This is a genomic window from Leclercia sp. UBA5958, from assembly GCF_002430365.1.
Taxonomy (GTDB): Bacteria; Pseudomonadota; Gammaproteobacteria; order Enterobacterales; family Enterobacteriaceae; genus Enterobacter; species Enterobacter pneumoniae.
Genome location: NZ_DJCE01000004.1, coordinates 455,540 through 509,396, shown reverse-complemented (window position 1 = coordinate 509,396; position 53,857 = coordinate 455,540). Strand labels below are relative to the sequence as shown.

Annotated in this window: 50 protein-coding genes and 2 tRNA genes (1 of these 52 only partly in view); 18 read left to right on the top strand and 34 right to left on the bottom strand. The window is 56.1% G+C overall.

All coding sequences use genetic code 11. The annotated features are described in order from the left end of the window. Positions 1 to 50 precede the first annotated feature (50 nt). From B2Q93_RS06910 to mltB, 11 genes are all read right to left on the bottom strand, one after another. Positions 51 to 127, bottom strand: a tRNA-Arg gene (locus B2Q93_RS06910). Positions 128 to 131: 4 nt separating this feature from the next. Continuing rightward, a tRNA-Ser gene (locus tag B2Q93_RS06905) sits at positions 132 to 224 on the bottom strand. A gap of 342 nt (positions 225 to 566) precedes the next feature. Next, complete coding sequence (gene csrA / locus B2Q93_RS06900) at positions 567 to 752, bottom strand: carbon storage regulator CsrA (RefSeq protein ID WP_000906486.1); 186 nt, start codon at positions 750 to 752, stop codon at positions 567 to 569. A gap of 241 nt (positions 753 to 993) precedes the next feature. After that, positions 994 to 3,621 (bottom strand): alanine--tRNA ligase, encoded by a 2,628-nt coding sequence (gene alaS / locus B2Q93_RS06895; protein WP_286932297.1) that lies wholly within the window; start codon positions 3,619 to 3,621, stop codon positions 994 to 996. A 131-nt stretch (positions 3,622 to 3,752) separates the two neighbouring features. Next, positions 3,753 to 4,253, bottom strand: a complete 501-nt coding sequence (recX, locus tag B2Q93_RS06890) for a recombination regulator RecX (protein WP_040074289.1) — start codon at positions 4,251 to 4,253, stop codon at positions 3,753 to 3,755. A gap of 68 nt (positions 4,254 to 4,321) precedes the next feature. Then, positions 4,322 to 5,380, bottom strand: coding sequence for a recombinase RecA (recA, locus tag B2Q93_RS06885; protein ID WP_040074288.1), 1,059 nt, complete (start codon positions 5,378 to 5,380; stop codon positions 4,322 to 4,324). A gap of 89 nt (positions 5,381 to 5,469) precedes the next feature. Then, positions 5,470 to 5,967 (bottom strand): nicotinamide-nucleotide amidase, encoded by a 498-nt coding sequence (gene pncC / locus B2Q93_RS06880; RefSeq protein ID WP_046886163.1) that lies wholly within the window; start codon positions 5,965 to 5,967, stop codon positions 5,470 to 5,472. A gap of 128 nt (positions 5,968 to 6,095) precedes the next feature. Continuing rightward, positions 6,096 to 6,974 (bottom strand): metal ABC transporter substrate-binding protein, encoded by an 879-nt coding sequence (locus tag B2Q93_RS06875; protein WP_286932295.1) that lies wholly within the window; start codon positions 6,972 to 6,974, stop codon positions 6,096 to 6,098. Positions 6,975 to 6,988: 14 nt separating this feature from the next. After that, entirely contained in the window at positions 6,989 to 7,849 is an 861-nt protein-coding gene (locus B2Q93_RS06870) for a metal ABC transporter permease (protein ID WP_046886136.1), read from the bottom strand. After that, a complete protein-coding gene (locus B2Q93_RS06865; protein ID WP_046886137.1) occupies positions 7,846 to 8,499 on the bottom strand; it encodes a metal ABC transporter ATP-binding protein in 654 nt (217 codons plus the stop codon). Before B2Q93_RS06865 ends, B2Q93_RS06870 begins: the two co-directional genes overlap by 4 nt. 233 nt (positions 8,500 to 8,732) lie before the next feature. Continuing rightward, complete coding sequence (gene mltB / locus B2Q93_RS06860; RefSeq protein ID WP_046886138.1) at positions 8,733 to 9,833, bottom strand: lytic murein transglycosylase B; 1,101 nt, start codon at positions 9,831 to 9,833, stop codon at positions 8,733 to 8,735. Between the two features lie 192 nt (positions 9,834 to 10,025). Between mltB and gutQ the strand changes: the two genes are divergently transcribed. Beyond that, positions 10,026 to 10,991, top strand: a complete 966-nt coding sequence (gutQ, locus tag B2Q93_RS06855; protein WP_046886139.1) for an arabinose-5-phosphate isomerase GutQ — start codon at positions 10,026 to 10,028, stop codon at positions 10,989 to 10,991. On the opposite strand, the gene norR is transcribed toward gutQ, so the two are convergent. Beyond that, the gene (norR, locus tag B2Q93_RS06850) at positions 10,988 to 12,502 is read right to left on the bottom strand and encodes a nitric oxide reductase transcriptional regulator NorR (RefSeq protein WP_286932293.1); all 1,515 of its coding nucleotides are present in this window, start codon (positions 12,500 to 12,502) and stop codon (positions 10,988 to 10,990) included. The genes gutQ and norR overlap by 4 nt on opposite strands. A gap of 190 nt (positions 12,503 to 12,692) precedes the next feature. Here norR and norV point away from each other — a divergent pair, with 190 nt between their 5' ends. The 4 genes from norV (at position 12,693) to B2Q93_RS06830 (ending at position 17,369) form a co-directional block, all read left to right on the top strand. Further along, positions 12,693 to 14,138 (top strand): anaerobic nitric oxide reductase flavorubredoxin, encoded by a 1,446-nt coding sequence (norV, locus tag B2Q93_RS06845; RefSeq protein ID WP_046886140.1) that lies wholly within the window; start codon positions 12,693 to 12,695, stop codon positions 14,136 to 14,138. Continuing rightward, entirely contained in the window at positions 14,135 to 15,268 is a 1,134-nt protein-coding gene (gene norW / locus B2Q93_RS06840; RefSeq protein WP_040074280.1) for an NADH:flavorubredoxin reductase NorW, read from the top strand. The genes norV and norW overlap by 4 nt, the downstream gene beginning before the upstream one ends. 163 nt (positions 15,269 to 15,431) lie before the next feature. Continuing rightward, the gene (locus B2Q93_RS06835) at positions 15,432 to 15,590 is read left to right on the top strand and encodes a hypothetical protein (RefSeq protein WP_172657822.1); all 159 of its coding nucleotides are present in this window, start codon (positions 15,432 to 15,434) and stop codon (positions 15,588 to 15,590) included. Positions 15,591 to 15,719: 129 nt separating this feature from the next. After that, entirely contained in the window at positions 15,720 to 17,369 is a 1,650-nt protein-coding gene (locus B2Q93_RS06830; protein WP_286932291.1) for an SgrR family transcriptional regulator, read from the top strand. Here the strand turns inward: B2Q93_RS06830 and B2Q93_RS06825 are convergent. Next, positions 17,366 to 18,379 (bottom strand): LacI family DNA-binding transcriptional regulator, encoded by a 1,014-nt coding sequence (locus tag B2Q93_RS06825; protein ID WP_040074278.1) that lies wholly within the window; start codon positions 18,377 to 18,379, stop codon positions 17,366 to 17,368. The two genes, B2Q93_RS06830 and B2Q93_RS06825, sit on opposite strands and share 4 nt — an antisense overlap. A 242-nt stretch (positions 18,380 to 18,621) precedes the next feature. Here B2Q93_RS06825 and ascF point away from each other — a divergent pair, with 242 nt between their 5' ends. The 6 genes from ascF to B2Q93_RS06795 all read left to right on the top strand — a co-directional run bounded on the left by ascF (position 18,622) and on the right by B2Q93_RS06795 (position 25,756). After that, positions 18,622 to 20,073 carry a PTS cellobiose/arbutin/salicin transporter subunit IIBC gene (gene ascF, locus B2Q93_RS06820; protein ID WP_046886141.1) on the top strand — a complete coding sequence of 484 codons (1,452 nt, stop codon included), beginning with the start codon at positions 18,622 to 18,624 and terminating at the stop codon, positions 20,071 to 20,073. Positions 20,074 to 20,092: 19 nt separating this feature from the next. Further along, positions 20,093 to 21,517, top strand: coding sequence for a 6-phospho-beta-glucosidase (locus tag B2Q93_RS06815; protein WP_286932290.1), 1,425 nt, complete (start codon positions 20,093 to 20,095; stop codon positions 21,515 to 21,517). Between the two features lie 207 nt (positions 21,518 to 21,724). Beyond that, positions 21,725 to 22,723, top strand: a complete 999-nt coding sequence (locus B2Q93_RS06810) for an ABC transporter substrate-binding protein (RefSeq protein ID WP_286932287.1) — start codon at positions 21,725 to 21,727, stop codon at positions 22,721 to 22,723. Then, a complete protein-coding gene (locus tag B2Q93_RS06805) occupies positions 22,723 to 23,760 on the top strand; it encodes a FecCD family ABC transporter permease (protein ID WP_046886142.1) in 1,038 nt (345 codons plus the stop codon). The genes B2Q93_RS06810 and B2Q93_RS06805 overlap by 1 nt, the downstream gene beginning before the upstream one ends. Further along, a complete protein-coding gene (locus B2Q93_RS06800) occupies positions 23,760 to 24,521 on the top strand; it encodes an ABC transporter ATP-binding protein (RefSeq protein ID WP_040074273.1) in 762 nt (253 codons plus the stop codon). The genes B2Q93_RS06805 and B2Q93_RS06800 overlap by 1 nt, the downstream gene beginning before the upstream one ends. Positions 24,522 to 24,535: 14 nt before the next feature. Beyond that, positions 24,536 to 25,756, top strand: coding sequence for an MDR family MFS transporter (locus B2Q93_RS06795; protein WP_414672031.1), 1,221 nt, complete (start codon positions 24,536 to 24,538; stop codon positions 25,754 to 25,756). 3 nt (positions 25,757 to 25,759) lie between these two features. Here the strand turns inward: B2Q93_RS06795 and B2Q93_RS06790 are convergent, their stop codons facing one another. Then, entirely contained in the window at positions 25,760 to 26,104 is a 345-nt protein-coding gene (locus B2Q93_RS06790; protein ID WP_286932284.1) for a nitrous oxide-stimulated promoter family protein, read from the bottom strand. Positions 26,105 to 26,289: 185 nt separating this feature from the next. Between B2Q93_RS06790 and B2Q93_RS06785 the strand changes: the two genes are divergently transcribed. Both B2Q93_RS06785 and mutS read left to right on the top strand, forming a co-directional pair. After that, positions 26,290 to 26,520, top strand: a complete 231-nt coding sequence (locus B2Q93_RS06785) for a SymE family type I addiction module toxin (protein WP_040074270.1) — start codon at positions 26,290 to 26,292, stop codon at positions 26,518 to 26,520. 113 nt (positions 26,521 to 26,633) lie between these two features. Then, complete coding sequence (gene mutS, locus B2Q93_RS06780; protein WP_212476379.1) at positions 26,634 to 29,195, top strand: DNA mismatch repair protein MutS; 2,562 nt, start codon at positions 26,634 to 26,636, stop codon at positions 29,193 to 29,195. 489 nt (positions 29,196 to 29,684) lie between these two features. Here mutS and B2Q93_RS06775 read toward each other — a convergent pair whose 3' ends face one another. Continuing rightward, entirely contained in the window at positions 29,685 to 30,578 is an 894-nt protein-coding gene (locus B2Q93_RS06775) for a LysR family transcriptional regulator (RefSeq protein WP_286932282.1), read from the bottom strand. 106 nt (positions 30,579 to 30,684) lie between these two features. On the opposite strand from B2Q93_RS06775, the gene B2Q93_RS06770 reads away from it, so the two are divergent. Together B2Q93_RS06770 and B2Q93_RS06765 are read left to right on the top strand one after the other, a co-directional pair. Then, positions 30,685 to 31,896 (top strand): MFS transporter, encoded by a 1,212-nt coding sequence (locus B2Q93_RS06770; protein ID WP_046886147.1) that lies wholly within the window; start codon positions 30,685 to 30,687, stop codon positions 31,894 to 31,896. Next, positions 31,893 to 32,270, top strand: coding sequence for a DUF4440 domain-containing protein (locus B2Q93_RS06765; protein WP_286932281.1), 378 nt, complete (start codon positions 31,893 to 31,895; stop codon positions 32,268 to 32,270). Before B2Q93_RS06770 ends, B2Q93_RS06765 begins: the two co-directional genes overlap by 4 nt. 52 nt (positions 32,271 to 32,322) lie before the next feature. On the opposite strand, the gene rpoS is transcribed toward B2Q93_RS06765, so the two are convergent. From rpoS to cysG, 13 genes are all read right to left on the bottom strand, one after another. After that, positions 32,323 to 33,315, bottom strand: coding sequence for an RNA polymerase sigma factor RpoS (gene rpoS, locus B2Q93_RS06760; RefSeq protein WP_039029959.1), 993 nt, complete (start codon positions 33,313 to 33,315; stop codon positions 32,323 to 32,325). Between the two features lie 60 nt (positions 33,316 to 33,375). After that, complete coding sequence (nlpD, locus tag B2Q93_RS06755; protein ID WP_286932280.1) at positions 33,376 to 34,500, bottom strand: murein hydrolase activator NlpD; 1,125 nt, start codon at positions 34,498 to 34,500, stop codon at positions 33,376 to 33,378. 116 nt (positions 34,501 to 34,616) lie between these two features. Then, the gene (locus tag B2Q93_RS06750; RefSeq protein ID WP_040074262.1) at positions 34,617 to 35,243 is read right to left on the bottom strand and encodes a protein-L-isoaspartate(D-aspartate) O-methyltransferase; all 627 of its coding nucleotides are present in this window, start codon (positions 35,241 to 35,243) and stop codon (positions 34,617 to 34,619) included. Further along, positions 35,237 to 35,998, bottom strand: a complete 762-nt coding sequence (gene surE, locus B2Q93_RS06745; protein ID WP_212476389.1) for a 5'/3'-nucleotidase SurE — start codon at positions 35,996 to 35,998, stop codon at positions 35,237 to 35,239. The genes B2Q93_RS06750 and surE overlap by 7 nt, the downstream gene beginning before the upstream one ends. Beyond that, positions 35,979 to 37,028 carry a tRNA pseudouridine(13) synthase TruD gene (gene truD / locus B2Q93_RS06740; RefSeq protein WP_040074260.1) on the bottom strand — a complete coding sequence of 350 codons (1,050 nt, stop codon included), beginning with the start codon at positions 37,026 to 37,028 and terminating at the stop codon, positions 35,979 to 35,981. The genes surE and truD overlap by 20 nt, the downstream gene beginning before the upstream one ends. Beyond that, the gene (ispF, locus tag B2Q93_RS06735; protein ID WP_040074259.1) at positions 37,025 to 37,504 is read right to left on the bottom strand and encodes a 2-C-methyl-D-erythritol 2,4-cyclodiphosphate synthase; all 480 of its coding nucleotides are present in this window, start codon (positions 37,502 to 37,504) and stop codon (positions 37,025 to 37,027) included. The genes truD and ispF overlap by 4 nt, the downstream gene beginning before the upstream one ends. Continuing rightward, positions 37,504 to 38,214 (bottom strand): 2-C-methyl-D-erythritol 4-phosphate cytidylyltransferase, encoded by a 711-nt coding sequence (gene ispD, locus B2Q93_RS06730; RefSeq protein ID WP_286932277.1) that lies wholly within the window; start codon positions 38,212 to 38,214, stop codon positions 37,504 to 37,506. Before ispD ends, ispF begins: the two co-directional genes overlap by 1 nt. 18 nt (positions 38,215 to 38,232) lie before the next feature. Further along, positions 38,233 to 38,544: a cell division protein FtsB gene (ftsB, locus tag B2Q93_RS06725; protein ID WP_040074257.1), complete on the bottom strand. Its 312-nt coding sequence runs from the start codon at positions 38,542 to 38,544 to the stop codon at positions 38,233 to 38,235. 167 nt (positions 38,545 to 38,711) lie between these two features. Next, complete coding sequence (locus B2Q93_RS06720) at positions 38,712 to 39,035, bottom strand: DUF3561 family protein (protein ID WP_046886152.1); 324 nt, start codon at positions 39,033 to 39,035, stop codon at positions 38,712 to 38,714. Positions 39,036 to 39,085: 50 nt separating this feature from the next. Next, positions 39,086 to 39,691, bottom strand: coding sequence for an adenylyl-sulfate kinase (gene cysC / locus B2Q93_RS06715; RefSeq protein ID WP_212476393.1), 606 nt, complete (start codon positions 39,689 to 39,691; stop codon positions 39,086 to 39,088). Further along, complete coding sequence (cysN, locus tag B2Q93_RS06710) at positions 39,691 to 41,115, bottom strand: sulfate adenylyltransferase subunit CysN (protein ID WP_286932274.1); 1,425 nt, start codon at positions 41,113 to 41,115, stop codon at positions 39,691 to 39,693. The genes cysC and cysN overlap by 1 nt, the downstream gene beginning before the upstream one ends. 9 nt (positions 41,116 to 41,124) lie before the next feature. Continuing rightward, on the bottom strand, positions 41,125 to 42,033 hold the full coding sequence (gene cysD, locus B2Q93_RS06705; RefSeq protein ID WP_040074253.1) for a sulfate adenylyltransferase subunit CysD: 909 nt from the start codon (positions 42,031 to 42,033) through the stop codon (positions 41,125 to 41,127). 9 nt (positions 42,034 to 42,042) lie between these two features. Then, positions 42,043 to 43,401 (bottom strand): siroheme synthase CysG, encoded by a 1,359-nt coding sequence (cysG, locus tag B2Q93_RS06700; RefSeq protein ID WP_286932376.1) that lies wholly within the window; start codon positions 43,399 to 43,401, stop codon positions 42,043 to 42,045. A gap of 240 nt (positions 43,402 to 43,641) precedes the next feature. Here cysG and B2Q93_RS06695 point away from each other — a divergent pair, with 240 nt between their 5' ends. Beyond that, the gene (locus B2Q93_RS06695; RefSeq protein ID WP_046886155.1) at positions 43,642 to 44,685 is read left to right on the top strand and encodes an aminopeptidase; all 1,044 of its coding nucleotides are present in this window, start codon (positions 43,642 to 43,644) and stop codon (positions 44,683 to 44,685) included. Between the two features lie 97 nt (positions 44,686 to 44,782). On the opposite strand, the gene cysH is transcribed toward B2Q93_RS06695, so the two are convergent. From cysH to cysJ, 3 genes are read right to left on the bottom strand one after another with little or no spacing between them, the layout of a single operon-like run. After that, entirely contained in the window at positions 44,783 to 45,517 is a 735-nt protein-coding gene (gene cysH, locus B2Q93_RS06690; protein ID WP_046886156.1) for a phosphoadenosine phosphosulfate reductase, read from the bottom strand. 15 nt (positions 45,518 to 45,532) lie between these two features. After that, the gene (gene cysI, locus B2Q93_RS06685; RefSeq protein ID WP_040074249.1) at positions 45,533 to 47,245 is read right to left on the bottom strand and encodes an assimilatory sulfite reductase (NADPH) hemoprotein subunit; all 1,713 of its coding nucleotides are present in this window, start codon (positions 47,243 to 47,245) and stop codon (positions 45,533 to 45,535) included. Further along, the gene (gene cysJ, locus B2Q93_RS06680; protein ID WP_286932271.1) at positions 47,245 to 49,050 is read right to left on the bottom strand and encodes an NADPH-dependent assimilatory sulfite reductase flavoprotein subunit; all 1,806 of its coding nucleotides are present in this window, start codon (positions 49,048 to 49,050) and stop codon (positions 47,245 to 47,247) included. Before cysJ ends, cysI begins: the two co-directional genes overlap by 1 nt. A gap of 305 nt (positions 49,051 to 49,355) precedes the next feature. On the opposite strand from cysJ, the gene queD reads away from it, so the two are divergent. Beyond that, positions 49,356 to 49,718 (top strand): 6-carboxytetrahydropterin synthase QueD, encoded by a 363-nt coding sequence (gene queD / locus B2Q93_RS06675; protein WP_040074247.1) that lies wholly within the window; start codon positions 49,356 to 49,358, stop codon positions 49,716 to 49,718. A gap of 30 nt (positions 49,719 to 49,748) precedes the next feature. On the opposite strand, the gene queE is transcribed toward queD, so the two are convergent. Beyond that, the gene (gene queE / locus B2Q93_RS06670) at positions 49,749 to 50,420 is read right to left on the bottom strand and encodes a 7-carboxy-7-deazaguanine synthase QueE (protein ID WP_046886158.1); all 672 of its coding nucleotides are present in this window, start codon (positions 50,418 to 50,420) and stop codon (positions 49,749 to 49,751) included. A 253-nt stretch (positions 50,421 to 50,673) separates the two neighbouring features. On the opposite strand from queE, the gene B2Q93_RS06665 reads away from it, so the two are divergent. Next, the gene (locus tag B2Q93_RS06665; RefSeq protein WP_286932269.1) at positions 50,674 to 51,888 is read left to right on the top strand and encodes a glycosyltransferase; all 1,215 of its coding nucleotides are present in this window, start codon (positions 50,674 to 50,676) and stop codon (positions 51,886 to 51,888) included. 52 nt (positions 51,889 to 51,940) lie between these two features. Here the strand turns inward: B2Q93_RS06665 and eno are convergent, their stop codons facing one another. Beyond that, complete coding sequence (gene eno, locus B2Q93_RS06660) at positions 51,941 to 53,236, bottom strand: phosphopyruvate hydratase (protein WP_032613680.1); 1,296 nt, start codon at positions 53,234 to 53,236, stop codon at positions 51,941 to 51,943. An 82-nt stretch (positions 53,237 to 53,318) separates the two neighbouring features. Beyond that, positions 53,319 to 53,857, bottom strand: the 3' end of a protein-coding gene (pyrG, locus tag B2Q93_RS06655) for a glutamine hydrolyzing CTP synthase (RefSeq protein WP_040074244.1). It continues 1,099 nt past the right edge of the window; only the last 539 of its 1,638 coding nucleotides appear in the window; its start codon lies beyond the right edge, outside the window — the gene reads right to left on this strand; the stop codon is at positions 53,319 to 53,321.

Genomic DNA, 53,857 nt, shown 5'->3' with positions numbered 1-53,857 from the left:
ATGTTTTCGCAGACCATGAAACAACAGTATTGCTGCTATCTCAGAGAAGATGGTGCATCCGGGAGGATTCGAACCTCCGACCGCTCGGTTCGTAGCCGAGTACTCTATCCAGCTGAGCTACGGATGCAAAATGGCGGTGAGGCGGGGATTCGAACCCCGGATGCAGCTTTTGACCGCATACTCCCTTAGCAGGGGAGCGCCTTCAGCCTCTCGGCCACCTCACCACACAACGCCTCTTTCGAGTGCTTCGAGTAACTCGTTAAGAGCTTCTCGTCGCTGCGTGGCGCATATATTACTTTCTGGGACTTATAAGTCAAACAATTTTCCATGCACTTTTTCTGTTTGCACAAATCGCAGGCAATTCGCATGTAAAAGAGGCAAAGAGGGTGTTTTATAAACGGATTTTGCGGGCATTTACGCAACGAAGTTCCATCAACCAGGCGAATAAAGATGAAGATAAGCAAAGAGAGACGGTGAAAAACAGCGAAATTGAAATAGAAAGGTAACTTTAAGCAGGAAGAATGGCAGGAGGGTTGCGTCTCGCCTGAAAGCGAGACGCGATAATATCAGTAACTGGACTGCTGGGATTTTTCAGCCTGGATACGCTGGTAGATCTCTTCACGGTGTACAGAGACCTCTTTAGGGGCGTTCACACCAATACGAACCTGGTTACCCTTTACCCCTAAAACTGTCACGGTGACCTCATCCCCAATCATGAGGGTCTCACCAACTCGACGAGTCAGAATCAGCATTCTTTGCTCCTTGAAAGATTAAAAGAGTCGGGTCTCTTGTATCCCGGCATTATCCATCATATAACGCCAAAAAGTAAGCGATGACAAACACGTAAAGTGTAAGCAGTCACGGCATCACATTCTGTTAAACGTAAGTTTAGCCGATATACACAAACTCAACCTGACTTTATCATTATCGATAGCGTAGAGCGAAGTACGCCATAACACATAGGTTATGGCGTCTGTTTACGCTTTTTAGTTATTACAGTTTGGAACTCACCCAGCTTTCAACGCTGGTTAACGCTGCAGGAAGTGCCGCCGCATCCGTACCACCGGCTTGCGCCATGTCTGGACGACCGCCCCCTTTACCGCCCACTTGCTGAGCGACCATACCAATCAGTTCCCCTGCTTTAACACGGTCGGTCACGTCCTTAGACACGCCAGCAATCAGAGAAACCTTACCTTCAGCAACGGTCGCCAGCACAATTACTGCCGAACCGAGTTGGTTCTTCAGGTCATCGACCATGGTACGCAGCATCTTAGGCTCAACACCAGCCAGTTCACTGACCAGCAGTTTAATACCTTTAATTTCAACCGCTTTGCTGGAGAGATTTGCACTCTCCTGTACTGCCGCCTGCTCTTTCAGCTGCTGCAGCTCTTTTTCCAGCTGGCGAGTACGTTCGATAACGCTACGCACTTTCTCGCCCAGATTCTGGCTATCGCCTTTCAGCAGCTGTGCGATATCGTGCAGTTGATCGCTCTCAGCGTGCAGGTAAGCCAGCGCGCCTTCACCGGTGACCGCTTCGATACGACGAACGCCCGCCGCCGTTCCAGATTCGGACAGAATACGGAACAGGCCAATATCGCCCGTGCGAGAAGCATGCGTACCGCCACACAGTTCAGTAGAGAAGTCGCCCATGCTCAGCACACGAACACGCTCGTCATACTTCTCACCAAACAGTGCCATCGCCCCTTTTTGCTTCGCCGCATCGAGATCCATGATCTGAGTTTCGATTGGCAGATTGCGACGGATTTGGGCGTTCACCAGATCTTCCACCGCGCGGATTTCAGACGGTTTCATCGCTTCAAAGTGAGAGAAGTCGAAACGCAGCACTTTATCGTTAACCAGCGAGCCTTTCTGCGCAACGTGCGTCCCTAATACTTCACGCAGGGCTGCGTGCATCAGGTGAGTTGCGGAGTGGTTCAGACGAATACGCGCACGACGCGCTTCATCAACGACAGCTTGTACGCCCTCGCCCACTTTCAGTGAGCCGGAGGTCAGCGAACCTACATGACCAATCGCCTGGCCATATTTTTGCGTGTCGTTTACGGTGAAGCTAAAGCCGTTGCCTTTCAGCACGCCCTTATCGCCCACCTGACCGCCGGACTCGGCATAAAATGCGGTTTTATCGAGTACAACAACGGCATCCTGACCCGCGGTAATGCTCTCTACCGCTTTGCCGTCAACAAACAGTGCCGTCACTTTGCCGTTCAGTTCCAGATGGTCATAACCCTGGAATTCAGACGCGCCATCCACACGGATCATCGCGTTGTAGTCAGCACCGAAACCGCTGGATTCACGCGCACGACGGCGCTGCTCTTCCATTGCGGCTTCAAAGCCCGCTTCGTCTACCTTAATGTTACGCTCACGGCAAACGTCAGCCGTCAGGTCAACCGGGAAGCCGTAGGTGTCATACAGACGGAAGGCCGTTTCGCCATCCAGCGTGTCGCCTTTGAGTTTCGCCAGTTCATCATCCAGCAGCGCCAGCCCACGCTCCAGCGTACGGGCAAACTGCTCTTCCTCGGTTTTCAGAACCTGCTCTACCTGCGCCTGCTGGCGTTTCAGCTCATCGCCTGCTGAGCCCATTACGCTAACCAACGGCCCAACCAACTTGTAGAAGAAGGTATCTTTCGCGCCCAGCATGTTGCCATGACGAATGGCGCGACGAATGATGCGACGCAACACATAACCACGGTTTTCGTTCGACGGAATGACGCCGTCCGCAATCAGGAACGCACAAGAACGAATATGGTCAGCAATGACGCGCAGAGATTTGTTGCTCAGGTCGGTCGCACCAGTGACTTCTGCAACAGACTTAATCAGCGTGCTGAAGAGGTCAATATCGTAGTTGGAGTTAACGTGCTGCAGAACCGCGGCAATACGCTCCAGACCCATCCCCGTATCGACGGACGGTTTCGGCAGCGGCTCCATGGTACCGTCAGCCTGACGGTTGAACTGCATGAAGACGATATTCCAGATCTCAATGTAGCGATCGCCATCTTCTTCCGGGCTGCCCGGAGGGCCACCCCAGATATGGTCGCCGTGATCGTAGAAGATCTCGGTGCACGGACCGCAAGGGCCGGTATCGCCCATCTGCCAGAAGTTGTCAGACGCATAAGGTGCGCCTTTGTTATCACCGATGCGAATGATACGTTCGCGCGGGATACCGACCTCTTTTTCCCAGATTTCGTATGCTTCGTCGTCGGTCTCGTAAACAGTAACCCACAGACGCTCTTTCGGCAGGTTGAACCAGTTTTCACCGGTCAGCAGTTCCCATGCGTACTGAATTGCATCGTGTTTGAAGTAGTCGCCGAAGCTGAAGTTGCCCAGCATTTCAAAGAAGGTGTGGTGACGTGCAGTGTAACCGACGTTTTCCAGGTCGTTGTGTTTACCGCCCGCACGCACGCAGCGCTGCGAGGTGGTTGCGCGGGAATAATTACGCTTGTCGAGACCAAGGAAAACATCCTTGAACTGGTTCATCCCGGCGTTGGTAAACAGTAATGTTGGATCGTTGTTTGGTACCAGGGAGCTGCTGGCAACAACCTGGTGTCCCTTACTATGGAAAAAATCGAGAAACGCCTGACGGATCTCAGCGGTGCTCTTGCTCATAATTATCCTGAAATCAAGCTAACGAAATGTCATAACCAGCCTGTACACACACTGTGTTGGACAGACCAGCTACTGGAAAAAGTGGGAATAAGATAAGTTTTCTTTTAAGGGAAGTAAAATCCCGCATGCGCTCAATCGGCAAAATTACGCCATATATCCTGAATATCTTCCATCAGGTAGCCGCGATAGAGCAAGAAGCGCTGGATTTTTACTTTTTCTGAAAACTCTTTTGGCAACGGCTCACCGTACTTACGTACAGCCTGCTCTCGCGCCTGCTCACACCAGTCGATTTCGCACTCGCGCATTGCCCGTTCCGTGGCTTCACGGTTGATCCCTTTTTGATTCAGCTCCTGGCGTATACGCTGAGGGCCATAACCTTTGCGGCTGCGGCTGGCAATAAAGCGGGCGATAAAGCGGTTGTCGTCCAGATAGTTGTGTTCATAGCACCAGGCAATGACGCGGTCGTAATCTTCTGCGCTGGCATCGATCTCTTCCGGCCCCTTTTTGCCCATCACGGGTGCCATTAATTTGCGGCGCAACTCCTGCTCGCTGTGGTCGCGCACGCCGAGTATGCGTACCGCGCGATCCAGCAAGCGGTTGTAGGCCGGTCGTCGTGGGGTTGATTCGCTCATAGAGAACCTGCTGAATAACAAATGCAAAAAAGGGCCGCAATCGCAGCCCTTTTTTTTACACGAAGTGATTAGAAGTCTTCTTTGGTTTCTTCAACGTCGGCATCATCGACCGCGAAGTCCGGTTTAGAATCCTGATTGCTGAGCAGCAGTTCACGGATTTTCTTCTCGATCTCTTTCGCTGCAGCCGGGTTCTCTTTCAGCCAGGAGATAGCATTCGCTTTACCCTGACCAATCTTGTCGCCGTTGTAGCTGTACCAGGCGCCAGCCTTCTCGATCAGCTTCTCTTTCACGCCCAGGTCAACCAGTTCACCGAAGAAGTTGATACCTTCGCCGTACATGATCTGGAACTCAGCCTGCTTGAACGGCGCGGCGATTTTGTTCTTCACGACCTTCACGCGGGTTTCGCTACCGACGACGTTATCGCCCTCTTTCACGGCACCGATACGGCGAATATCCAGACGCACAGAGGCGTAGAATTTCAGCGCGTTACCACCGGTGGTGGTCTCTGGGTTACCGAACATCACACCGATTTTCATACGGATCTGGTTGATGAAGATCAGCAGCGTGTTGGACTGCTTCAGGTTACCCGCCAGCTTACGCATCGCCTGGCTCATCATACGTGCCGCAAGGCCCATGTGAGAGTCGCCGATTTCGCCTTCGATTTCTGCTTTCGGCGTCAGTGCCGCAACGGAGTCGACGATGATGACGTCAACTGCGCCAGAGCGCGCCAGCGCGTCACAGATTTCCAGAGCCTGTTCACCGGTGTCCGGCTGAGAACAGAGCAGGTTGTCGATATCAACACCCAGCTTGCGGGCATATACCGGATCCAGCGCGTGCTCAGCATCGATAAACGCACAGGTTTTACCTTCGCGCTGCGCCGCAGCCACAACCTGCAGAGTCAGGGTTGTTTTACCGGAAGATTCTGGACCGTAAATTTCTACGATACGCCCCATCGGCAGGCCACCTGCGCCCAGAGCAATATCCAGAGAAAGCGAACCGGTGGAGATAGTTTCAACATCCATGGAACGGTCTTCACCCAGGCGCATGATGGAGCCTTTACCGAATTGCTTTTCGATCTGGCCCAGTGCTGCCGCCAACGCTTTCTGTTTGTTTTCGTCGATAGCCATTATTACTCCTGTCATGCCGGGAGAAGCAACTGCGCTTCACCGTGGATTTCTGTTTCGTTGCCGCAATTATACTGTATAGTCATACAGTATCAAGTCTTTTGTAGAAATTGTTGCCAGAGTGTTTTTAACGCATATTCGGTGGCCTGACGGCGCACATTTTCACGGTCGCCGGTGAAGCATTCGCGTCGGGTAATCCCCTCGCCCTGCGCCGTCGCAAAGCCAAACCATACGGTGCCGACCGGCTTAAGATCGCTGCCGCCATCCGGCCCGGCAATGCCGCTAATGGAGATCGCGTAATCGGCGCGGGCGGCACGTAATGCACCTATTGCCATCTCTATAACCACCGGTTCGCTCACTGCGCCATGCTCTTCCAGCGTCGGCTCCCGAACGCCAATCATTTGCGCTTTTGCTTCATTACTATAGGTAACAAATCCGCGTTCAAACCAGGCGGAGCTACCGGCGATATCGGTAATCACCTTCGCCACCCAGCCGCCAGTACAAGATTCTGCTGTGGTGAGCGTTGCGCCGCGCTGTTTCAGCGCTCGCCCTACTTCTTCGCTGAGCTGCATGAGTTCATGGTCAGTCATCATCGTTTAGGCTCCAGATAATCGTGCAGCACAAGATAGCACTTTCAGCAGAGATATGGGGACGAGGGGAAGTTTTTACGAGGGGGCTTCAGAAAATGCCGATGCAGAGGCATCGGCAGAATGGCGAATCACTTCATGCTGTTGACGAGAGTATCCACGTTGTGGCGAAACGCTTTAACGTAGGTGTCTGCCACGCCCCCTTTTGCAGAGAGCGCTTCGGGATAGAGCTCGCCGCCAGGCTGTGCGCCGGTCGCCGATGCAATCTGTTTCACGAGCCGCGGATCCAGCTGATTCTCCATAAACCAGGTCTTTACGCCGTCCGCTTTAATTTGCGTGATGATAGCGGCAACCTTGGCAGCACTGGCTTCACTCTCCGATGATAATCCCTGCGGAGCGATAAACGTGACCCCATAGGCGCGGCCAAAATAGCCGAAAGCGTCATGGCTGGTCAGCACTTTTCGCTTCGCCGTTGGGATGGGCTGAAAGCGTGCTTTTGCCCAGCTATCGAGCTCTGTTAACTGCGTAATATAGGATTTCCCCGCCGCCTCCAGCGCGACCTTTTCTTCGGGATCCGCCTTTATCAGCCCATTCAACACATTCCGGGCATACAACGCACCGTTGGCGGCGCTGTTCCAGGCATGCGGATCGGTAATGGTCTCTCCGTCCTCAACCAGCGTGTGCGTTGGAACCCCCGTCGACGCCACCACCAGCGTGCCTTTAAAGCCAGACGCCTTCACCAGCCGATCGAGCCAGCCCTCCAGCCCGAGTCCATTCACAACCACCACGTCGGCTTTACTCAGCGCTGCGCTGTCTTTCGGTGACGGTTCGAAAGTATGAGGATCGCCATCCGGCCCCACCAGCGTCGTTACCTTGACGTGGTCGCCCCCGACCTGTTGGGTGATATCCCCCAGAATCGAAAAACTGGCAACGACGTTCAGCGTCTTCGCCTGCACCCCCTGAGCCAGCAGGCTCAGTGCGAGCGCCATCATAACCCCTGTACGTTTCATCATTTCTCCTTGCATTAAAAAAGCGCTCGCAGGCTGTGAGCCACCCTGCTGCGCGTGCCACATAAAATCGAAAAGAAAAAGAGACCACTGGCGGTAAGTACAATCGCCGGCCCCGCCGGTAGGCTGATCGCCCACGAGAGGCTAAGCCCCAGCCAGGCACAGAAAATGCCGCTTACCCCGGCAAAAAGAAGCAATCCGGGCAGCGTCCTCGCCCAGCAGCGGGCCGCCACCGCGGGCAGCATCATCAACCCCACCGCCATCAGCGTGCCGAGCACCTGAAAACCGGCGACCAGGTTGAGCACTAACAGCGCCAGAAAGAGACCGTGCAGTAGTGCAGGCAGCCAGCGGGCGTTCACCTGCAGCCAGGCCGTATCGAATGCCTCGCTAACCAGCCCGCGATAGAACAGCGCCAGCGTTAATAAGGTGAAGATGCAGACCCCCGCCACGAACAGCGCCGCATCACGGTCTACCGCCAGGATGGAACCAAATAGCAAGTGCAGGAGATCCACATTTGAACCGCGCAGCGACACCAGCGTCACCCCCAGCGCCAGGGAGCCAAGATAAAACCCGGCGAAACTGGCATCCTCTTTTAACGGCGTGCGTCGGCTCACCAGCCCCGCCACCAGCGCAACGGTTATCCCTACGATAAACCCGCCGACGCTCATTGCCAGTAACGACATTCCGCTTAGCAGATAGCCCACCGCCACGCCCGGCAGGATGGCATGCGAGAGCGCATCCCCCATCAGGCTCATGCGGCGTAGCAGTAAAAAGACCCCCAGCGCCGTGGTACTGACCGACAACGCAAGGCAGACGACCAGCGCCCGCCGCATAAAGCCATATTCAATAAAGGGCTGAAAGAGGAGATGCCACATCATGCCACCCTCATCCCAACGCCGGTCTCTAAAGACGGGGCAGCATCCAGGCGCAGGACCTGCGAAAAGTGGCGCGTGACGCGCTCGCTGTCATGAAGCACCGCCAGCACGGTTCGCCCCTGCTGAGCCATCTCAAGTATCAGCTCCATCAATATGTGACTGGTCGCTTCATCCACGCCGGTGAAGGGTTCATCCAGCATGACCAGCGGCGCATGCTGTACCATGACCCGCGCAAAAAGCATGCGTTGAAATTGCCCCCCGGAGAGTTCGTCAATCACCGTGCTTGCCAGCGCCGCCAGCCCTACCCGCTCCAGCGCATGATCGATACGCGCACGCGCCTGTCGTCCGGTTCCGGCAAACAGCGAGAGGGTTGGCCAGCATCCCATGCTTACGACATCCTTCACCGTCAGGGGGAATTGCGCCTCCAGCTCGTGTCGCTGGGCAAGCCAACCGATAACAGGCCGCTTTTCCTGCCAGCGGAACGTACCACTGACCGGAGGGAGGAATCCTGCCAGCGTTTTCAGGAGCGTCGATTTGCCGCAGCCGTTAGCGCCGGTGATGGCGGTCATACTGCCGCGCAGGATCACCTCATCCAGCGGACGCGTGATGGGCTGGCGGTGGTAGCCCACCACGAGGCGTTGTAGTTCGATCATGGGAGTGCTACCGCCCAGCGCACCGCAAAGACGATGGCTAAAACCAGCGTCAGCGCATACAACACGCGCGTTAACGAAGAGAGAGAGAAGAGAGAGTGCGTCATCAGTCACCCGATAAAATTATGTTATAACATCACAATAAAGAGGTGTGCCGTGATTGTAAATACCGGGCGGCTAACGGGAGTGTGGATAAATGTTACAGCCCCCTCTCCTGCCGGGGAGGGGGCGAAAGATTACTGACTGAACGGCGACGCCGCAGGCACGCGCGCCAGCGCAACGGCCTGGCCCAGTTGCCACACTGCCATTGCGTAGTGGGTACTGTGGTTATAACGGGTAATGGTGTAGAAGTTTGGCAGACCATACCAGTATTGATAACCGGTACCGATATCCAGACGCAGCAAGCTCGCCTGCTGGTGATCACCCAGCGATTGCATAGGCATTAAACCGGCGGCGGCCAGCTGGGATACGCTGTACTTGGTTTTAAACCCATTTTCCAGCCCTGGAGCCTGCCCGTTAGCCTGAACGGCGACCGGATCGCCCTTCACCCAACCGTGTTCTTTAAAGTAGTTCGCCACGCTGCCGATGGCATCTTCCGGATCCCACAGATTGATATGGCCGTCTCCGTTAAAATCTACCGCGTACTGCTTATACGAAGAGGGCATAAACTGGCCATAGCCCATCGCCCCTGCGAAAGAGCCTTTCAGATCCAGCGGATCGTCCTGCTCGTCGCGAGCCATCAGCAGGAAGGTTTCCAGTTCAGAAGAGAAATACTCGGCGCGACGCGGATAGTTGAAGGAGAGCGTTGCCAGCGCATCGAGAATGCGCGTTTTCCCCATCACACGGCCCCAGCGGGTCTCCACGCCAATAATGCCGACGATAATTTCCGGCGGCACGCCATACACCTGCCAGGCGCGGTTAAGGGTCTCTTCATGTTGATTCCAGAAGGCAACGCCATTTTGCACATTATCTGGGGTGATAAACTGCTTGCGATAACGCAGCCATGCCCCGTTTGGTCCGGTCGGCACCTGAGCTGTCGGTGCCTGTCGGTCCATCAGGCGCAGCACGTAATCCAGACGTTTCGCCTGCGACAGGATCTCCTGCAACTGCTGTTTATTAAAGCCGTGTTTGCTCACCATTTTATCGATGAACTGTTGAGCCGCCGGGTTGTTGGCGAAGTCGCCACCCATTTGCATCACATTGTGTTGCGGCTCAAGTAAGAAGCCACCGGAAGGGGCGCCAGCCGTCTGCTGAACTTCCTCTGTTTTTGGTTTGCTGCTGCAGGCAGCCAGCATAATCAGCGCAGGTAACAGCGCTGCATAACGACGCTTAAACATGGCACATCCATTGAACGAATTCGATAAGTGGCAAGTATGGTAAAGCATCCCCGACACCACAAGGAAGCGGTTCTGTGGTCGCCAGCAAAATCTTTCATTTTTATCCATGAATGCCCCAGGGTGAATGCTTTATGATAGGCCGCCCCTTCTGCTGTGGCAGGGGCGCGGGAAGGATCGTAAACGGAGAGAAACATGAGTGATTTTCTGTTAAATGCAGGCCGTCAAACCCTGATGCTGGAGCTACAGGAGGCCAGTCGCCTGCCTGAAAGGCTGGGGGAGGAGTTTGTCTGTGCGGCAAATACGCTTATCCACTGCGAAGGCAAAGTGATTGTCTCGGGTATCGGTAAATCAGGCCATATCGGCAAGAAGATTGCGGCCACCCTCGCCAGCACCGGCACGCCAGCCTTTTTCGTCCACGCAGCAGAGGCGCTGCACGGCGATTTGGGCATGATTGAAAGCCGTGACGTGCTGCTGTTCATCTCTTACTCTGGCTCGGCCAAAGAGCTGGATCTGATCATCCCACGCCTGCAGGAAAAATCGGTCGACCTGCTGGCGATGACCGGCAAAACCCGTTCCCCGCTGGCGCTGGCCGCCAAAGCGGTGCTGGATATCTCAGTCGAGCGCGAAGCCTGCCCAATGCACCTGGCACCCACCTCCAGTACCGTGAATACGCTGATGATGGGCGATGCGCTGGCCATGGCAGTGATGCAGGCGCGCGGCTTTAATGAGGAGGACTTTGCGCGCTCCCATCCGGCGGGTGCCCTGGGCGCGCGTCTGCTTAATAAAGTGCACCATCTGATGCGCACCGGCGATGCCATCCCGCAGGTGAAACTCACCACCAGCGTGATGGATGCAATGCTTGAACTGAGCCGTACCGGGCTGGGTCTGGTTGCGGTATGTGATGAGCGCGAGCAGGTGAAAGGCGTCTTTACCGACGGCGATCTGCGCCGCTGGCTGGTAGGCGGCGGCACGCTGCAGGCCATCGTCAACGAGGCAATGACGCCCGGCGGCCAGACGTTGAACGCCGACAGCCGGGCCATTGAGGCTAAAGAGGTGCTACTGAAGCGTAAGATCGCCGCCGCCCCGGTGGTGGATGAGCATGGCAAGCTCTGCGGTGCCATCAACCTTCAGGACTTCTATCAGGCCGGAATTATCTAGCCCTTCAGCCCCAGACGTTTCGCCAGCCGGTGCAGGTTGGCCACGTCGGTTTCCAGCGCCCGCGCGCTTGCCGCCCAACTGCGGTTGTTCTGTTCCAGCGCGCGGGTAATCATCTGCCGTTGAAAATCTTCTGTCGCTTCACGAAGGTTTTCTTTCCCCGGTGCCGGGGCATCCGCTGTCACCGTCAGGGGGGTGTCATCCTGCAGGGCGAAATGGCCGGGCTGAATAACTACCTCATCGCCATGGCGCGCAGCCCGCGCCAGCACTACCGCCCGGTGAATGGCATGTTCCAGTTCGCGCACGTTGCCGGGCCATCCGTAACTCAGCAGATGCGAACGGGCGGCAGGGCTTAGCACGACGCGAGCAAGACCCATTTTCAGACGGCACTGCTCGCAGAAAAAGCCCGCCAGCAGCACCACATCTTCGCCACGCTCACGTAACGGCGGCACGGAGAGTGGAAATACGCTCAGGCGATGGAAAAGATCGGCGCGGAAATTACCGGCCAGCACCTCCTCGCGCAGATCGCGGTTGGTGGCCGCCAGAACGCGCACATTGACGCGCAGGCTGCGGTCATCCCCCACCCGCTGGATATCGCCATACTGCAACACGCGCAGCAGCTTGGCCTGCAACGATAACGATAGCTCACCAATTTCATCAAGAAACAGCGTGCCGTTGTCGGCCATTTCAAACTTACCGCTACGGTTGCTGATAGCTCCGGTAAATGCCCCTTTCACATGCCCAAAGAGTTCACTCTCCGCCACGCTTTCTGGCAGTGCGGCGCAATTGAGATAGACCAGCGGGTTGACCGCGCGCGGCGAAGCCTCGTGGATCCCCTTCGCGACCAGCTCTTTGCCGGTACCGGTCTCGCCAAAGATCAATACGTTGAGGTCTGACGCCGCCACGATGTCGATCTCTTTTTTGAGCTGTATCATCCCCGGCGAGAGGCCAATCATCTCGGTATGCGCCACGGGCTCAAATGCCGCCGGGCTACCGGGCAACATATTCTGGCTCTCCAGTTGTTCAATCAGCAGCGCATTGTTCAGCGCCCCGGCGGCCAGCGCGGCAATCAACCGCAACTCCTCATCACTGAAGGTATCGAACTGGTCCGGCGACATACCGTCGAGGGTGAGCGCCCCTATCAGATTTTGCCCGGCAAACAGCGGCAGGCCGATGCAGGCATGCACCTTCAGGCTCTCCTGCCCCGGGATGAGGCCATCGTAGGGGTCGGGCAGATCGCTGTCTGTGGGAAAGCGCACCACATCCCCGGCACGGGCGATGGTTTCAAGCCGCGGGTGGCCTTCAAGCGAGAAGCGCCGCCCCAAAACATCCTGCGCCAGTCCATCGATAGCCAACGGTATAAACTGCCGCCCTTCATAGCGCAGCAGCGCCGAAGCATCACAGGCCAGTACGTGACGCAGGGTCGAAATTAAACGTTGAAAACGGTCCTGATGACCGATACCGGTTTGCAACTCGATAGCGATTTTCGCCAGCACGTCTACGGAAAAGCTCATATCTGCCTCGTTGTCATTTTGACAATTCATAATGTCATATTGACAATATTTTAGATAGTCATTATGACTACCCATTGTGGGTTATTACTTACTAAAACCATTAAAACCAATAATTTAAAAAACTGGCACGCATCTTGATATAGGCAATACATCTTTCTTAAACATGCCGCATTTAATTATCGAGGTTGCTATGTCTATTCTGGTTAAAAATAACATTCATTGGGTTGGTCAACGTGACTGGGAAGTGCGTGATTTTCACGGAACGGAATACAAAACGCTGCGCGGCAGCAGCTATAACAGCTATCTCATTCGTGAAGGCAAAAATGTCCTGATTGATACCGTCGATCATAAATTCAGTCGCGAGTTCGTGCAGAACCTGCGTAGCGAAATTGATCTGGAGGCTATCGACTACATCATCATTAACCACGCGGAAGAGGACCACGCCGGGGCGCTGACCGAGCTGATGTCCCATATTCCGAACACGCCAATCTACTGCACCACCAATGCCATCGACTCGATTAACGGTCATCACCACCATCCGGAGTGGAATTTCCACACCGTGAAAACCGGCGATACCCTGGATATCGGTAACGGCAAACAGCTGATTTTTGTGGAAACGCCAATGCTGCACTGGCCGGACAGCATGATGACCTACATGACCGGCGACGCGGTACTGTTCAGTAACGACGCCTTCGGCCAGCACTACTGCGATGAACGTCTGTTCAACGACGAAGTGGACCAGACCGAGCTGTTCGAACAGTGCCAGCGCTACTACGCCAACATTCTTACGCCATTCAGCCGTCTGGTGACGCCAAAAATTACCGAGATCCTCGGCTTTAACCTGCCGGTGGATATGATTGCCACCTCCCACGGCGTGGTATGGCGTGAAAATCCCACCCAGATTGTCGAGCTGTACCTGAAATGGGCGGCGGATTACCAGGAAGACCGCATCACTATCTTCTACGACACCATGTCCAACAATACCCGCATGATGGCGGACGCCATTGCCCAAGGGATCAACGAAGTGGATCCGAACGTGGCGGTGAAAATTTTCAACGTGGCTCGCAGCGATAAAAACGAAATCCTGACCAATACCTTCCGCTCCAAAGGCGTGCTGGTGGGCACCTCCACCATGAACAACGTGATGATGCCAAAAATCGCGGGCCTCGTGGAGGAGATGACCGGCCTGCGTTTCCGAAATAAACGCGCCAGCGCCTTTGGCTCCCACGGCTGGAGCGGCGGCGCGGTTGACCGTCTCTCTACCCGCCTGCAGGATGCCGGTTTCGAAATGTCTATGAGCCTGAAAGCCAAATGGCGCCCGGACATCGACGCACTGGAAATCTGCCGCCAGCACGGTCGCGATATCGCCCGTCAGTGGGCGCTCGCTCCGCTGCCGGAAGCCACAGCAAAACCGGCCGAACCACAGCCTGCCAGCAGCTGTGCCGCCGCTTCTGCCGATCTCGGCCCGCGCATGCAGTGCAGCGTCTGCCAGTGGATTTATGACCCGGAACTGGGCGAGCCGCTGCAGGATGTTGCGCCGGGCACGCCGTGGAGTGACGTACCAGACAACTTCCTCTGCCCGGAATGTTCCCTTGGTAAAGACGTCTTTGACGAACTGGCATCGGAGGCAAAATGAATAACGGAATCGTGATCATCGGCTCGGGCTTTGCCGCCCGTCAGCTGGTGAAAAATATCCGCAAACAGGATCCCAGCGTTCCGCTGACGGTGATTGCCGCCGACAGCATGGACGAGTACAACAAACCTGATTTAAGCCACGTCATTAGCCAGAATCAGCGTGCCGAAGATCTCACCCGCCAGACGGCGGGGGAGTTCGCGGAACAGTACAACCTGCGCCTGTTCCCCTATACCTGGGTCACCGATATCGACGCCGCTGCGCACGTCGTGAAAGCGAAAGATCATACCTGGCAGTACGACAAACTGGTGCTGGCCACGGGCGCCTCCGCTTTTGTGCCGCCGGTTGAAGGCCGCGAGCTGATGATTACGCTGAACAGCCAGCAGGAGTACCAGGCCAGCGAAACGTGGCTTCGCGACGCGCAGCGCGTAATGATTGTTGGCGGCGGCCTGATTGGCACCGAGCTGGCGATGGACTTTTGTCGGGCGGGGAAAGCCGTCACGCTGGTCGATCACGCGGCCAGCATTCTGTCGGCGCTGATACCCGCCGAAGTAAGCAGTCGCTTACAGCACCGTTTAACCGATATGGGCGTACACCTGCTGCTGAAATCTCAGCTGCAAAGCCTGACCCGTACCGAAACCGGCATTCGCGCCACCCTCGATCGCAACCGCAACGTAGATATTGATGTGGTGATTGCCGCCACAGGGTTGCGTCCGGAAACGGCGCTGGCGCACCGCGCGGGAGCGGAGACAAACCGTGGCGTGAAGGTCGACAGTTACCTGCAAACCACGCAGCCCGACATCTATGCGCTGGGCGACTGCGCTGAGATCAACGGCCAGCTTCTACCCTTCCTGCAGCCGATACAGCTTAGCGCGATGTATCTGGCGAAAAACCTGCTCGGGGGCAGCGCGCCCCTGAAATTACCCGCGATGCTGGTGAAGGTGAAAACGCCAGAACTGCCCCTGCACCTTGCAGGCGAAACCCAGCGTCAGGATCTGAACTGGCAAATCACCATCGAACCACAGGGCATGGTGGCCAAAGGCGCTGACAGCGAGGGACAACTACGCGCCTTCGTGGTCAGCGAAGATCGCATGAAGGAGGCCTTTGCCCTGCTGAAATCTCTGCCCGCTTAACCCTCTCTGCCACTCTTACTTAACCTTTGGATCTTTTATCCGCAGCCCCGATGTCCCGGGGCTTTTTTCTGTCTAAATGCGGAACAACCGCAAAACCTCACCCTGTTTTATGCCGCCTATCCTGCTTAACCTGAAGCGGTATTCAACGGCGGGAGAGCGTGACATGACAAACCTCAAACAGGATCTGGCTTATCTGGAGCGGTGGTTCAGAAAGGTTCAGCCCGCCGAACCCGTGCGGTGGCGCTGGCTCTATCTTACCCCGTCGCAGCGCATGGAACGGCTACGCGAGCTTATGCTGCCGCTCGGCGAGAAAAAATCCTGACCCGAACCGGGTTGTGACGCTTTCAAAGGCTTTATCGCAAAAAGCGGAACAGGTTGATCAACTCCACCCTATTTCTTCCTGAAAAGCCCTTACACTCTCCACACACCTCATTAGATGCCGATCAAAGCCATGCGCCTGTTACAAAAAATTCGTCAGTATCAGCGGCTCTCTCTGCACTACGGCTCTTCGCCCAGGCAAACGACCCTTGCCGAAGTCGCGCAGGTGGCGGTCTGCAGTGAACGACATGCGCGCACCCTGTTACGCCAGCTGGCGGAAAACGGCTGGCTACGCTGGGAGGCGCAGCCCGGACGCGGCCACCGCGCCACGCTGCACTGCCTGCGCACCACCAGCGAACTGAGCGCTCCGCTGATGCGCGCCTGCCTGGAAAAGGGTGACTACCAAAGCGCCCTGCAGCTGGCCGATGGCGATCCCGCCAGCCTGCATCACATCATTACCCCCTTTCTGGGCGGTAAATGGCTGAAGCACCAGCCGACGCTGCGTATTCCCTGGTACCGTCCCCTCACCTCCCTGCATCCGGCACTGCAACGCCGTCGCGCAGAACAACATATTATCTGTGCGGTACATGCAGGCTTAACCCGCAATGAACCCGGTCAACCGCACCCTATAGGCGATCTGGCACACCACTATGCTTCTCTTGATGGGGAACGGCGCTGGCATTTCTATCTGCGTAGCGGCGCGCACTGGCACAACGGCCAGCCTATTACCGACAACGATATCCTGACGGCGATGCGGCAGCTGCTGGCCGACCCGACGCGTAATGTCGGGTTGCAGCATATCGCCTCGCTTACGCGGGTGGCCCCCTGGTGTCTGGAAATCGAGCTCACTCGCGCCGATGCGCTGTTACCACAGCGGCTGGCGCATCCGGTCTGCCGGTTACCCCATCCACGCCAGCCCGAGATCGGCGCGGGCCCCTTTGCCATTGCCCGCCATCATTCACATTATTTGCGGCTGGAACGTCAGCCCTGGTACTTTGGCCATCACCCGCTACTGCATGCGATAGAGTTCTGGCGCACCGGCTCAATGCTGGAGAAACCGGCGTGGATTACCGTGGGCAAGGGCAATACAACCCGGGAGGCGGTAACCTCCACCAGCAGCGGCTTTGCCTGGCTGATGGTCAATAGCGCACTGCCCAAAGCGCTTGCCGCCGCCTTACGTCACCAGGCGATAAGCCTGAAACAGCGCTGCTTTGCCTCCCGCAGCGACCTGCAGATCCGCAGCGACATTCTGCCCGGCCTGCACGTGAAAGAACCGCCGGAACCGGCAGCCTGCCCGCTGCCAGCCCGTCTGAAACTGGTGTGTTATCACACGCCCGAACTGCGGGAGCTGGCAGAGAAATGGCGACAACACTTGATGCGGCACGGTTGCCAGTTGCAGATCGAATGGCGAGACCGTGATAGCTGGCATCAGCCGGATGTGCTGGCCGACGCCGACCTGCTATTGGGGGACTATCTGGCGAGGGAAAACGCCGGGTTCGCGCTGGGGGAGTGGTTGATTTACGAGCCCGCCTGGCAGACCGCGTTAGGCGTGGCGCGCTGGCAGAAAAAGAAGCAGCAGCTTATGCAGATTTGCGACAGCGAAGCCCACTTTAACGCTCAACTGATGCCCCTCTTTCAACAGATTTTTGACGAGGGAACCTGTACGCCGCTGTTCCGCTATCGCTATCAAATCAACGCCCTGGAAAATGTGCAGGATATGGTCTTAACCGCAGGGGGCTGGCTCGATTTCACCCGCGCCTGGCTTCCCCCGCCTGCAGGCTAGCGATGCGGCCCGGCCACCACCGAGTCACGCAATATCAGCTCGCCGGCAAAGTTTTGCTGTGAGGTGAAATCGCCGCCATCGAGCATAAAGATCAGCCTGCTGATGGTCTCTTTAATCATTTCAGTGACAGGCACCCGGACGCTAGAGAGCGACGGAACAATATAAGGGGCGATGGCAACGTCATCGAAACCAATGACCGAGACCGCGGCCGGGGTGGCGATCCCACTCTCGTGCAGCTGCTTGATGGCACCAATCGCCATATCATCATTACTGGCTACCAGCGCGCTGAAGGTCTCACCGCGAGCCAGCAACGTTGAAACCCCCGCCGCGCCGCTCGCCGGGTTCCATTTCCCCTCTACAATCAACGACTCACGCAGCGGGATCTGATGCTGGGCCAGCGCCGCTTTGTAGCCACTCAGACGTTCGATCCCGGTTGGGGAGTCCAGCGAGCCGGTGATAAAGGCGATATCGCGATGACCCAGCTTGATAAGCTGCGTCACCGCGGCCTCGCTGGAGGCAATGTGATCGGACCAAACGCAATGGCTGCTGTTTTTACGCAGGCGACGGTTAAGCACCATCACCGGCTGGCTGTGATCCTGAATAATGGCATCCATCTCATCGACGCTGAGAAAACGCGGATAAATAATGATCGCGTCGCAGCGCATATCCAGCAGATACTGAATCGCCTCACGCTCCTCTTCCGCGCTGTGTTTGCCATCGGCCAGGATGAGCTGCCGCCCGCGCTCCTCGGTCATTCGCGCGGCATGGAACAACAGCTCGCTGAAGTAGACACCATGATAGAGGGTGTTAGTTACCACCAGCCCCAGGGTTTGCGTGCGTTTGGTCGCGAGGTTTCGCGCCAGTAAATTGGGGCGATAGCCACTCTCGTCAATGGCCTGAAACACGCGGTCTTTTGTCTCCTGGCTTACGTAACCGTTGCCCGAAAGCACCCGGGAAACCGTCGCCTTCGAAACCCCTGCCCGCTTCGCCACTTCCAGCATCGTGGTCATCACTTTTCCCTCTCAATCTAATGAGCGGCAGTGTACTTCACGGCGATTAAATTGTCGCAGCGGGAATATCACACTTGTCACCCTGATTGGTGATCATCATCACGAATATAAAAAATGGGCAAAATGCGATCTTGTTTGATCATGTGAAACTCTTCATGATTTTGTGGAACCGGTTTCCTATCTAAGTCTCATCCCGCTGTTCGATGAAGACGTACCTTACAGTTAAAACAGGATATAACCCGATGGCCAAAAACTATGCTGCGCTGGCGAATGCCGTAGTCAGCGCGCTCGGCGGCAAAGATAACATCACCGCCGTCACCCACTGCATGACGCGTTTGCGCTTCGTTGTGAAAGACGAGAGTGCCATTGATAGCGCAACGCTGAAGACAATCAGCGGTGTTCTGGGTGTGGTACGTAACGATAATCAGTGCCAGGTGATCATCGGCAATACCGTTTCGCAGGCCTACCGCGAGGTGGTGAGCCTGCTGCCGACCAATTTACAGCCGGCTGCGCCGCAGGGCCCGCAAAAATTAACCTTACGCCGCATTGGCGCCGGGATCCTCGACGCGCTGATCGGCACGATGTCACCGCTGATCCCGGCGATCATCGGTGGTTCAATGGTTAAGCTGCTGGCAATGATCCTGGAAATGACCGGCGCGTTACCGAAGGGCGCTCCAACCCTCACCATCCTGACGGTGATTGGTGACGGCGCGTTCTTCTTCCTGCCGCTAATGGTGGCAGCCTCGGCGGCCGTGAAATTCAAAACCAACATGTCGCTGGCGATAGCCATCGCGGGCGTGCTGGTACACCCGAGTTTTATTGAGCTGATGGCCAAAGCCGCCCAGGGTGAGCATGTCGAGTTCGCCTTTATTCCGGTGACGGCGGTGAAGTACACCTATACGGTGATCCCGGCGCTGGTCATGACCTGGTGTCTCTCGTACATCGAACGCTGGGTAGATCGCATTACCCCGGCGGTAACGAAAAATTTCCTGAAACCGATGCTTATCGTGCTGATTGCCGCCCCGCTCGCCATTGTGTTGATTGGGCCGCTGGGGATCTGGATCGGTACCGCCATCTCTGCGCTGGTGTACACCATCCATGACTATCTGGGCTGGCTGTCCGTGGCCATCATGGGTGCGCTGTGGCCTCTGTTGGTTATGACCGGTATGCACCGCGTCTTTACGCCAACTATCATTCAAACCATTGCCGAAACCGGGAAAGAGGGGATGGTAATGCCGTCTGAAATTGGCGCCAACCTGTCGCTGGGCGGATCGTCGCTGGCGGTGGCCTGGAAGACCAAAAATCCGGAATTGCGCCAGACGGCGCTGGCGGCGGCGGCCTCTGCCATCATGGCCGGTATTTCTGAGCCGGCGCTCTATGGCGTGGCGGTGCGACTGAAACGTCCGTTAATCGCCAGTCTGATCAGCGGCTTTATCTGTGGCGCCGTGGCCGGTATCGCAGGTCTTGCCAGTCACTCCATGGCCGCTCCAGGACTGTTTACCAGCGTGCAGTTCTTTGATCCGGCCAACCCAATGACTATCGTCTGGGTCTTTGGCGTGATGGCGCTGGCCGTCGTACTCTCCTTTGTGCTGACGTTGCTCCTCGGCTTTGAGGATATTCCGGTAGAAGACGAAGCCGAAAAAGCACGCGCCCTGCAGACTGCGCCGGTGCAGGCAACAGAAGCACGAGCATAATGTGAATAGCGAGGTAAAAATGTCAGTTTTTCCAAAAGGATTTTTATGGGGCGGCGCACTGGCCGCCAACCAGAGTGAAGGGGCTTACCGTGAAGGCGGAAAGGGGCTGACCACCGTTGACATGATCCCCCACGGCGCCAACCGACTAGCGGTGAAAGTCGGCAAGGAAAAACGCTTCGCGCTACGTGAGGATGAATTTTACCCAAGCCACAACGCGATCGATTTTTACCATCGCTATAAAGAAGATATCGCTCTGATGGCGGAGATGGGCTTTACGGTGTTCCGCACCTCGATTGCCTGGAGCCGCCTCTATCCTAATGGCGATGAACCTTTACCCAATCAGGAAGGGATTGCCTTCTACCGTGCGGTATTTGAAGAGTGCAAAAAGCACAACATCGAGCCGCTGGTTACCCTGTGTCATTTTGATGTACCGATGTACCTGGTAACGGAATATGGCTCCTGGCGTAACCGTAAAATGGTCGAGTTCTTCGCCCGCTACGCCCGGACCTGTTTCGAAGAGTTTAACGGTCTGGTGAAATACTGGCTCACCTTCAATGAAATTAACATCATGCTGCACAGCCCGTTCTCCGGCGCAGGACTGGTGTTTGAAGAGGGCGAAAACGAAGATCAGGTGAAGTACCAGGCTGCCCACCACGAGCTGGTGGCGAGCGCGCTGGCAACCAAAATTGCGCATGAGGTAAACCCGGAAAACCAGGTTGGCTGCATGCTGGCAGGCGGTAACTTCTACCCCTACTCGTGCAAGCCAGAAGACGTGTGGATGGCGCTGGAAAAGGATCGTGAAAATCTCTTTTTCATCGACGTACAGGCGCGCGGCAGCTACCCGGCCTACTCCGCCCGCGTGTTCCGCGAAAAGGGGGTGGTCATTGTTAAAGACCCTGGTGACGACGAACTGCTGAAAAACACCGTGGATTTCGTCTCGTTCAGCTATTACGCCTCACGTTGTGCTTCCGCTGACATGAATGCCAATAACACCAGCGCGGCCAATATCGTTAAATCTCTGCGAAATCCGCACATCGAAGTCAGCGAATGGGGCTGGGGCATCGACCCGCTGGGTCTGCGTATTACCATGAACATGATGTATGACCGCTACCAGAAGCCACTTTTCCTGGTGGAAAACGGCCTCGGTGCGAAGGATGAAGTTGACGCCAACGGCGAGATTAACGATGACTATCGCATCAGCTATCTGCGCGAGCATATCCGCGCAATGGGCGATGCCATTGAAGACGGCATTCCGCTGATGGGCTACACCAGCTGGGGCTGTATCGATCTGGTGGCGGCTTCTACCGGTGAGATGAGCAAACGCTACGGCTTTATCTATGTCGATCGCGACGACGCCGGCAACGGCACGCTCGATCGTAAACGCAAGAAATCGTTCTGGTGGTATAAAAAAGTCATCGCCAGCAACGGTGCCGATTTAGACTAACCTCCCCGACCGGGCGTCCTGGCGCGCCCGGCTGTTTCGCCTCGCCCCTCTCGCCCTTACAATACCCAATAATTTCATGACGTTACTGTCATTCATTGACACCAAATATATTACATTGTATAAAGCTTCGCCATAATAATGAGTTTCATTTACATCTTGCTCATCACCAGGGCAGCGCAACATAAAATTAATGAAGGATAGCGTTCCATGAAAAACATCATCAGCGCAGTAGGATTGTTCCTCGCCACTGCGGGCTCCGCCTTTGCGACCACTTATCCGCTGACGATTGAGAACTGCGGCTATAAAGAGACGTTTACAAAAGCACCGGAACGCGTCGTCGCCCTGGGCCAGAATACCGTTGAAATTTTGCTGTTGTTGGGGTTAGAAGATCACGTCGTAGCCAGCGCTTTCTGGCCAACCAAAGTCCTGCCGGAACTGACGGCGAAAAACGAAAAAATCAAAACGCTGACGGTCGAAATCCCGGGTCTCGAATCTATCCTCGCCCAGAATCCGGACTTCGTACCGGCACAGCTTCCGCTGCTGCTGGGGCCAGAGAGTAAAGTTGCCAAACGTGAAGACCTGCAGACAGTAGGCGTTAACAGCTATATGTCACCCGGCATGTGCGCTACCAAAAAAGACATTGGTGATATGTACGGCAGCCGTCAGAAACTCTGGGACATGACCTTCCTTTATAAAGAGATCGAAGACTTCGCAAAAATCTTCAACGTAGAAGATCGAGGCCAGGCGCTGATTGCCGACTTCAAAAAACGCGAAGCCGATCTGCGCGCTGAGTTCAGCAAAAATAAAAAAGACCTGTCGTTCGTCTTCTGGTTCTCCAGCTCCTCCCCCTCCTCTGATGCCTATGTCGGCGGTAAAAATAGCGCGTCCGGCTTTATCGCCAATGTGCTGGGTGGCCATAATGCCATCACCTCTGAAACGGAATGGCCGACCGTGGGCTGGGAAAGCATTATTGCTGCCAACCCGGACGTGATTGTAGTGTCTAGCCTTGATCGCAACCGTTGGGCGCTGGATAGCGCCCAAGAGAAGATCAAATTCCTGAAAAGCGATCCGGCCGTCAGCCAGCTCGACGCCGTGAAAAAAGGGCATATCGTTGTTATGGACGGCCAGGCGATGAACCCTACCATCCGCACGATTTACGGTGCTGAGCAGGTGGGTGAGCAGCTCAGAAAGATGGGGCTGAATTGATGACGGCAGTGGTGCAACAACGTCGACAAGGCCTGCTGCTTACCACCTCGTCCGTGCTGGCTGTTGTGCTTTTATTGCTGGTGATTGCGCTGGGCGTAAGCGTGGGGGAGCTCTCTATCCCCCTGCAAACCGTCTACTACGCGATTGCTAACAAAGCCGGGCTGACCGACGTTCCCCTGAACCGTATCTACGAGAGCGTGATCTGGGATTTCCGTCTTAGCCGCGCTCTGGTGGCGGCGTGCTGCGGTGCCGGGCTGGCTATCTGCGGTGCCGTGCTGCAAAGCTTGCTGAAAAACGCCCTCGCAGAGCCCTACGTGCTTGGCGTCTCTGCCGGGGCTTCTACCGGGGCGGTATCGGTCGTGGTTCTCGGCATTGGCTCCGGGGCCGTCACCCTCTCGGCAGGTGCCTTCGCCGGCGCCTTTTCAGCCTTTGCCTTTGTCGCCTTTCTGACCAACGGCGCGCGTGGCGGCAATGAGCGCACGATACTGGCCGGGGTCGCAGCCTCTCAGTTGTTTAACGCCATCACGGCATACACCATCAGCACCTCCGCCAGCGCTCAGCAGGCACGCGATGTTATGTTCTGGTTGCTCGGCAGTTTTAGTGGCGTGCGCTGGCCGGAATTCCAGCTGGTATTAGTCGTGGTATTGCTGGGGCTGGCGATTTGTCTCTACTACTCCCGCGCGCTGGATGCCTTTACCTTTGGCGACGATGCCGCCGCATCGCTGGGGATCGCCGTACCGCAAGTCCGTTTGCTCCTGTTTACCGTCACCGCGCTGATTACCGCCACCATCGTTAGCATGGCAGGCTCGATCGGTTTCGTTGGGCTGGTGGTACCCCATATGATGCGCTACTTCTTTGGGCCCCTGCACCGTACGCTTCTGATTGCCAGTGCGCTGGCCGGGGCGATTCTGATGGTGCTGGCCGATATCGCCTCCCGCATGCTGATTGCGCCGCAAAGCCTGCCGGTGGGTGTCGTCACGGCCCTGGTGGGGGTACCCTTCTTCGCCGTCATTATCTACCGTTCAAGGAATAAGTGATGAGTATCACCGCCGATAACATTACCTGGAAGGTAGGCAAAAAGGTCATCGTCAATAACGTCTCGCTCCGGGTCACGCCGGGGCAGACGGTCGGCCTGCTGGGGCCAAATGGCTCGGGTAAATCCTCTCTGCTGCGCGTGCTTGCCGGGCTTCGCCGCCCTCACGCGGGCACCGTCGCTCTGGATGGCAATAACATTGCACGTATCAATAAAAAGCAGCTGGCGCGGCGCGTCGCCTTTGTTGAACAGCACGGCATGACCGACGCCAACATGCAGGTACGTGACGTCGTTAAGCTCGGGCGTATTCCGCACCATACGGCGTTTTCCGGCTGGAGCAGCCACGATGATGCCACCGTGAACGCGGCGCTGGAGCGGGTGGATATGCTGGAAAAAAGCACCCAGGGCTGGTTAAGCCTCTCCGGTGGTGAACGGCAGCGTGTGCACATTGCCCGGGCGCTGGCGCAAACCCCCAGCGAGATCCTGCTTGATGAACCCACCAATCACCTGGATATTCACCATCAAATGCAGCTGATGCAGTTGATCAGTGAACTGCCGGTCACCAGCATTGTGGCGATCCACGATCTCAATCACGCCTCGATGTTTTGCGATGCGCTGATTGTTATGCAGAAAGGGCAGATTGTTGCCACCGGCTCACCCCAGGCGATCCTCACCGAAGATCTGCTGTGGGACGTGTTCCGCGTGAAGACGAAAATTGAAATATCGCCATTTCATGGCAAGAAACATATCCATTTCCTCGTCTGATGCCAGGTAAGCTCATGCTCTCTTTGCGCCCGGCAACACAACTCTGGCCGCCGGTTTTACTGGGCAGCCAGTTTGTGTTCAACATCGGCTTTTACGCCGTTGTCCCCTTTCTGGCGATCTTCCTGCGCGATGACATGCAGCTCTCCGGCGGGCTAATTGGTCTTGTCCTGGGGTTACGCACCTTCTCCCAGCAGGGGATGTTTATTGTTGGCGGTGCCCTCTCTGACCGCTTTGGCGCGCGTAGCGTTATCCTTTGCGGCTGCCTGGTGCGGGTGGCGGGTTACTTGCTGCTGGCGCTGGGTGACTCCCTCGGGGCGATAATCCTCGGTGCCTGTCTGACGGGCATTGGCGGTGCACTCTTCTCCCCTTCCATTGAAGCCCTGCTGGCCAAAGCGGGCACGCGTAGCGAAGCGGAAGGCAAACGCAGCCGTGCGGAGTGGTTCGCACTGTTTGCGGTTTGCGGTGAGTTGGGTGCTGTGCTCGGACCCGTAGCCGGCGCACTGCTGGCGGGGATCGGCTTTCGCCAGATTGCGCTGGCGGGCGCAGGGGTCTTTGTAGTGGCACTGATGGTGCTGCACTTTTGCCTGCCCACCTCCGCGCAGAAAAAACCGTTACACATCACACCCTGGTGGACCACCTTCCGGCAGCCACGCTTTGTCGCCTTTATCATCGCTTACAGCGCCTGGCTCTTAAGCTATAACCAGCTCTACCTGGCGCTCCCGGTGGAGATTCAGCGAGCCGGCGGCAACGAGAAAGATCTTGGTCCGCTGTTTATGCTGGCTTCCGTGCTGATCATCGTATTCCAGCTACCCCTGGCACGCGTTGCCCGCCGGGCCGGTGCGGTGCGCATTCTGCCCGTCGGCTTTGCCGTGCTGGCCGCTTCTTTCGTGAGTGTGGCTCTGTTTGCCAGCCATCCTCCGGCCGATGGCTGGCTGCGTCTTCTGCCGGCGGCCTGTTTCGTTACCCTACTGACTTTCGGACAGATGCTGCTGGTGCCTGCGGCTAAAGATATCATTCCGTGGTTTGCCAGCGAGTCGACGCTGGGGGCGCACTATGGCGCGCTCGCCACCGCAGGGGGATGCGCCGTGCTGGCAGGGAACTTGTTGCTGGGCAGCCAGCTCGATTACGCCCTTACCCCGTCGCCCCAGGCGGTCTATCCCTGGCTGCAACTGGCCTGTTTCCCACTCTGCAGCGCCGTGGCGATGATATTTATCTGCCGGCCGGTGCGACGCTAAGCGCTACTTTTTGGGGCGGTACTTTTCGGGCAGCGGCGGGACAGGACGGCGGTCATCGATGAGGTGGCGTACGGTCAAAATCGGGTGACGCCAGAGCATGCGCGGCCCGGCCCAGCGCATGACCTGTTTCATCTCTTCCCGTTTCGCCGGCTGATAGCAGTGCACAGGGCACTGTTTGCAGGCCGGTTTTTCTTCACCGAAAATACATCTATCCAGACGCTTGTCCGCATAGGCATTCAGCGCCTGATAATGCCCCTCTTCGCTTACAGCCTGAGGGCATTGCGCCTCATAGAGCGCAATCATTTTGCGGATGGTCTCTTTTTCGCGCGTAATGCGTTTTCCGGACATGTCAGTATACCTGTTTATAAGTTGCATCCATGATACCTCTTCATGCCGCACGTTTCAGCCTGATTTCATTTTTTGCATCCCGTTTTTGGAAGCAGTCTCGCAGCTCTGCGTTTGTCATCGGGTGATTTTACTGGCATTTTATACAGGTGTTTTTTTCTTCTTCAGGGCCAGGAAAGGAGTCCGCAATGACTGAACTGAATACTGTAAAACCGTCTCGTCATTTAACCGTAAGTTCTTATCGCAGACGTCACGAAGATCGTCGGACCAAAGTGCCGAAAGGATACAGTCTGCACGCCGCGCTGAACCTGAAAGGCGACTGGCTGGAAGCGGCGGGTTTCAAAACCCACTCCCGGGTGCAGCTTAGCGTTGAGCAGGGCAAAATTGTGATTGAGCTGATGAACGAAAACTCGGCCTAAAGGGGCCACATTTTGCTGCGCGAGGTCATTTTTTCATGCGACAATAGCCTTAATTCATGACCATTGCGTCGCTTAAATCGTACTATTTTCAAAGAAATGGACATCATCACTCCATGACCACTACCGACAACTTAGACGCTCACACCCCGATGATGCAGCAGTATCTGAAGCTGAAAGCCCAGCACCCAGAGATCCTGCTGTTCTATCGGATGGGCGACTTTTACGAGCTTTTTTATGATGATGCGAAACGCGCATCGCAGCTGCTCGATATCTCGCTGACCAAACGCGGCGCCTCTGCAGGCGAGCCGATCCCGATGGCGGGCATTCCCCACCACGCGGTGGAAAACTATCTGGCGAAGCTGGTTAATCAGGGTGAGTCGGTAGCCATTTGCGAACAGATTGGCGATCCCGCGACCTCAAAAGGGCCGGTTGAGCGCAAAGTGGTGCGCATCGTCACCCCTGGCACCATCAGTGATGAAGCCCTGCTGCAGGAGCGGCAAGATAATTTGCTGGCCGCTATCTGGCAGGACGGCAAAGGTTACGGCTACGCCACGCTGGATATTAGCTCCGGGCGTTTTCGTCTGAGTGAACCGGCCGACCGTGAAACCATGGCGGCAGAGCTACAGCGCACCAACCCTGCGGAACTCTTGTATGCCGAAGACTTTGCCGAGCTGGCATTGATTGAAGGTCGTCGCGGCCTGCGTCGTCGCCCCCTGTGGGAGTTTGAGATCGATACCGCCCGTCAGCAGCTCAACCTGCAGTTTGGCACCCGCGATCTCATTGGTTTTGGTGTCGAGAATGCGCCACGTGGACTTTGCGCGGCGGGATGTCTTTTGCAATACGTGAAAGACACCCAGCGCACGGCTCTGCCGCACATCCGCTCTATTACCATGGAGCGCCAGCAGGACAGCATCATCATGGATGCCGCCACCCGTCGCAATCTCGAGATCACCCAGAACCTGGCCGGGGGCGTTGAAAACACCCTGGCCTCGGTGCTCGACAGCACCGTCACCCCAATGGGGAGCCGTATGCTCAAGCGCTGGCTGCACATGCCGGTGCGTGATACCGCAACGCTGGTCGGCCGTCAGCAGACTATCGCCGCCTTGCAGGATCGTTTTACCGAACTGCAGCCGGTTTTGCGCCAGGTAGGCGACCTCGAACGTATCCTTGCCCGTCTTGCGCTGCGCACCGCTCGCCCACGTGACTTAGCCCGTATGCGCCATGCCTTTCAGCAGTTGCCCACCCTGCGGGCGCAGTTGGCTGAGGTTGAGAGCGCACCGGTACAAAAGCTGCGTGAGACCATGGGTGAATTTAGCGAGCTGCGCGAGTTACTGGAGCGTGCTGTGGTTGAAACCCCGCCGGTGCTGGTGCGCGACGGTGGCGTTATCGCACCTGGCTATAACGAAGAGCTGGATGAGTGGCGCGCGCTGGCAGACGGTGCAACGGATTATCTCGATAAACTGGAGATCCGCGAACGCGAACGCCTGGGCCTGGATACCCTGAAAGTCGGCTATAACGCCGTTCATGGTTACTACATCCAGATTAGCCGTGGGCAGAGCCACCTGGCGCCTATCCACTATGTCCGCCGCCAGACGCTCAAAAATGCCGAACGCTATATTATTCCTGAGCTAAAAGAGTACGAAGACAAAGTGCTGACCTCCAAAGGGAAAGCGCTGGCGCTGGAAAAACAGCTTTATGACGAGCTGTTCGATACGCTGATGCCGCATCTGGGCGATCTGCAGCTCAGCGCAAGCGCGCTGGCAGAGCTGGACGTGCTGGTTAACCTGGCGGAGCGTGCCGATACGCTGAACTACAGCTGCCCCACCTTTAGCGATAAGCCTGGCATTCGTATCACCGAAGGTCGCCACCCGGTGGTGGAACAAGTGCTCAATGAGCCCTTTATTGCCAACCCGCTTAACCTGTCGCCTCAGCGTCGTATGCTGATCATTACCGGCCCGAACATGGGCGGTAAAAGTACCTATATGCGCCAGACCGCGTTGATTGCGCTTCTGGCCTATATCGGCAGCTACGTGCCCGCGCAAAAAGTTGAGATCGGCCCCATCGATCGCATTTTCACCCGCGTGGGTGCGGCAGATGACCTGGCCAGCGGCCGCTCCACCTTTATGGTGGAGATGACCGAAACCGCCAATATTCTGCACAATGCCACGGAAAACAGTCTGGTGCTGATGGATGAAATTGGCCGCGGAACCTCAACTTACGACGGCCTGTCGCTGGCGTGGGCCTGCGCTGAAAGCCTGGCAAACAAAATCAAGGCGCTGACGCTCTTTGCAACCCACTATTTCGAGCTAACCCAGTTGCCCGAAAAGATGGAAGGGGTGGCGAATGTGCATCTGGACGCGCTGGAGCATGGGGATACCATCGCCTTTATGCACACGGTGCAGGATGGCGCGGCCAGCAAGAGCTACGGCCTTGCGGTAGCGGCGCTGGCAGGGGTGCCTAAAGAGGTGATTAAACGGGCACGGCAGAAACTGCGCGAGCTGGAAAGCCTGTCGCCAAACGCGGCGGCAACTCAGATAGATGGTACGCAGATGTCGTTGCTTGCGCCGGCAGAAGAGACGTCGCCTGCCGTTGAGGCGCTGGAGAATCTCGACCCGGATACACTGACACCGCGTCAGGCGCTGGAGTGGATCTACCGGTTGAAGAGCCTGGTTTAGGGCTCAGCGGTCTCCGGGCCGATTGAGTCAAAAAGTGTTCCCCATGTGACCGGTTCATACACGGCCGGTCCTCCTTGTCACGTTCACGGGTAGTGTAATGCCATACTCCGCTGAACATGAGGTGAACGGAACGATTCCACCGCGCTAACTGATCGGCATGACAACCAGAGTTGCCGTTGTGCTTTGTCCATCTGTGACGACCGTTTTTCAGCGGCAGTCGTAGCGACGCGCCCTACGGCAACTCACCAGCAGTAACAGATATCACTCTCTGGCAGCCAGGAGTGGAACCGCTGGCTCTCACCGACATGACCATGAGCACAAGGCGATGCCGGCGAACCGGCGGAGCAGCAGAGAACCTGCCGTCTGGAAAATGGCGAGCATAATCATGCCGGCCATCATCGCTGCTTTCTTTTTTATCCGTGTTTGATGAGGGCGCTGGAAGGGTACCTTCACAGCGAAGAACCTGAGCGGTACCCGACAAAACCAGGATCATAACGCGTTAACCCGGGTACGCATAAAATCAATAAACGTGCGCACCTTTGCTGAAACATGCTGGGCATCAGGATAGACAGCATAGATGCCCTGTTGGGCAAAAGTGTATTCCGGTAAAACGGGGAGCAGTTGCCCCGCCTCCAGCGCACTTTGTGCCAGCCACGCAGGCAACAGCGCCACACCACTACCGGCCAGGGCAAAGGCCATTAATGCCTGCGCGCTGTCCGCATATAATCGCGGGGCTTTTTTTATCTCCAGCATGACGCTCTCACCGGCAGCGTTACGTAGCTGCCAGCGCAGCGGTGAAGCGACGCGTTCATGAATGATCCAGTCAGCCTGCGCCAGCGCCTCTGGTGATCCCACAGGATGGGCCTGCAGCCACGCAGGGGATGCTACGGGCAAGATGGCAAACTGCGAAATCAGCGCGGCGTGATAGCGCGAATCTGCAAGCGTCCCAAGCCGAATGGCGACATCAAAACGTTCAGAAATAAGATCCCTGTGCAGCGAAGATGATACCAGCCGCACGCGCAGCTCAGGGTGCTGAAGGCTAAATTCGGCCAGCAGGGGCACCACCACCTTCGCCCCATATTCGGGAGTGCTGGTAATACGCAGTTCCCCCGTCAGCCCGGCATGGTTGGCGCGCACATCATCCGCGAGTTTCTCCGCGTTCTGAAGCAGCGCCACGCTACGTTGGTAAAACAGCTCCCCGGCTTCGGTTAAGCGCAGCCGACGAGTGGATCGTAGCAGCAGCGTAACGCCCAGTTCATCTTCGAGCTGGCGAATATTGAAACTGAGAACCGCTTTTGTTAACCCCATAACGTCTGCGGCAGCGGTAAAACTCCCGCTCTTCACCACCGCCACAAACATCCCTGTGCGCTGCAAATTCAACATCGTCAGCCTTTTTATTGTCAAAATTTTTTTGACAGTATATCGCGCTTTGTCGCGTTTATCTGTTCTCTCCCGCCCGCTACGATACGGCCTCACTGGAGGAGTTCCCATGACCTATCGCACCAGGGTTGCCGTTGTATTTCTGCTCGGCTTTTTTCTCGACCTGATTAACATGTTCATCGCCAGCGTGGCCTTTCCAGCAATGGGCCGGGCGTTTGACGCCACGCCTTCCGCACTTGCCTGGGTGAGTAATGGCTATATTGCCGGGCTAACGCTGGTCATCCCATTCAGTGCCATGCTGGCGCGCCTGCTTGGCCCCAAACGCCTGATCCTGCTATCGCTTTTACTATTTAGTACCGCTTCTACCGCCGCGGGGCTGGCGTCCACACTCGACAGCCTCATCGCCTGGCGCGTCGTGCAGGGGCTTGGCGGTGGGCTGCTGATACCGGTTGGGCAGGCGCTGGCGTGGCAGCAGTTTAAGCCGCACGAACGTGCCAGGCTCTCTTCGGCGGTTATGCTGGTGGCGCTGTTGGCACCGGCATGCTCGCCCGCGCTGGGCGGCGTGCTGGTGCAGACGCTCGGCTGGCGATGGATATTTTTTGCGACTCTGCCCGTCGCTGCCCTCGCATTTACGCTGGCCTGGCTATGGCTTCGTGACGAGAAACCACAGCAGATCGTGACGCGACGACTGCTTCATCTCCCGCTGCTGAAAGATCCGCTGCTGCGGTTTTCTATGCTGGTCTACCTGTGCATTCCCGGCACGTTCATTGGCGTGAACGTGATAGGCATGTTTTACCTGCAAAGCGTCGCCAGACTGACGCCTGCCGAAACGGGGGCGCTGATGCTGCCCTGGTCACTGGCCTCTTTTGTGGCGATCGCATCAACTGGACGCTACTTCAACCGTCTGGGTCCCCGACCGCTGATTATCCTCGGCTCTCTTTTGCAGGCCACGGGAATGGCGCTTCTTGTCCCTGTCGGCCCGGAGAGCCCGCTCGCACTGCCGGTGCTGGCATTTACGCTTATGGGTGCGGGCGGTAGCCTGTGCAGCAGCACGGCGCAAAGCAGCGCGTTTTTGACTATCCCGCATGATGCGATGCCGGATGCCAGCGCGCTGTGGAACCTGAACCGTCAACTGAGTTTTTTTCTGGGGGCGTTAGTGCTGGCCGCGCTACTTAGCCTGGCGCAGCACTACCTGCCGCCGATTACGGCGTGGCACAGTACTTTTATTTTTGCCGCTGGCGTAACCTTACTGCCCCTGCTGACCGTTATTCGTCTTAACAATGCGAAGGTGCTGATGCAGCTTCAACAGGAGAAATCATGACCCCGTACGAAAAAGAAATTATTGATCTTCACGTTGCGCTCGAGCAGTGGCTTGGAGAAGGCGAAGGCGACATCACCGCCCTGCTCGCCCGCTTCCGGCCGGATTTTATGATGATTCCACCGGGCGGCACTCATCTGGACCATGCGGCACTGGCCGGCTTCCTGCAAAACCAGCGCGGCAGTCGCCACGGCCTGAAAATAGCTATCGATGAACTCGTTACGGTGCAGGAATGGGAAGGTGGCGCGGTGCTGCACTATCGGGAGACTCAAACCCGTCCGGACCAGCCTGTCAACGTACGTTGGTCAACCGCGGTGCTTAATCAGGAAGGCGCTGGAGTCACCTGGCGTCTGTTGCACGAAACGACGCAGGGGTAGCACAAAAGAAAAAGGCCCGTCTCACGACGGGCCTTTTTTGACGAAAGGGTAATTATTCGCGGAACAGCGCTTCGATATTCAGACCCTGCCCCTGCAGAATTTCACGCAGGCGACGCAGACCTTCTACCTGAATCTGACGAACACGTTCACGGGTCAGGCCAATTTCGCGGCCGACGTCTTCCAGTGTCGCAGCTTCATACCCCAGTAAACCGAAACGACGTGCCAGCACTTCACGCTGTTTGGCATTCAGTTCGAACAGCCATTTAACGATGCTCTGTTTCATGTCATCGTCTTGCGTAGTGTCTTCCGGGCCGTTGTCTTTTTCATCGGCCAGGATGTCCAGCAGCGCTTTTTCGGAATCGCCACCCAGTGGGGTGTCAACCGAGGTAATACGCTCATTGAGACGCAGCATACGGCTTACGTCATCAACCGGTTTATCAAGCTGCTCGGCAATCTCTTCTGCACTTGGCTCGTGGTCCAGCTTATGGGACAACTCGCGTGCAGTACGCAGATAGACGTTCAGCTCTTTCACGATGTGAATCGGCAGGCGAATCGTACGGGTTTGGTTCATGATTGCCCGTTCGATGGTCTGTCGAATCCACCAGGTTGCGTAGGTTGAGAAACGGAACCCACGTTCTGGGTCAAACTTCTCAACAGCACGGATAAGCCCCAGGTTACCCTCTTCAATCAGATCCAGCAGAGCCAGACCACGATTGCTATAACGACGGGCAATCTTCACAACCAGACGCAAGTTACTCTCAATCATGCGACGGCGTGAGGCTACGTCACCACGCAATGCACGGCGCGCGAAATAAACTTCTTCTTCGGCTGTTAACAGTGGGGAGTAACCAATCTCCCCAAGGTAAAGCTGAGTCGCGTCAAGCACACGTTGTGTGGCGCCCTGCGATAACAGCTCTTCTTCAGCTAAATCGTTATCACTGGGTTCCTCTTCTACTAAGGCTTTTTCATCAAAAGCCTCTGCTCCGTTCTCATCAAATTCCGCGTCTTCATTTAAATCATGAACTTTCAGCGTATTCTGACTCATAAAGGTGGCTCCTACCCGTGATCCCTGAACGAAACATCCTGACTGGCATGTCTCGTCAAATTATCGCTGCGGCAAATACTGCAGCGGGTTTACGGATTTCCCCTTGTAACGAATTTCAAAATGCAAGCGTGTAGAACTGGTTCCGGTGCTACCCATGGTAGCGATTTTTTGCCCCGCCTTAACTTCTTGTTGTTCCCGGACCAGCATCATATCGTTATGGGCGTAGGCACTCAGGTAATCATCGTTGTGTTTGATGATAATAAGATTACCGTAACCGCGAAGTGCATTACCGGCATACACAACACGTCCGTCTCCGGTCGCGATGATAGCCTGTCCTTTACTCCCCGCGATATCGATCCCTTTATTTCCCCCCTCGGAGGAAGAGAAGTTCTCGATAACCTTGCCGTCAGTCGGCCAGCGCCATGAAGAGATCGGCGAGCTGGACGTTACACTGCTGGCAGTGGGCTCGGTAGAGCTAACCACAGGTGCCGTAACCGGTGCTGTGACAACGGTCGCAGTACCCTTATTATTCGGCAACATCTTGTTAGCACTCTGTTCACCTGAGTCCTCAGAATACGTAATTACAGGTTGTGAAGCAACCACTGTGCTTGATTTTTGTGCAGGGGTCACACTGTTATTTTGCGCGGTGACGTCGGCCGCAGAAACGCTGTTACCCGGCGTCAGAGGTTTACCGGTGGCATTGCCCACCTGCAGCGTTTGGCCTACTTCCAGTCCATACGGGGCTTGTACGTTGTTTCGCTGGGCGAGATCGCGGAAATCGTTCCCGGTGATCCACGCGATATAGAACAGAGTATCGCCGCGCTTAACGGTATAGGTGCTGCCGCCGGTATAGCTGCCTTTCGGAATGTTCCCATACTTGCGGTTATATACTATGCGGCCATTTTCGGTCTGAACAGCTTGTTCCACTGGCTGAATCTGCGTCGGCTGGACAACAGGACGTTGAACAGGTTGGATCTGCGGAGTTTGCTGCGCTGTAGAGTTACCCATCTTTGGTGGAGGAGTAATCAGCATTCCACTGGATGTGTTACCTGAACCGCTATTGCCGCCAACTGAGCTCACCGGCGCAGGGGGATTGTTTGAATTAGAACAACCTGCCAGCCAGAGTGAAACCAGTGATAATGCCGCGACACGGCTGATGGTGAATTTTGGGCTTCCCGCGCTCATTTATCCCCCAGGAATGTGTTAACTACCAGTGACTTAATATTATCCGTGTTGGCACGAATCTTTTGCGCCCCACGATACGCTGAATTGGCCTGAATAACCCTGGAAAAATCTGAGTCTCAGGCCAGCTCCCCCTTTACGAGAGGGACAAAGCGCACGGCTTCCACGGTATCGATGATAAATTCGTCGCCGCGCCGACGAACACGCTTTAATAGCTGCTGTTCATCGCCCACCGGCAAAACGAGAATACCGCCCTCATCCAGCTGCGATAGCAGTGCTGTCGGGATTTCGGGCGGTGCCGCCGTGACAATGATGGCGTCGAACGGGGCGCGTGCCTGCCAACCCTGCCAGCCATCACCATGACGTGTTGAAACATTATGTAAATCAAGTTGTTTGAGGCGACGACGCGCCTGCCACTGCAACCCTTTAATGCGCTCCACTGAACAGACATGGTGCACCAGGTGCGCCAGGATCGCGGTCTGGTAGCCAGAACCGGTGCCAATTTCCAGCACCCGGGACTCCGGTGTCAGTTCCAGCAGTTCGGTCATCCGGGCAACCATATAGGGCTGCGAAATTGTCTGCCCCTGCCCGATGGGCAACGCGACGTTTTCCCAGGCTTTGTGCTCAAACGCCTCATCGACAAACTTCTCGCGCGGTACCTGAGCCAGGGCATCAAGCACCTTCTCATCGGTAATGCCCTGAGCACGTAATTGATTCAGAAGGCTTTGTACACGTTGACTTACCATTGCTCGTTCACCCCGGCACGATCCAGCCAGCCTGACACCACATCCTGCGCGCTGTAAGCGGTTAAATCTACGTGCAGTGGTGTAATCGAGACATAGCCTTCATCAACGGCAGCAAAATCGGTATCGGGCCCGGCGTCGCACTTCTCGCCCGGCGGCCCAATCCAGTAGAGCGTATTACCACGCGGATCCTGCTGCGGGATGACCTGGTCAGCCGGATGGCGGCTACCACAGCGGGTAACGCGTATGCCTTTAATCTGGTCGAGCGGTAAATCGGGCACGTTGATATTCAGGATCCGCCCGGTGCGCAGTGGTTCACGGCTCAGGGCACGTAAAATCGTGCAGGTGATGGCAGCGGCCGTATCGTAATGCTGGTGACCATTGAGTGAGACCGCCAGGGCCGGAAAACCGAGATGACGGCCTTCCATTGCGGCGGCAACGGTACCCGAGTAGATGACATCATCGCCGAGGTTTGGCCCGGCGTTGATGCCGGAGACCACCACATCCGGTCGCGGACGCATCAGGGAATTCACCCCAAGGAAGACGCAATCAGTCGGTGTGCCCATCTGCACGGCAATGTCGCCGTTATCGAAAGCAAAGGTGCGAAGCGATGACTCCAGCGTTAATGAGTTAGAGGCACCGCTGCGGTTACGATCGGGAGCAACAACCTGAACCTCTGCGAACTCGCGCAGATGCCTGGCCAGTGTCTGTATGCCTGGGGCGTGGATCCCGTCATCGTTACTCAGCAATATTCGCATAGTCACCCGAAGTGTTGATAAGTTCCCTGACAACACTGGTGGCAAAGCTACCTGCCGGCAGCCAGAATCGTAACTCAAGGGTTACGTCATCCCACCAGTTCCAGTTCAACTGTTGCGGATAGAGCAGCATCGCCCGGCGTGCCGCTTCCACTTTTTCCCGCACCAGCAAAGATTGTAATTCCTGCGCATCTGCCACCGCAGATTGCTCCGCGCTCAGCGCGTCGCCCACACTTCCCCACTCTCCGGAGCCCGGAAGCGGTGCGGTAATCATCAGCGTTTTGTTTCCGACGCGCGTCTGCAGGTCGGCCATCTCTTCAGCCGTGGCCACGAACCAGCTGCCGCGCCCCGCTAATTGTAGCGCATCGCCGACAACAACTTGATTCGCGTCTGGTTTTTTCAGCCTTTCACTCACAATCTGATTAAACAACGCACTGCGGGCCGCAGACAACCAAAAACTGCGTTTATTCCTGTCGCGAACCGGCGCGTTACTCTGCGCCCAGCGTAGCGCCCCCTGCAGATTACTGCCGCCAATGCCGAAACGCTGCGCACCAAAGTAGTTAGGCACGCCCTGGGCACTGATGGCTGCCAGACGTTTTTCGACATCGGCGCGATCGCTGACTTCACGCAGCACCAGCGTAAACGCATTTCCCTGCAGGGCACCGAGGCGCAGTTTGCGTTTATGGCGGGCGTACTCCAGTACCTTACAACCTTCAAGCTCAAACTTACTGAGATCCGGCATCGAATTGCCCGGAACGCGCGCGCAGAGCCACTGCTCTGTGACGGCATGTTTATCTTTTTGCCCGGCAAAGCTCACTTCACGGGCATGAATCTTCAGGAACTTTGCCAGTGCGTCGGCCACGAAACGGGTGTTACAACCGTTTTTCAGGATCCGCACCAGGATATGCTCGCCTTCCCCATCCGGCTCAAAGCCGAGATCTTCCACCACCACGAAATCTTCCGGGCTGGCTTTTAGTAAACCCGTGCTTTGCGGCTTACCGTGCAGATAAGTGAGGTTGTCGAATTCGATCATTTTGCCGCCTTCACCAGCAGGGCTACTGCTTCGCAGGCAATGCCTTCACCACGGCCAGTGAAGCCCAGCTTCTCGGTGGTGGTGGCCTTGACGTTGACATCATCCATGTGACAGCCGAGATCTTCGGCGATAAACACGCGCATCTGTGGGATATGCGGCAACATTTTGGGTGCCTGCGCGATGATGGTGACATCGACGTTGCCAAGGGTAAAACCTTTGGCCTGAATACGGCGCCAGGCTTCACGCAGTAGCTCGCGGCTGTCGGCCCCCTTGAATGCCGGGTCGGTGTCCGGGAAGAGTTTGCCGATATCACCCAGCGCCGCCGCGCCCAGCAGCGCGTCGGTTAAGGCATGGAGCGCCACGTCGCCATCAGAATGGGCCAACAGTCCTTTTTCGTAGGGGATGCGTACGCCGCCAATGATAATTGGGCCTTCACCGCCAAAGGCGTGTACGTCAAAACCATGTCCAATTCGCATTATGCCTTCTCCTGAGGGGTCGAACGGGTAAGATAAAATTCCGCCAGCTGTAAATCTTCCGGTCGCGTCACTTTGATATTATCAGCGCGTCCTTCAACCAGAGTGGGATGGAAACCACAATACTCCAGCGCCGATGCCTCATCGGTAATGGTCGCCCCCTCATTCAGGGCGCGCGTCAGGCAGGCGTGGAGCAGCTCGCGAGGGAAAAATTGCGGGGTCAGCGCGTGCCACAAATCAACGCGCTCTACGGTATGGGCAATGGATGCAAGGCCTGGTTCAGCGCGCTTCATGGTGTCACGCACTGGCGCGGCCAGAATGCCTCCGACCTTGCAGGTCTCGCTAAGCGCCAGAAGTCGCGCCAGATCGTCCTGATGCAGACAAGGGCGCGCCGCATCGTGCACCAGCACCCATGCGGCCTCACCGGCGGCCTGAATACCGGCCAGCACCGAGTCGGCGCGCTCTGCGCCGCCATCAACGACCGTAATTTGCGGGTGGTTTGCCAGCGGTAGCGCGGCAAAGCGCGCATCGCCTGGGCTGATGGCGATCACCACCCGGGACACCCGCGGGTGCGCCAGCAGCGCCGCCACGGAGTGTTCAAGAATAGTTTTATCGCCAATTGAGAGGTACTGCTTAGGACACTCTGTCTGCATGCGTCGGCCGAACCCGGCGGCCGGTACAACGGCGCATACGTCCGTAAAAGTTACTGCCATGTCGTCATCCCGGGCTAATTATCGATTGTTTTGTACAGAGCCCTGGTTGCGTTTAGACGCATCCGGAACCAGACGATAGAAGGTTTCGCCCGGCTTAGTCATACTGAGTTCATTGCGTGCACGTTCTTCAATCGCCTCTTGCCCGCCATTGAGGTCATCAATTTCGGCAAAAAGTTGATCGTTTCGCGCTTTAAGTTTGGCGTTTGTCGCCTGCTGTGCCGTCACGTCATCGCTGACGCGACTATAGTCGTGAAGGCCGTTCTTACCGAACCACAGCGAATACTGAAGCCAGACCAGCAAAGCCAGCAACAGCAGCGTAAGTTTACCCATCCTGCCCCCTGAAAAACGGCATCATCATCCCATAACTTTCCCCACGACTCTACTCTGGGGCTACAGAGATGCCGCAACATCGCGGGCAAATGTACCACATTTTTTCCGCAGATTCGCGCCAGCACACCATTGCACATAGTTGGTTACGGTTTGAATTATGGCTGAACTTATCCCATGAGCCACAAAAATAACAGCCCGAACAGGACAACGACCGTCACAATGGTGATGATGGCGCTATAAAGCAGTCTGCCATCCAGCAGCGAGTGCAGCGCAATGCCGACCACAACCGCGACGGGCATCAGCGCCAGGAAGAAAGGCCAGGTATAGAGGAAGAAAAACAGCGTGTTACTGCCGTAAATCAGAAACGGGATGCCCAGCGCCATAAGCCACGAGATAAAGCCGACGATCGCCCCAGGGAAAGACCAGGTCGTCTCGTCGTTAGTCGCTACTGTTTCCGACCTGGTGATAATGTAATTTTCGCTGTTACGCATCGCTAATCCTGTACCATGACACATCGGGGAAGCCTAAGCCCGATACCGTCTCAGGATCTGATAATATCGCCCTGTCTGAGCAGGTCTAATAATTGGCCTACTAAATTTGTTACCAATTGTTGACCTTGCAGGTGAATTTCAGGCGTTTCAGGCGCTTCGTAAACGGCATCAATTCCGGTGAAGTTTTTCAGCTCGCCCGCGCGCGCTTTCTTATACAGGCCCTTCGGATCGCGCTGCTCACATACGGCCAGCGGCGTATCGACAAAGACCTCCAGAAAACGGTCGTTACCCACGCGCTCGCGTACCATCTGCCGCTCGGCGCGGTGCGGAGAGATAAAGGCCGTCAGGACCACCAGCCCGGCGTCGGCCATCAGGCTGGCCATCTCACCGACCCGGCGAATATTCTCTTTGCGATCATCATCGCTAAAGCCCAGATCGCGACACAGGCCGTGGCGTACATTGTCGCCATCAAGCAGATAGGTGCTGACCCCCGCCTGGTGAAGCGCCTCCTCCAGCGCCCCGGCAACGGTCGATTTACCCGAGCCCGAAAGCCCGGTAAACCACAACACAACCCCACGGTGACCGTGGAGTTGTTCGCGTTGCGCGACGGTAACCGGATGAGGATGCCAGACGACGTTCTCATCATGTTGCGCCATTACTTGCCTCCCAGCAGATCGCGTGCACCCCAGTGTGGGAAGTGCTTACGCACCAGCGCGTTCAGCTCCAGTTCAAAGGCGCTGAATTCAGAGACGACGGCAGCCTCTTCATTTGGCTCACGTACCATACCCGCGCCTACCGTGACGTTCGTCAGACGATCAATGAAGATCAGACCGCCCGTGACCGGATTCTGCTGATAAGCGTCCAGCACCAGCGGTTCGTCGAAGGTGAGATCGACCAGACCAATACCGTTCAGCGGCAGTTCAGTGACATCGCGCTGGGTCAGATTATTGATATCCACCTGGAACTGAATACCGTCCACGCGTGCACGGGTCTTCTTGCCCGCGATTTTAATGTCGTAGCTCTGGCCTGCGGTCAACGGCTGTTCAGCCATCCACACCACATCCACGGCAGCCCCCTGCACCGCTTTTACCCTTTCCTGGGCATCCACTAGCAGGTCGCCACGGCTGATATCAATTTCGTCTTTTAGTACCAGAGTTACGGCTTCACCCGCCCCCGCTTCCTGGAGATCGCCATCGAAGGTCACAATGCGGGCGATGGCCGATTCCACGCCGGACGGCAGCGCTTTAACGCGCTGGCCTACCTGCACAGAGCCGGACGCCAGCGTGCCAGAGAAGCCGCGGAAGTCGAGGTTCGGCCGGTTGACATACTGCACCGGGAAGCGCATTGGCTGGGTATCGACCACACGCTGGATCTCTACGGTCTCGAGTACTTCCAGCAGCGTCGGGCCGCTATACCAGGGCATATTTGCGCTCTGGGAGGCGACGTTATCCCCTTCCAGCGCCGAGAGCGGCACGAAACGGATATCAAGGCTGCCCGGCAACTGCTCAGCAAAGGTCAGATACTCTTCACGAATACGGTTGAACGTCTCTTCGCTGAAGTTCACCAGATCCATTTTATTGACCGCCACCACCAGGTGTTTGATCCCCAGCAGCGTGGAGATAAAGCTATGACGGCGAGTCTGGTCCAGCACCCCTTTACGCGCATCCATCAGCAGAATGGCCAGGTCGCAGGTGGAGGCGCCGGTGGCCATGTTGCGGGTGTACTGCTCATGCCCCGGGGTATCGGCAATAATAAATTTGCGCTTTTCGGTGGAGAAGTAGCGATAGGCCACGTCAATGGTGATGCCCTGCTCACGCTCCGCCTGCAGGCCGTCCACCAGCAGCGCCAGGTCGAGCTTTTCGCCCTGAGTCCCGTGACGCTTGCTATCGTTATGCAGCGACGAGAGCTGATCTTCATAAATCTGGCGTGTGTCGTGCAGCAGGCGGCCAATCAGGGTGCTTTTCCCGTCATCGACGCTGCCGCAGGTCAAAAAGCGCAGCAGGCTTTTATGCTGCTGAGCGTGCAGGTAAGCTTCAACCCCGCCTTCATCGGCAATTTGTTGTGCAATAGTGCTGTTCATGGCGGCTCCTTAGAAATAACCCTGACGTTTCTTCAGCTCCATGGAGCCTGCCTGGTCGCGGTCAATGACGCGGCCTTGTCGCTCGCTGGTGGTGGAGACCAGCATCTCTTCGATGATCTCCGGCAGCGTCTGCGCGTGAGATTCCACCGCGCCGGTCAGCGGCCAGCAGCCGAGGGTACGGAAGCGCACCATCTGTTTTTTGATCACCTCACCCGGTTGCAGGTCGATACGGTCATCATCAATCATCATCAGCATGCCATCGCGCTCCAGTACCGGACGCTCTGCGGCCAGGTACAGCGGAACGATTTCAATATTTTCCAGATAGATGTACTGCCAGATATCCAGCTCGGTCCAGTTGGAGAGCGGGAAGACGCGAATGCTTTCGCCCTTGTTAATCTGGCCGTTGTAGTTGTGCCACAGCTCCGGACGCTGGTTTTTCGGGTCCCAGCGGTGGAAACGATCGCGGAAGGAGTAGATACGCTCTTTCGCGCGAGATTTCTCTTCGTCACGGCGCGCGCCGCCGAAGGCTGCGTCAAAACCGTATTTATTCAGCGCCTGCTTCAGCCCTTCGGTTTTCATGATGTCGGTATGTTTGGCGCTGCCGTGCACGAACGGGTTGATCCCCATCGCCACCCCTTCCGGGTTTTTATGCACCAGCAGCTCACAGCCATAGGCTTTGGCGGTGCGGTCACGGAATTCATACATCTCACGGAATTTCCAGCCAGTGTCCACGTGCAGCAGCGGGAACGGCAGCGTGCCTGGATAGAACGCTTTACGCGCCAGGTGCAGCATCACGCTGGAATCTTTGCCGATGGAGTACATCATCACCGGGTTGGAGAACTCGGCGGCCACTTCGCGGATGATATGAATACTTTCCGCTTCGAGCTGCCGCAGGTGAGTAAGTCGTTTTTGGTCCATAACCGTTCCTTAAGCCAAATTTACAACAGAAGAACCAAAGCCTTCCGTCTCGGTTGTGTGCTGGAACCAGGCGAGCGTGCTATGCAGCTGCACCACTTCACCCACCACAATCAGGGCGGGCATAGGGGCGTCTTTCGCCAGGGTTGCAAGGTTGTGTAATGTGCCGATGGCGACATGCTGATCGGCGCGCGTGCCGCGAGAGATCACGGCAACGGGCGTTGCTGCATCGCGACCGTGTTGAATCAGTTGTTCGCTAATGTCCGCCGCTTTCATGGTGCCCATGTAGATAGCGAGGGTCTGACGACTTTGCGCCAGGTGAGACCAGTCGAAGGGGGTGCTGTCGGCTTTGTAGTGCCCGGTAACAAAGGTGACGCTTTGGGCGAAATCACGATGCGTAAGGGGAATACCGGCATAGGCCGTTACCGCCGAGGCGGCCGTGATGCCCGGCACCACCTGGAACGGGACGCCCGCTTCCGCCGCGGCCTGCAGCTCTTCACCGCCGCGACCAAAGATGAAGGGATCGCCCCCTTTCAGGCGCACCACGGTTTTACCCGCTTTGGCTGCCGCAATAAGCATCTGGTTGGTTTCATGTTGCGGAATAGAGTGCTCTCCCGCCCGTTTACCCACGCAGATCTGCTCGGCGTCGCGACGAATAAGCTCGCGCACGCCGTCGGTAACCAGGTGATCGTAAAACACCACGTCAGCCTGCTGAATCACCTGTAAACCGCGCAAGGTCAGCAACCCGGCATCTCCCGGCCCGGCGCCGACCAGGATAATTTCGCCATTTGCTTCCTGCCCGGAGGCGAGCGCGTGTTCCAGGTGTTGTTCCGCTTCGGCCTGATTACCCGCCGCCATCAGACTGGCGAAGCGGCCGCGAAAAGCGCGATCCCAGAAGCGACGGCGACCGTCGGTGGTGGTAATCACCGTTTTCAGACGCTCACGAAACAGGCCCGCTACCGCGGCCATGCGGCCAAGGTTCGCTGGCAGCAGGGCCTCTATTTTTTCACGCAGCAGACGCGCCAGCACCGGTGCATTGCCCCCGGAAGAGATGGCAATCAGCAGGGGCGAGCGGTCGACAATAGAGGGGAAAATAAACGAGCACAGCGGCTGGTCATCCACCACGTTCACCAGACGGTGACGGACATTCGCGGCATCAAAGACCTGGCGGTTCAGCTCGCGATCGTCCGTTGCGGCGATGACCAGTACCACGTGATCGAGCATGCTGGGCTCGAATTCGGCACCGGTAATGACCTGCACACGCGCACCCGCCTTATGTAAAAAGGCAATTTTACGATCGGCGACCTCGCCCGTACCAACAACCAGCACGGGTCGATCTTTAATGGCAGCAAATAACGGCAGGTAGTCCACAGTGCTACAACTCACTAACAATCAGGAATAGTGGGACTATAGGGGGCGGCTAAGATCGAATGAAATTACGAATTGGAATGAGTAGTTACTCAATGGAATAACGCCCTGAAAAAGCTAATATCAAAAAGTGCTTAACGCGCGATTTTTCGGGTATTTAAGAGCAAATCAAATTGTGTAAGGCCGATCACAGTTTCATACTAGGCGCGTCAAATTTTTTGCTCTGTTTTTAAGGACTCCCCTATGTTTTCCGCAATGCGCCACCGTATCGCTGCCCTGGCGTTCGGCGTTTGCTGTATCTTCCCCGTTCAGGCAAAAACCCACCCTTTTGGTGAAATGGCCGCCGAACAGGCACGACACATTGCCACCGTGTTTCCAGGACGCATGACCGGAACGCCCGCCGAAATGCTTACCGCCGATTATGTGCGTCAGCAGTTCGCCGGAATGGGGTATCAGAGTGATATCCGCACCTTCCACAGCCGCTATATCTATACCTCCCGCAATCGTACGCAAAACTGGCATAACGTCATCGGCAGCACGGTGATTGCAGCGCATGAGGGCGAAACGGCACAGCAGATTATTATTCTCGCCCATCTCGATACTTTCGCGCCGATGAGCGATAACGATGTGGATAACAACCTGGGCGGCTTAACGCTACAGGGGATTGATGACAACGCAGCCGGCGTCGGGGTGATGCTGGAGCTGGCAGAACGCCTGAAAGATATTCCGACCCAGTATAGCGTGCGCTTTATTGCCACCAGCGGCGAAGAAGAGGGACGACTTGGGGCCGAAAATGTACTGAATCGCATGAGCGAGAAAGAGAAAAAAAATACGCTGCTGGTGATCAATCTCGATAACTTAATCGTGGGCGATAAACTCTATTTTAATAGCGGCAAAACCACCCCGGCCCCGGTGCGTAAGATCACCCGGGACCGCGCGCTGACGTTAGCCCGTGCGCACGGCATTTTCGCCACCACCAACCCCGGTGGTAATGCGGCCTACCCGAAAGGAACAGGTTGCTGCAACGATGGTGAGGTGTTTGATAAGGCCGGGATCCCGGTGCTGTATGTTGAAGCAACCAACTGGTCGTTGGGTAAAAAAGATGGCTACCAGCAACGGGCGAAGTCGAAAGCGTTCCCGGATGGCACCAGCTGGCATGACGTGAGACTGGATAATCAGCAGTACATTGATAAAACCCTGCCGCAGCGCATAGAACACCGCAGTCGCGATGTGGTGCGCATTATGCTGCCGCTGGTGAAAGAGCTGGCGAAAGCGGGGAAAGCGTAGCGCGGGGTTTTCCCCTCACCCTAACCCTCTCCCACAGGGAGAGGGGATCTTAGAGAGCACGCTTTTTCCCCAGCCCTTCAGAGAGAGGGGAAATCAGTCAACCTTCGTGCAATCCGCATTCGCGCTTAAGCCCAAAGAAGCGGGTCTCCTCTTCCGCCATGCCGGGCTCCCATTTACGCGTGGTATGGGTATCGCCCACCGACAGATAGCCCTGATCCCATAGCGGATGGTATTTCAGCCCATGCTGTTGCAGATACTGATACACGGTACGGTTGTCCCAGTCGATGATCGGCAGCACTTTGAACACGCCGCGCTGGATAGCCAGCACCGGCAGGCTGGCACGGCTGCCAGACTGATCCCGGCGCAGCCCGGCAAACCAGGTTTGCGCGTTAAGCTCTTTTAGTGCCCGGTTCATCGGCTCGACTTTGTTGATCTCATTGTATTTCTCAATGCCCTCAACGCCCTGCTCCCACAGCTTGCCGTAACGCGCCTCCTGCCAGGCCGCGCTCTGCGCTGCGCGATACACTTTCAGGTTCAGCTTCAGCTTATCCGTTAACTCATCAATAAACTGATAGGTCTCCGGGAACAGATAGCCGGTATCGGTGAGGATCACCGGAATGTCCGGGCGGATCTGATTCACCAGATGCAAACTGACCGCGGCCTGGATACCAAAGCTCGATGAGAGCACAAACTCTCCCGGCAGATTTTCCAGCGCCCATGCTACACGCCCTTCGGCGTCCAGCTTCTCCAGTTGGGCATTGGTTTCTGCAAGCTGAAGAACACGTTCCACTTTGGGCAGTGCATTCAGGGCATTTAAATCGAGTACGGACATAATTACCTCTCGTGTTTACTCCCAGAAATCCCTTGCGGGATCGAGCACCGGGCGAATGATGCCCGCACGCACCGTAAAGTCGCCGAAGCCTTCACCCGCTTCGCGCTCTTTCGCCCAGCGCCCGACAAGCTGGTCAATGGAATCGAGAATTTCCGGCTCCGTGATGTTTTCGCGATACATTCGCGGAATACGTGTCCCCATCCGGTTACCGCCCAGATGCACGTTGTAACGGCCCGGCGCTTTACCCACCAGCCCCAGCTCGGCCAGCATCGCGCGGCCACAGCCGTTCGGGCAGCCGGTCACGCGCATCACTATATGCTCGTCCGGGATACCGTATTTTTGCAGGATCGCTTCCACTTTGTCGGTGAACGACGGCAGGAAGCGTTCGGCTTCAGCCATCGCCAGCGGACAGGTTGGGAACGAGACGCAGGCCATTGAATTTTCACGCTGCGGTTTTACCGCATCCATCAGCCCGTGGCTGCGCGCCAGCTCTTCGATCTTCGCTTTCTGATTTTCTGGCACGCCAGCAATGATCAGATTCTGATTAGCGGTGATCCTGAATTCGCCCTGATGGATCTTAGCAATTTCCAGCAGGCCGGTTTTCAGCGGACGCCCCGGATAATCGAGAATACGACCGTTTTCGATGAACAGCGTCAGGTGCCAGTTATTATCGATACCTTTCACCCAGCCGATACGATCGCCGCGCCCGGTAAATTCGTAAGGACGGATCGGTTCGAACTTAATGCCTGCGCGACGCTCCACTTCCGCTTTGAACGTCTCAACGCCCACGCGCTCCAGCGTGTATTTGGTTTTCGCGTTTTTACGATCGGTACGGTTACCCCAGTCGCGCTGGGTGGTAACGACCGCTTCCGCCACCGCCAGTGTGTGCTCCAGCGGCAGATAACCAAACTCACTCGCAGTACGTGCATAGGTATTCTTGTTGCCGTGCTCGATTGAAAGCCCCCCGCCCACCAGCAGGTTAAAGCCCACCAGCTTGCCGTTTTCCGCAATGGCGACAAAGTTCATGTCGTTAGCGTGCAGATCGATATCGTTCTGCGGTGGGATCACCACGGTCGTTTTGAACTTACGCGGCAGATACGTCTGCCCGAGGATCGGCTCTTCGTCGGTGGTTGCCACTTTTTCCTGATCGAGCCAGATCTCCGCGTAGGCGCGAGTGCGCGGCAGCAGATGTTCAGAGATCTTTTTCGCCCACTCGTAGGCTTCTGCGTGCAGTTCGGACTCGTATGGGTTCGAGGTGCAAAGCACGTTACGGTTCATGTCATTGGCGGTCGCCAGCGCGTCCAGCCCGACGGAGTGGAGCATCTGATGTACCGGCTTCACGTTCTTCTTCAGAATGCCGTGGAACTGGAAGGTCTGACGGTTGGTCAGACGGATGCTGCCGTAAATCGTGTTTTCACCGGCAAACTTGTCGATCGCCTGCCACTGTTTCGTGGTGATGATCCCACCCGGCAGACGGCAGCGCAGCAGCATCGCATGACGCGGCTCCAGCTTCTGCTCGGCACGCTCGGCGCGAATATCACGGTCGTCCTGCTGATACATACCGTGGAAACGGATCAGCAGGAAGTTATCGCCTTTAAAACCGCCGGTCAGACCGTCATTCAAATCTTCGGCAATGGTGCCACGCAGGTAGTTGCTCTCTACCTTCATGCGCTCGGCATCAGACAGTTTGCCTTCGACCACCAGTGGGCCAGGATGTTTTTCGCTCATTAGTAGACATCTCGCTGATAACGGCGCTCTACGCGCAGCTCACTTAAAAATTCATCCGCCGCTTCGGCATCCATACCGCCGAATTCGGCAATCACTTCCAGCAGTGCCTGCTCAACGTCTTTCGCCATACGATTGGCATCGCCGCAGACATAAATATGGGCACCATCATTAATCCAGCGCCACAGCTCTGCGCCCTGTTCGCGCAGTTTGTCTTGTACGTATACTTTTTCTTTTTGGTCGCGAGACCAGGCCAGATCGATGCGCGACAGCACGCCCTCTTTGACGTAGCGCTGCCACTCAACCTGATAGAGGAAATCTTCGGTAAAGTGTGGGTTGCCGAAAAAGAGCCAGTTTTTACCCGGCGCCTCGTCTGCCGCACGCTGCTGCATAAAGGCGCGGAATGGCGCAATACCGGTTCCGGGGCCAATCATAATCACCGGGGTTTCCGGGTTAGCCGGCAGGCGGAAGTTGTCGTTATGTTCGATGAACACCCGGACTTCACCATCCTCTTCCACGCGATCAGCCAGGAAGCTGGAAGCGCCGCCCGCCCGGGCACGACCTTCGATGTCGTAGCGCACTGCACCCACGGTAATGTGCACTTCGCTTTCCACTTCCGCCTGCGACGAGGCGATGGAGTAAAGACGCGGTGTGAGGGGACGCAGCAGGCCAACCAGCGCCTCAGCATCCAGCTGTGCCGGCGAGAAACGCACCATATCGACAATCGGCGTGGTGGCGGCGTAATGCTGCAACTGTGCCTTATCCCCTACTAACGGCAACAGCGTTTCGCTGCGCGTTAAGGTGGCATAGTTTTCAACGATATTGGCGGTGTTAACGGTCAACTCAAAATGCCACTGCAGGGCCTCGGCCAGCGGCAGGGTTTTGCCATCCACGGTAACGGGCTCATCGCCCTTCAACCACAGCAACTCAACCAGCTCTTTCACTAAGGCAGGCTCATTCTGATACCAGACGCCCAGCGCATCGCCTGGCTGGTAGCGCAGGCCGGAATCACCGAGATCGATTTCGATATGACGCACATCTTTTTCAGAGTCACGGCCGGTGATTTTTTGGTTAACGGAGAGCGCAGCCGTCAGCGGCGCCTCTTTAGTATAAGGGCTTGAGAAGACTTCATTTACCGCGCCGGACGCGGTAACGGCGGCCTGAGCCGGCGTCTCTTTTGGCACACGCGCTTTCAGCACATCCACAATGCGCTCGCGCCACTGGGCCGCTGCTGCCTGATACTCTACATCGGTATCAACGCGGTCCAGCAGACGCTCGCCGCCGAGCTCCGCCAGTTTGCTATCAAAATCTTTACCCGACTGGCAGAAGAATTCATAGGAAGAATCCCCGAGACCAAAGACGGCAAACGCCGTGCCGTCGAGCTTCGGCGCTTTCTTAGAAAACAGGAATTTATGCAGCGCTACCGCCTCTTCTGGCGGCTCACCTTCGCCCTGCGTTGAGGTCACCACCAACAGCAATTTTTCTGACGCGATTTGCTTAAATTTGTAATCTCCGGCGTTGACCAGATTCACGTTCAGTTTGGCGGCCAGCAGGTCATCGCGAAGTTGCTCTGCCACACGACGAGCGTTACCGGTCTGGGACGCGGAGATCAGCGTAATCGACGGAACCTCGACCGCTGCCGCAGGTGCAGCGGCCGCAGCGCCAGGCTGCTGGTTAAGGACACCCCAGAAATAGCCAGAAACCCAGGCAAGCTGGTGAGGAGAGAGATCGGTGGTGGCTGCCTGGAGGCGCGCCAGTTGCTCCGGATTTAGCGGTAGCAAATTTGAAGGTGGGGCCTGTGTTGTCATGCGTCGTTATGTTCCAGTAGCAAAGCGGACTTTAAGCGAATAAATCCAAACTGAAGATAAGGTTAACGGCGGCGATAATAACAATTAAAGAAGGGATGGAAATATTAAATAACCAAATGAACTAACCTGTTTTAGTTATCGTTCTTAACAATAAAAACGATTATTTAACCTAATGAAATTTATAGATAAAAAAGCAAATTACCCCATAACCTAGGCCCACCGGCAAGTTTGGCCGTTTTAGCTAATGATAAAAAAAGTCCTTTCCGGTACTATGCGGCGGTTTTTTCCGCATTTGAGAGTCCACGATGTCCACCACACTGTTTAAAGATTTCATCTTCGAAGCCGCACACCGCCTGCCTCACGTACCGGAAGGACACAAATGTGGCCGTCTGCACGGGCACTCCTTTATGGTGCGCCTTGAAATTACGGGTGAGGTCGATCCGCATACGGGCTGGATTATGGATTTTTCCGAGCTGAAAGCGGCCTTCAAACCCACTTATGATCGCCTCGATCACTATTATCTGAACGACATTCCGGGTCTGGAAAACCCCACCAGCGAAGTGCTGGCGAAATGGATTTGGGATGTGATGAAACCGCAGGTGCCGCTGCTGAGCGCGGTGATGATCAAAGAGACCTGCACCGCCGGGTGTGTCTATCGCGGCGAGTAAAAAAAAGCCCGGTTAAACCGGGCTTTTTTTTTAAGCGATGTTCAGGTACTTGTGCGTCTGCATCGACAACCGCCAGTTGCGGGCGATGCAGGTTTCGATGCACAGGCGCGTGGCATCCTCTTTCTGACTGATGGGCTGCAGCGCAATCACGCGCTGTTTTTCATCCGTCAGCGTTGCCAGCAGTTCATCCAGCGCTTCGATATCCCGCACGCGGCCAACCGGATGCTTGATTTCATCAGCACGCTCCAGCGCCTGGGATAAGATATCGTAGCCGCCGCGCATGTTTACCTTAGGTGAGACCGTCACCCAGGTGGTGTGAGAGCAGCGGACTTCGTGGGTACCGCTGGTCTCAATCTGGCAGCTATAACCATTTTTTTCCAGCAACTGGGTGAGCGGCATCAGATCGTGAATGCAGGGCTCGCCCCCGGTGATCACCACGTGACGCGCCGTCCAGCCCTGGCGGCTAATAATCGCCAGCAGATCTTCCGAACTGGCCGCGCCCCACTTATCGCTCTCTTTGGTTTTGGCCAGGATGCTAAACAGCGACACTTCTCGATCCGCGAGCTTATCCCAGGTATGTTTGGTGTCGCACCAGGCACAGCCTACCGGGCATCCCTGCAAACGAATAAAAATAGCGGGAACGCCGGTAAAGTAACCCTCGCCTTGCAGGGTCTGGAACATCTCGTTAATCGGGTACTGCATAGTTATCTCTGGTCTGATTTGCGGGGGGGCATTATTGCAGATCGCACATAATCAGGCAAAACAACCCCGGCTACGATTTTATACCTGTCAGTTTAAGGATAGCCAGGCTAACAGTCCTAAGGTAGAAAGCCGTTTTCAGAAGGCAATGTTAAAAACATTAAAACTTACGCTACGCTTTAAAGATATCGCCCATCCGGCACGCGTCGACGTTAACCCCTTGACTGAATAGCCATCACAATACTGGACAAGCAGAATGAGCCATTTTGCGGTAATAACGCTACCGTTATACAGCCATATGCACGCTATGGAAGCACTGGCAAAACACCTTATCATGCGCGGCCATCGGATCACTTTTTTTCAGCAGGAGGAGGCTCGCACCTTGCTCAGGGAACCGCAGGCGCACTTTGTCGCTGTGGGTAACCCGACGCAGTCTGCGCTGCACGAGCCGGGTTTTTTTCGCCTGATATCAGATATGGCAAGCGTTACCGATATGCTGTGCCGTGAACTGCCCCTCGCCTTCCGACAGCACAATATTGACGCCGTGATTGTCGATCAGATGGAGCCGGCAGGAGGGTTGGTTGCACAAGCTCTCAACCTGCCTTTTATCTCCATCTGCTGCGCCCTGCCGGTAAATCGGGATAACAACATCCCCCTGCCAGTGATGCCTTTTCGCTATGGCACCAGCGATCGCTGCCGGAAATTATACGCCTCCAGCGCGGATGTTTATGACTGGCTGATGTCGAGACAAGGCCGGGTAATTGCCCGTCATGCCCGGGCATTTGGTCTGCCTTCGCGCAGCAGACCAGATCAATGCCTGTCGCCGTTGGCGCAAATCAGCCAGACCATTACAGGCTTTGATTTTCCGCGCTCCTTGCCCGCCTGCTTCCATGCGGTAGGCCCGCTACGCTACGATCCGCTAACGGTTTCATCCGGCAAAAAGAAGCCGTTTGTTTTTGCGTCATTAGGCACGATCCAGGGCTACCGCTTTGGACTGTTCCGCACGATTGCCCGCGCCTGCCGACAGGCTGGTGTGCCCTTGCTTATTGCCCACTGCGACAGACTCAATGCAAGTCAAACTGCCCGGCTGGCGCGTGCGGGAACGCAAATTGTAGGATTTACCGATCAGCTGGCGGTATTACGTGATGCCAGCGCCGTCATCACCCACGCCGGACTGAATACGGTTATGGATGCCATCGCCACCGCCACGCCTATCCTCGCCGTGCCGCTGGCATTTGATCAGCCAGGCGTCGCCGCCCGCGTGGTCTTCAGCGGCATTGGTCTTAAGGCCTGCCGTTTTTCGCCGAGCCGCACGCTCAGCCAGCATCTTATCGACCTGCTGGAAAATAAGCAGTACACGCAGCGCATCACCGCCCTCCAGACTCAGCTGATAAACGCCGGAGGGGCAGCACGGGCTGCAGAAATTATTGAACGGGCGGTATATACACGTCATAGCGTACCGACGGTGTGATGATAAAAAAAACCCGCCGAAGCGGGTTTTTTCTAAAGATTAAGGTTCAGGATTACTGACCTTTGATCTCTTTACGGCCGTTGTATGGTGCTTTTTCGCCCAGCGCTTCTTCGATACGAATCAGCTGGTTGTATTTAGCAACACGGTCAGAACGGCTCATAGAACCGGTTTTGATCTGGCCTGCAGCGGTACCCACTGCCAGGTCAGCAATGGTCGCATCTTCAGTTTCGCCAGAACGGTGAGAGATAACCGCAGTGTAGCCAGCGTCTTTCGCCATTTTGATCGCAGCCAGAGTTTCGGTCAGAGAACCGATCTGGTTGAATTTGATCAGGATGGAGTTAACGATGCCTTTCTCGATACCTTCTTTCAGGATCTTGGTGTTGGTTACGAACAGATCGTCACCAACCAGCTGGATTTTGTCGCCCAGTACTTTGGTCTGGTATGCGAAACCATCCCAGTCAGACTCGTCCAGACCGTCTTCGATAGAGACGATTGGGTACTGTTTGGTCAGGTCTTCCAGGAAGTGAGTGAACTCTTCGGAGGTGAATGCTTTGTTGCCTTCGCCAGCCAGGACGTATTTACCGTCTTTGTAGAATTCAGATGCTGCACAGTCCATCGCCAGGGTGATGTCGGTGCCCAGCTCGTAGCCCGCTGCTTTAACCGCTTCTGCGATTACAGCCAGTGCTTCGGCGTTGGAGCCCAGGTTAGGTGCATAACCACCTTCGTCACCAACTGCAGTGTTCATACCTTTAGCTTTCAGAACTTTAGCCAGGTTGTGGAACACTTCAGAACCCATACGTACCGCTTCTTTCAGGGTTTTCGCGCCAACTGGCTGAATCATGAATTCCTGAATATCAACGTTGTTGTCTGCGTGCTCACCACCGTTGATGATGTTCATCATTGGTACAGGCATGGAGTATTTGCCTGGGGTGCCGTTCAGTTCAGCAATGTGCTCGAACAGTGGCTGACCTTTGGACGCAGCGGCAGCTTTGGCGTTTGCCAGAGACACGGCCAGGATTGCGTTCGCACCGAAGTTAGATTTGTTTTCAGTACCGTCCAGATCGATCATGATCTTGTCGATGCCAGCCTGGTCTTTCGCGTCTTTGCCCAGGATAGCCTGTGCAATTGGGCCGTTAACCGCGCCAACCGCTTTGGTTACGCCTTTGCCCAGGAAACGGGATTTGTCGCCATCGCGCAGTTCCAGCGCTTCGCGGGAACCAGTAGAAGCACCTGACGGCGCAGCTGCCATACCGACGAAACCACCTTCCAGGTGTACTTCGGCTTCAACAGTCGGGTTACCACGGGAGTCGATGATTTCACGACCGATGACTTTAACGATTTTGGACATTAGATTTTCCTCAGTACAAGTTAAACTAAAACTCCAGACAAACAACGCGTACCAAAGGTACGCGTTGCCGTTCTAACTTTTTTTACTTCGCCTGACGCTTCTGGTAATCGCTGGCGGCTTTCACGAAGCCGGCAAACAGCGGATGTCCATCGCGCGGGGTTGAAGTAAATTCCGGGTGGAACTGACAGGCAACAAACCATGGATGGTTCGGCACTTCGATGATCTCGACTAACTGATCATCCCCGGAGCGGCCCGCAACACGCAGGCCCGCGGCTTCAATCTGTTTCAACAACATGTTGTTGACTTCATAGCGGTGACGATGGCGCTCGGTGATGGTCGGCTCGCCGTACAGCTTGCGAACCACGCTATCATCGGTCAACTGGCAGGCCTGTGCGCCAAGACGCATAGTGCCACCCAGATCGCTCTTCTCGGTACGGACTTCGACGTTACCTTCTTCGTCCCGCCATTCGGTGATAAGCGCCACAACAGGGTACTTACAGTCTGGCACAAATTCCGTAGAGTTCGCGTTTTCCATCCCCGCTACGTTGCGCGCAAATTCGATCAGCGCAACCTGCATACCCAGGCAGATGCCGAGGTAAGGAATATTGTTTTCACGCGCAT

What these genes read in the sequence shown, in the direction of transcription:
- B2Q93_RS06875 (WP_286932295.1), bottom strand. Translation starts at nt 6,974, where the DNA reads ATGAAACGTACAGGGGTTATGATGGCGCTCGCACTGAGCCTGCTGGCT.
- B2Q93_RS06750 (WP_040074262.1), bottom strand. Translation starts at nt 35,243, where the DNA reads ATGGTAAGTCAACGTGTACAAAGCCTTCTGAATCAATTACGTGCTCAG.
- ispD (WP_286932277.1), bottom strand. Translation starts at nt 38,214, where the DNA reads ATGGCAGTAACTTTTACGGACGTATGCGCCGTTGTACCGGCCGCCGGG.
- B2Q93_RS06765 (WP_286932281.1), top strand. Translation starts at nt 31,893, where the DNA reads ATGACCCCGTACGAAAAAGAAATTATTGATCTTCACGTTGCGCTCGAG.
- recA (WP_040074288.1), bottom strand. Translation starts at nt 5,380, where the DNA reads ATGGCTATCGACGAAAACAAACAGAAAGCGTTGGCGGCAGCACTGGGC.
- norR (WP_286932293.1), bottom strand. Translation starts at nt 12,502, where the DNA reads ATGAGCTTTTCCGTAGACGTGCTGGCGAAAATCGCTATCGAGTTGCAA.
- cysN (WP_286932274.1), bottom strand. Translation starts at nt 41,115, where the DNA reads ATGAACAGCACTATTGCACAACAAATTGCCGATGAAGGCGGGGTTGAA.
- mutS (WP_212476379.1), top strand. Translation starts at nt 26,634, where the DNA reads ATGACCACTACCGACAACTTAGACGCTCACACCCCGATGATGCAGCAG.
- B2Q93_RS06810 (WP_286932287.1), top strand. Translation starts at nt 21,725, where the DNA reads ATGAAAAACATCATCAGCGCAGTAGGATTGTTCCTCGCCACTGCGGGC.
- B2Q93_RS06865 (WP_046886137.1), bottom strand. Translation starts at nt 8,499, where the DNA reads ATGATCGAACTACAACGCCTCGTGGTGGGCTACCACCGCCAGCCCATC.
- alaS (WP_286932297.1), bottom strand. Translation starts at nt 3,621, where the DNA reads ATGAGCAAGAGCACCGCTGAGATCCGTCAGGCGTTTCTCGATTTTTTC.
- norV (WP_046886140.1), top strand. Translation starts at nt 12,693, where the DNA reads ATGTCTATTCTGGTTAAAAATAACATTCATTGGGTTGGTCAACGTGAC.
- B2Q93_RS06830 (WP_286932291.1), top strand. Translation starts at nt 15,720, where the DNA reads ATGCGCCTGTTACAAAAAATTCGTCAGTATCAGCGGCTCTCTCTGCAC.
- B2Q93_RS06695 (WP_046886155.1), top strand. Translation starts at nt 43,642, where the DNA reads ATGTTTTCCGCAATGCGCCACCGTATCGCTGCCCTGGCGTTCGGCGTT.
- B2Q93_RS06805 (WP_046886142.1), top strand. Translation starts at nt 22,723, where the DNA reads ATGACGGCAGTGGTGCAACAACGTCGACAAGGCCTGCTGCTTACCACC.
- B2Q93_RS06870 (WP_046886136.1), bottom strand. Translation starts at nt 7,849, where the DNA reads ATGATGTGGCATCTCCTCTTTCAGCCCTTTATTGAATATGGCTTTATG.
- B2Q93_RS06825 (WP_040074278.1), bottom strand. Translation starts at nt 18,379, where the DNA reads ATGACCACGATGCTGGAAGTGGCGAAGCGGGCAGGGGTTTCGAAGGCG.
- B2Q93_RS06790 (WP_286932284.1), bottom strand. Translation starts at nt 26,104, where the DNA reads ATGTCCGGAAAACGCATTACGCGCGAAAAAGAGACCATCCGCAAAATG.
- csrA (WP_000906486.1), bottom strand. Translation starts at nt 752, where the DNA reads ATGCTGATTCTGACTCGTCGAGTTGGTGAGACCCTCATGATTGGGGAT.
- cysJ (WP_286932271.1), bottom strand. Translation starts at nt 49,050, where the DNA reads ATGACAACACAGGCCCCACCTTCAAATTTGCTACCGCTAAATCCGGAG.
- cysC (WP_212476393.1), bottom strand. Translation starts at nt 39,691, where the DNA reads ATGGCGCAACATGATGAGAACGTCGTCTGGCATCCTCATCCGGTTACC.
- ascF (WP_046886141.1), top strand. Translation starts at nt 18,622, where the DNA reads ATGGCCAAAAACTATGCTGCGCTGGCGAATGCCGTAGTCAGCGCGCTC.
- recX (WP_040074289.1), bottom strand. Translation starts at nt 4,253, where the DNA reads ATGAGCGAATCAACCCCACGACGACCGGCCTACAACCGCTTGCTGGAT.
- B2Q93_RS06815 (WP_286932290.1), top strand. Translation starts at nt 20,093, where the DNA reads ATGTCAGTTTTTCCAAAAGGATTTTTATGGGGCGGCGCACTGGCCGCC.
- surE (WP_212476389.1), bottom strand. Translation starts at nt 35,998, where the DNA reads ATGCGAATATTGCTGAGTAACGATGACGGGATCCACGCCCCAGGCATA.
- B2Q93_RS06785 (WP_040074270.1), top strand. Translation starts at nt 26,290, where the DNA reads ATGACTGAACTGAATACTGTAAAACCGTCTCGTCATTTAACCGTAAGT.
- gutQ (WP_046886139.1), top strand. Translation starts at nt 10,026, where the DNA reads ATGAGTGATTTTCTGTTAAATGCAGGCCGTCAAACCCTGATGCTGGAG.
- queD (WP_040074247.1), top strand. Translation starts at nt 49,356, where the DNA reads ATGTCCACCACACTGTTTAAAGATTTCATCTTCGAAGCCGCACACCGC.
- nlpD (WP_286932280.1), bottom strand. Translation starts at nt 34,500, where the DNA reads ATGAGCGCGGGAAGCCCAAAATTCACCATCAGCCGTGTCGCGGCATTA.
- B2Q93_RS06720 (WP_046886152.1), bottom strand. Translation starts at nt 39,035, where the DNA reads ATGCGTAACAGCGAAAATTACATTATCACCAGGTCGGAAACAGTAGCG.
- B2Q93_RS06795 (WP_414672031.1), top strand. Translation starts at nt 24,536, where the DNA reads ATGCTCTCTTTGCGCCCGGCAACACAACTCTGGCCGCCGGTTTTACTG.
- queE (WP_046886158.1), bottom strand. Translation starts at nt 50,420, where the DNA reads ATGCAGTACCCGATTAACGAGATGTTCCAGACCCTGCAAGGCGAGGGT.
- B2Q93_RS06800 (WP_040074273.1), top strand. Translation starts at nt 23,760, where the DNA reads ATGAGTATCACCGCCGATAACATTACCTGGAAGGTAGGCAAAAAGGTC.
- rpoS (WP_039029959.1), bottom strand. Translation starts at nt 33,315, where the DNA reads ATGAGTCAGAATACGCTGAAAGTTCATGATTTAAATGAAGACGCGGAA.
- pncC (WP_046886163.1), bottom strand. Translation starts at nt 5,967, where the DNA reads ATGACTGACCATGAACTCATGCAGCTCAGCGAAGAAGTAGGGCGAGCG.
- norW (WP_040074280.1), top strand. Translation starts at nt 14,135, where the DNA reads ATGAATAACGGAATCGTGATCATCGGCTCGGGCTTTGCCGCCCGTCAG.
- truD (WP_040074260.1), bottom strand. Translation starts at nt 37,028, where the DNA reads ATGATCGAATTCGACAACCTCACTTATCTGCACGGTAAGCCGCAAAGC.
- eno (WP_032613680.1), bottom strand. Translation starts at nt 53,236, where the DNA reads ATGTCCAAAATCGTTAAAGTCATCGGTCGTGAAATCATCGACTCCCGT.
- ispF (WP_040074259.1), bottom strand. Translation starts at nt 37,504, where the DNA reads ATGCGAATTGGACATGGTTTTGACGTACACGCCTTTGGCGGTGAAGGC.
- B2Q93_RS06835 (WP_172657822.1), top strand. Translation starts at nt 15,432, where the DNA reads ATGACAAACCTCAAACAGGATCTGGCTTATCTGGAGCGGTGGTTCAGA.
- cysH (WP_046886156.1), bottom strand. Translation starts at nt 45,517, where the DNA reads ATGTCCGTACTCGATTTAAATGCCCTGAATGCACTGCCCAAAGTGGAA.
- cysI (WP_040074249.1), bottom strand. Translation starts at nt 47,245, where the DNA reads ATGAGCGAAAAACATCCTGGCCCACTGGTGGTCGAAGGCAAACTGTCT.
- mltB (WP_046886138.1), bottom strand. Translation starts at nt 9,833, where the DNA reads ATGTTTAAGCGTCGTTATGCAGCGCTGTTACCTGCGCTGATTATGCTG.
- B2Q93_RS06770 (WP_046886147.1), top strand. Translation starts at nt 30,685, where the DNA reads ATGACCTATCGCACCAGGGTTGCCGTTGTATTTCTGCTCGGCTTTTTT.
- cysD (WP_040074253.1), bottom strand. Translation starts at nt 42,033, where the DNA reads ATGGACCAAAAACGACTTACTCACCTGCGGCAGCTCGAAGCGGAAAGT.
- B2Q93_RS06665 (WP_286932269.1), top strand. Translation starts at nt 50,674, where the DNA reads ATGAGCCATTTTGCGGTAATAACGCTACCGTTATACAGCCATATGCAC.
- B2Q93_RS06775 (WP_286932282.1), bottom strand. Translation starts at nt 30,578, where the DNA reads ATGTTGAATTTGCAGCGCACAGGGATGTTTGTGGCGGTGGTGAAGAGC.
- ftsB (WP_040074257.1), bottom strand. Translation starts at nt 38,544, where the DNA reads ATGGGTAAACTTACGCTGCTGTTGCTGGCTTTGCTGGTCTGGCTTCAG.